This window comes from Nocardioides sp. Z13_37 (genome assembly GCF_058355585.1).
Window position 1 is genome coordinate 1 of sequence record NZ_JBZGDV010000011.1, and the last position, 53,685, is coordinate 53,685.

A 53,685-nucleotide genomic window follows, 5' to 3' on the forward strand; every position below is an offset into this window, starting at 1 on the left:
ATCGTCGAGGGCGAGCGACCCAGCCCGGCCGCGATCGCCCGCAACGACAAGTCGGCGGCCAGGCCGCGGGAGATCTCCTCACGCTCCTCGAAGCTCAAGCGCCCCGCTGCCCGATGTCGTGGCTCAGGTCTGATCCCGCCGCAGCGCAGCAGGTAGGTCCGCACCGTGCTCGTCGACAATCCCAAGGACCGCGCGGTCGGTTTCACCGCGTGACCAGCACGCATCCGCGACCAGATCTCATCGATGTCTGCTGGTGACAACCGCTGATAGTTCTGACGCGCCATCGCGACCTCCTGAGTTCAAGGAAGTGTTGCGACAACCCATTGAGAGCACCCCGATGAGCGGACCACCGGGAATACTCTGCACTTAGGGTCAGCGCATGGAGCGCCCTACCCCACGGTCTCGTCTCGCTGGGGCGCAACCTGCTCAATGGGCCTTGCTTGTCGTTGCTCTAGTCCAGAGCGGCTGCGCGGACGACTCAGCCGTAGCCCCCAGCCTGGATCCCGATCCAGAAGGCACGATGACCGTTGTGCCTGCGTCGGTGACGCCCGGACAAGTGGTCGCGCTGCGATTCCCAGCGGATAGCCAACGCGGGATTGCGTTTTCCCTATCCCAGTGGAGCGAGGACGAATGGGATCAGACCTACTACCTGACGTCCGATTGGGGCACGTCAGGCGACTACACGCCGACCTGGTGGACGGTCGAGGACAGCGAGGACCGCGCTTGGGAACAGGTCGGGGTCAGCGGGCCCGGACCTGACCACGTGCTTGTCCCCGACACCGCCCCGCCCGGCGACTACCTCCTATGTACAGCGAACGCCCTTGATGAGGCATGCGCTCTATTGGCGATCACCGGCTGAAGGACGCCGCCCCTCGGAGAGCACCCCGAGTGTTCGGATCTGCCGCGACAAGTGCGCGATCATGCCGATGTGCGAGCCTGTGTGATGCCGTCGTTTCGCGACCTGAGCGAGGTTGCCGCGCACCTCACCCACCTTGAACTCCCATTTGCTTGGTACGTGATGGGCCCTGACGACCACGCCATCGAGTTCGAGGTCGCGCCGCGAGACTGCGTCACCGCGACCGAATACTTCGTCGAGCATCCATTGGCCCTGGCAGACGGGACGCCGGTCCCGGTGATTGTGAAGCCTCGCCGGGGAACCTCTTGGACCTCCCCGCCCTCAGAGGATGCCCACGCTCGCGATGAAGAGTTCGACGATGACAGTCTCGTGGGACTGAATGTGGACGAGGCGGCTGCCCGAGCCAACGGGGCTGGGTGGCTCGTTCGAGCACACGAGCCCGAAGCGATAATCACTGCGGACCTCAACTTCAATCGGCTGAATCTCTGCTACGGGGACGACCGCGTAGTGGCCTCTGTGTCCCGGGGTTAGACGCCCGGATCTGCCGCGATGTGCGCGGATCTCGTGAGCGCGTCAGGCCGGGAGGGCAGCCGTACGCCGTCGCCCGACCGCCGGAGCCGATCGCGCAGCTACTCCGCCGGACCGTCGCCGGCGTCAGGCTCGGACCTCTCCACCCACGCCTCGAGCCAGGTGCTGAGGACGTCGTAGACCCGGGTGCGGACGCCCGGGCGCGACAGCACGACGTCGTGCACGGCACCCTCGATCGCGACCGACGTGACGTGTCGGCCGACAGAGGAGGCCCAGCGCCGGATCTGCTCGACGTCGAGCACGACGTCGTGCGTGGACACGGTCTCCTCGGTCTGCTCGCCGAAGAAGGACCGGGCCGAGGACAGCACGAGGGTGGGCCGGTCGATGTCGAGCCCGGCGTGCAGCAGCGCGTGCCCGCGACGGACAGCACGGAGCCACCCGACGTGGACGGGGCGGGACTCGATCGGCTTCCACGTCAGGTCGTAGTCCCACTCGCCGCCGTACTGGCGGTGCAGGGATCGGCCGTAGAGGGTGCTGATCCGTCGCGGGATCTCCTGCATCGGACGGCTGCTGCCGAGCCGCTCGATCGCCAGCCGGGCCGCGGGGCTGCGCAGCCACGCCGCCCCCTGCATGTCGAACCAGGGGGAGTTGAGCACCAGCGCCGCCAGCTCGGGCGGTCGGCGCTCGCGCACCCAGAGCGGCACGGTGAGGCCGCCGGTGGAGTGCGCCGACGCGATCACCGCTCGGTGCCCGTCGCGCCGGGTGATCCTCCACCAGGCGAGGTCGATCTCCGCGAAGTACTCGTGCAGGTCGGCGACGTAGTGGGGGGTCTGGTGCTCCCGCAGCGAGCGGCCGTACTTGCGGAGGTCGAGGGCGTAGAAGGTGTAGCCGCGGTCGGCCCACCACCGGGCGTACTCGGTGTGGAAGAAGTAGTCGGCGAAGCCGTGCACGTGGAGCACGGCACGACCGTTGGGACGGGCGGGCTCGAGCCTCACGAGCGTCGCCACGACCGGACCTTCCGCGTCGGGCGGGAGTGAGATCGTCTCGGCCTGGAAGTCCGGGCCGAGGACGTCGGCCTGCAGCGGGACCAGGGGCATGTGACGAGCCTATCGGTGCCTACGCGGTGCATTTTCGGGGTTCGGCCTCGGCGGACTCCCACCGCGACCTACCCTTCGGTCGTGTCGAACGCGCTGGGCTCCGTCGCGCGCGGCCTCGTGTCCTACGTGCAGCAGCGCGTCGCCGGTTGGCGCACGGGTTCGCGCGGCAGCCAGGCGTTCCTGCTGACCGTGCTGGTGGCGCTCGTGGGTGCTGCCGTCGGCATCGGCATGCTGGGCGAGACCATCGTCCCGGTGTCGCTCTGGTTCCTCTTCCTGATGCTCGGGCTGATGCTGCTGCGCTTCGCGCCGCTGCTCGTGCTCACGGCCGTGCTGATGGGGGTCGCCTACTGGACCTCGATCCAGACCGACTTCGACACCCCGAGCCGCCAGTCCGCGCTGCTGTCCCTCGCCGTGGGCATCCTGCTCGCGATCCACCAGTCCAGCCGCCAGCGCTCGGGGCTGCCCATGGCGCTGAGCGAGGCGGTGCTCAGCCAGCTCCGCGACCGGCTGCAGCGCCAGGGCGTCGTGCCCGAGCTGCCCAACGGCTGGCGCTCGGAGTCGGCGACGATCACCGCCAACGGCCCCAGCTATGCCGGCGACTTCCTCGTCGCCGACCTGCGCGAGGGGCGCTGGCTCGAGATGGCCCTGGTCGACGTCTGCGGCAAGGGCACCTCGGTGGGCCCGCAGGCGCTCCAGTTCGCCGGTGCGCTCGGCGGCCTCATCGGCGCCCTGCCCCCCGCCGAGCTCATGGCGGCGGCCAACCACTTCCTGCTCCGGCAGGAGTCGGACGAGTCGCTGGCCACCGCCGTGCACATCAAGGTGGACCTCGTCACCGGCGACTACACGATCACGAGCGCCGGCCACCCGCCGGCGCTCCACTGGCACCTCGACCACCGCGGCTGGTCTGTCGACAACGCGCGCGGCATGGCCCTGGGCGTGATCGACGAGGCCGAGTTCGTCCCGAGCCGGGGCCGGCTGCGCCCGGGCGAGGCGCTGATGTTCTACACCGACGGCGTCATCGAGACGTCCGGGCGCGACCTCGACGAGGGCATCGACTGGCTGCGCGACGTCGCGCTCCGCGCCGTCGACGCCCGCGGCTTCAACGGCATGCCCCAGCGGGTGCTCAAGCAGGTGCCCCGCGGCGACGACGACCGGGCGATGCTCGTCCTCGAGCGCCAGCCGCTGACGTCCCCCGAGCGCGACTCCGAGCGGCTGCGCGGCCTCGGTGGTGCCCGTTAGCCGGTTGCGGCTCGCTCAGGCGCCGCGCGAGTAGAGGTCGCGGATGACGTCCTCGATGGCCGGCTCCTGGATCGACAGGTCCGCGACGTCGTACGCGGCGGCGACGGCCGCCACGACGGGTGCGGCGCTCGCGTCGGCCGGGAACGACAGCCACTGCCGCGGTCCCTCGACCCGGCGCACGGTCGCCCCCGGGACGACGATGGGGGGCGCCTCGTCGACCAGGTCGACGACGAGGGTGCGCGACGACCCGCCCTCGGCGTGCAGCCCCGCCAAGGAGCCGTCGTACACCGACGTGCCGTCGTCGATGACGATCACCCGGTCGCAGAGCGCCTCGATGTCCTGCAGGTCGTGCGTGGTCAGCAGCAGCGTGGTGCCGCGCTCCGCGTTGAGCGCCCGCAGGAACTCGCGCAGGCGTCCCTTGCTGACGACGTCGAGCCCGATCGTGGGCTCGTCGAGGTAGAGCACCTCGGGGTCGTGGAGCAGTGCGGCGGTGATGTCGCCGCGCATCCGCTGGCCGAGGCTGAGCTGCCGCACGGGGGTGTCGAGCTGCGGACCGAGGTGGAGGAGGTCGACGAACCGCTCCAGGTTGTCGCGGTAGCGCTGCGGGGGGATGCGGTACATCTTCTGCAGCAGGTCGAACGAGTCGCGCAGCGGCAGGTCCCACCACAGCGTCGAGCGCTGGCCGAACACCACCCCGATGCGCCGGGCGAGCTCGACCCGGTCGCGGCTCGGGTCGAGCCCCGCCACCCGCACGTCCCCGCCGGTGGGAACGAGGATCCCGGTGAGCATCTTGATCGTGGTGGACTTCCCGGCGCCGTTGGGCCCGATGTAGCCCACCATCTCACCTGCGTCGACCGAGAACGTCAGGTCGTGCACCGCGTGGACCGAACTCCGAACCTTGCGCCGGCGGCCTTCGACGCGGCGCCTGACGTCGAAGGTGCGCTCGAGGTCGCGCACGTCGATCAGGCTGGACATCTCAGCTCCCGGTGGAGGTGTAGTGACGGACGCCGAAGCGCCACACGAGCAGGGCGACGGCCATGGTCAGCACCCCGGCGACCGGGGAGGCGAACTGGAGCGCCTCGGGCATCCCCGCGGGGTCGGGCCGGCCGAGCAGGTAGAGGCACGGGTACCAGTTGACGAAGGCGATGGGCACCACGAACGTCAGCCCGACCAGCACCTCGCGCGGGAAGATGGAGAGCGGGTACTGCGTGACGGTGGCGCCGCCGTAGGTGAAGGCGTTGGCGAACTCGGTGGCGTCGGTCGTCCAGAACTGCACGCACGAGAACCCGACGAACAGCCCGAAGAACACCAGCGCGCCACTGGCGAGCATCGACACCGCCACCAGCACGCGCAGCGGCGTCCAGTCGACGTAGGTGCACGCCCACCCGAACACGGCGGTCGCCTGCGTGAGGCGCCCCAGCCGGCGCAGCGTGAACTGGTCCGCGCACACCTGCAGGAGCAACGGCACCGGCTTGGTCATCATCTGGTCCAGCCGGCCGGTGCGGATGTAGGTGCCGATCCGCTCGACGCTGCCGATCGCGGTGTCGGCCAGCGCGAGCGCGAGGGACGCGCTGCCGTAGAGCAGCGCCACCTCGTGCAGCGAGAAGCCGGCCAGGTCGTCGAGGTGGGCGAACATGATCCACAGCCCGACGAAGTCGAGGCCGGTGATGAGCCCGTTGCCCACGGCCAGCAGCACGAACGAGGCGGGGTACTGCCACGCCGCCCGGATCCACAGCCAGGCGATCTGCGCGTAGGTGCGCAGGTGACGACCCGGCGCGGCCAGCACCCGCTCAGCCACCCTGCACCACCACCTTGCGCGTGGCCAGGCGCAGCACGCCCTGGCAGGCCGCGAGCAGCACGACAGCCCAGAGGCATTGGAAGCCCAGCGCGGCGACCAGGTCGGCCCCGGTGTGCTTGCCGAGCCAGATGTCGGCGGGCACCTGGACGTACGACGCCCACGGCAGGGCCCGCGCCAGCGTGCCGAGCCAGCCGGGGAACAGGACCAGTGGCAGCATCATGCCGCTGAAGAAGATCGCGAACGCGCCGCTCATCACCCGCACGCCTGACTGGTCGAGCAGCCAGAAGGCGGTGCTCGCCACGAGGAAGCGGACCGCGAAGCTCACCACCACCGCGAGCACCAGCGACACCGCGAAGGCGAGCGTGGCCAGCGGCGAGGAGGGGAGGGAGATGCCGAAGACGACGAGGCCGATGAGCGTCGGCCCGAGCCCCCGGGTGAGGAGGTGGTACGCGGCGCGGCCGAGGTCGCTGGCGAGGTACCACCCGACGATCCCGACCGGACGGTAGAGGTCGATCGCCACGTCTCCGGTCCGGATCCGCTCGGCCAGGTCGTCGGTCGAACCGCCGCCCCAGAGGGCGATCGTCATCAGGAGCGCCTGGCCCAGCCAGACGTAGGTCACCGCGTCCTGCTGGTCGTAGCCGCCCGCGGTGGGGTTGGCCTGCCACAGGGCGATGTAGGCGAAGGAGTAGATGACGCCGAAGACCGAGTTGGTGAAGATCCCGGCGAGCGTGGCGGCCCGGTAGGTGGAGAAGCGACGGAACGTGCGGGTCGCGACGGCGACGTGCAGCACCCCGGTTCCCCTCCCACGAGATCGACTCCCGGCCCACCCACGTGGGGACCGGGGATCGTCTCACACCGGTGGGGTGCGGCGCACCCGGTCTCTCGGCTCAGCCGTTGCGGACCAGGTTGACCACGCCGATGGTGCGCCCCTGCGCGTCGCGCGTGATGGCGACCCCGGCGCGCCGGGCGCGGGGGCTCAGCAGGATCGCGCGGTGACCGGGGGAGTCGAGCCAGAGCTGCACCATGGTGTCAGGGCTGAGGTCGGCGCCCCGCACCAGCGTCTCGCCGGCCCAGGAGTTGTCGCACCGGCGGATGACCTCGCGCTGGTCGCGGTGCTCGAGCACGCCGGTGCGCGCGATCCGCGCACCCCACTTCTCGGCCAGCCGGTCGGTGCAGCCGTCGAAGGTCTTGATCCTGGGCAGGCCGCGCGCGGCGCGGGCCTCGTTGATCCGGACCATGAGGGCGGTCTCCAGGGCGTCGCTGCCCGGGTCGTTCGCGGTGGTCGCGGGGACGGTGCGGGGGACCGACCAGGTCCGGGCCTCGGCGGCGACCGGCAGGCCGCACGCGAGCGCAGTCGCGACACCCAGGGCGGCGATGCGCAGGAAACGGCGAGGCTGTGGCACGGGGGTCGTCCTCCGGAGGCGGATCCGCGACGGCTGAACGGATCTTGAGGAAATCTTTGGACTTTCAAGGTTGACCCTAGGCGCGACGCGTGCCTGGTGTCGACCCTGACGGGTGTTCCCGGACGACATGCGGCGTGTTTCATCAGATTTCGGAGAAGTGCCCCGCAATCCGTCCGGTACAGATGAAAACGCCTTGACGGTTTCTTCATGACCAGAACGCACAAAAGGAGGCCCGTGGTCTGGACCTGTCCGTCCGGATCACGGGCCTCCTGAGGCCTGTGTGACTGGTGTGGCTGTGGTGACTCGCTCCCGCGAGCGGGTCAGTGCTGGTAGGTGCCGTGGATGATCGCGCGCCCCAGCGTGGCGAAGGCCAGGTTGAAGGACACGACGGCGCACGAGGCGTCCGCGTCCACGCCGAGCGACTCCTTGTCCACCGCGTGCACCACGAAGTAGTAGCGGTGCGGCTGGTCGCCCGGCGGCGGCGCCGCACCCATGAACCCGGCCTCGCCGCCGTCGTTGCGGACGTGGAAGGCCTTGCCCGGCAGCTCGCCGGCGGCCGCTCCGGCCGCGAGGGACGTGACATCGGCGGGGATGTCGACCAGGCACCAGTGCCAGAAGCCGCTCGGGGTCGGCGCGTCGGGGTCGAAGCAGGTCACGACGTAGGACTTGGTCCCCTCGGGCGCACCCGACCAGCTCAGCTGGGGCGAGGTGTTGCCCTTGTCGGCCACCTGGTCGTCCTTGAGGGGGGCGCCGTCCGTGACGTCGTCACTGGTGACGGAGAAGGACGCGGTGGGCGGGAGGAGGTCATAGGGATCGGGTGCCATGGGTCGCTCGATGCTCATTCCTCGAACCTAGCCAGTGACCATCCCGCGCTCCAGAGACAATGGGGCAATGCCCGACGACAGGCCCGCCGAGGTCCGCCCCTACCTCGCCGGCCTCGTCCTGACCGGCCGGAAGGTGGTCGTCGTGGGCGGCGGCCACGTGGCCCAGCGACGCGTCCCCTCCTTCCTGGCGACCGGCGCGCTGGTCACCGTGGTGAGTCCCGAGGTGACCCCGGCCCTGGAAGGGCTCGCCGGCGAGCTGACGCTGGTGCTGCGCGACTTCGTCGAGACCGACGTGGACGGCGCGTGGTACGTCGTCGCCGCCACCGACGATCCCGAGGTCAACGCCCGGGTGGTGGCCGCCGCGGAGGCGCGCCACACGTTCTGCGTGCGCGCCGACGACGCCCTGGGCGGGAGCGCCTGGACCCCGGCCGTGGGCCACCACGGCAGCGTCACGGTCGGCGTGCTCGGCAACCGGGAGCCGCGCAGGTCCGCGGCGCTCCGCGACGACATCGTCACCGCGCTCCGCGACGGCCACGTCACGGCTCGCGACGCCCACGACCGCACCCCGGGGGTGGTGCTCGTCGGCGGCGGACCGGGGGAGCCGGAGCTGGCGACGGTCGCGGCCCGGCACGCGCTGGCGTCCGCCGACGTGGTCGTGGCCGACCGGCTCGCGCCCCGCGAGCTGCTCGACGAGCTCGGCCCTCATGTGGAGCTCGTCGACGTGGCAAAGCTCCCGCGTGGACGTTCGGCCACCCAGGAGGCCATCAACCAGGTGATCGTCGACCGCGCCCGCGCCGGCAAGCGCGTGGTGCGGTTCAAGGGCGGTGACAGCTTCGTCTTCGGCCGCGGGTTCGAGGAGGTGCTGGCCTGCGCCGCCGCCGACGTGCCCGTCACCGTCGTGCCCGGGCTCACCTCCGCCATCGCGGTCCCCGCGCGCGTGGGCATCCCGGTCACCCATCGCGGAGTCGCGCACGAGTTCACCGTCGTGTCCGGGCACCTGCCGCCCGGACACCCCGACTCGCTCGTCGCCTGGGACGCCCTCGCCCGGCTGCGCGGCACCCTGGTCCTGCTGATGGCGGTCGACAACGCGCCCGCCATCGCGGACGCGCTGGTCTCGGGCGGTCGTGACCCCGAGACCCCCGTGGCCGTGATCGTCGACGGGACCATGCCGACCGAGCGCACGGTGCTCAGCACGCTCGAGGCGCTGGCCGACGACCTGGCTGCCCACCGCGTCGAGCCGCCGGCCATCATCGTGGTGGGCGAGGTCGTCGCCGTGGCGCGTCCGGCACACTACGGGCGTGGCTGACCCGGACCCGACCATCGAGATCATCGAGCTGGACGACCCCGGCGACCCCCGGCTCGCCGACTACCGCGACCTGCGCGACGTGGGGCTGCGCAAGCACCTCGAGGCCGAGCACGGCCTGTTCCTCGCCGAGGGCGAGAAGGTCGTGCGCCGCGCCGTCGAGGCGGGCTACGAGGCGCGCTCCTTCCTGATGGCGCCCCGTTGGCTGGACGGCCTGGCCGACGTGCTGGCCGGCGGCGACGCGCCCGTCTACGTCCTGTCCGAGGCGATGATCGAGCAGGTCACCGGCTTCCACGTGCACCGCGGTGCGCTGGCCTCCCTGCGCCGGCGCCCGCTGCCGTCCGTCGACGAGGTGCTGGAGGGTGCCCGCTCGGTCCTGGTGCTGGAGGACCTCGTGGACCACACCAACGTCGGCGCCGTCTTCCGCAGCGGGACGGCGCTCGGGTTCGACGCCGTCCTGCTGGCGCCGCGGTGCGCCGACCCGCTCTACCGCCGCTCGATCAAGGTCGGCATGGGCGCCGTCTTCTCGACGCCGTGGACCCGGCTGCCCGACTGGTACGACGCGCTGCCGGCGCTCTCGCGGCGTGGCTTCACCACCGTGGCCCTGACCCTCGGCCCCGACTCGGTGCCGATCGAGGAGGCGGTGGCCGGGGTGGACCGGCTCGCCCTCGTGCTCGGCTCGGAGGGGCACGGGCTGTCCGCACGCTGGGAGGCGTCCGCCGACCGGCGCGCGATCATCCCGATGGCGGCCGGGATCGACTCCCTCAACGTGGCGGCCGCCAGCGCGGTGGCCTGCTACGCCGCCGCCCGCCGCTGACGCCGGGCGTCGGGGCTCAGGCGGGGCGGCGCCGCAGCCGGCGGACCACCAGCACCACCACGGCCACCGCCAGGAGCGCGTAGACGAGGTTGCTGACCGGCCCGACGTAGGACTCGACGACGTGCCACTGCGCGCCGAGCTGGTGGCCGGCGAGGATCAGCGCCGAGTTCCAGACCAGGCTGCCGGCGACGGTGAACACGCAGAAGCGCAGCAACGGCATCCGGTCGATGCCGGCGGGGATCGAGATCAGGCTGCGCACGCCCGGCACCAGCCGGCCGACGAAGACCGCGGTGCGGCCGTGGCGGCCGAACCACGCCACCGCGCGGCGCACGTCGCGCCCGTGCATCAGCGGGATCCGGTCGGCGAGCGCGCAGACCCGCTCCAGGCCCCAGGCGGCGCCGAGCCAGTAGAGGACCAGCGCCCCGAGCAGCGACCCCGCCGTCGCCCACGCGATCGCCGGCACCAGCCCGTAGTGGCCCTCGCTGGCCGTGTAGCCGGCCAGCGGCAGCACCAGCTCGCTCGGGACGGGCGGGAAGACGGTCTCGAGCGCCGTGGCGACGCCCACGCCGGGGGAGCCCAGCGTGCGCATGACGAGGACCACCCAGTCGAGCACTGCGTCCATGACCTGCCGCCGTCAGCCGCGCTGGCGCAACGCTTCATGGAGCACGATGGAGCCGGCCACGGCCGCGTTGAGCGACGAGGCCGTGCCGACCATCGAGATGGCGGCGACGTCGTCGCAGGCGTCGCGCCAGCCCGAGGACAGGCCGTGGGTCTCGTTGCCCACCACGATGACGACCCGCCCGCGGAGGTCGACGTCGGCCAGCGCGCTGCCGTGCTCGTCGGTGCCGATGATGCGGTAGCCGTGGGCGTGGGCATGCTCCACGACCGGGCCGGGGCCGGGCACGCGCAGCACGGTGAGCGCGAAGAGCGACCCGGTGCTCGCCCGCACCGACTGCGGGTCGTAGGGGTCGGCGGCGTGGCCGGTGACCACGAGGGCGGAGGCGCCGAACGCGTCGGCGGAGCGGGCGAGGGTGCCGATGTTGCCCGGACTGGTCGGGCGGTCGAACACGACGACCGGGCCGTGCGGGCGGGTCGAGTCCTCGAGCCGGGCGACGCCGTCCTCGGGCATCTCGACGACCGCCACGAGCTCGGCGCCGTCCTCGCGGCCGCTGAGCCGGGCGTGCAGGGCGGGGGAGAGGAGCACGCGCTCGGCCGACGTGGAGGCCCACAGCTCGTCGGACCAGGTCGAGCCCGCCGCGTCGTCGGCGCGCAGCAGGGCTCGCACGGTCCACCCCTCCTCGACGGCGCGGGTGAGGGGTCGCACGCCCTGCACGAGGAACTCGCGGTTGCGGTGGCGCTTGGTGCGGTTGGTCAGCAGCGCCTCCCACTGCTGGAAGCGCGCGTTCTCCCGGGTGATGCGCAGGTCAGCCATGGCGCTGTCCCGTCGGGCTCACTCCGCCGGCCAGGCCGGCGGGAAGTCGTCGGCCGCGGCGTCGTGCTTCTTCGCGAGCCGCTTGCGCGACTTGGCCGAGAGCCGGTCGCCGAAGACGGTGCCGACGGTGTGGTCGGTCTCGTGCTGCAGGCAGCGCGCGAGCAGGCCGTCGCCCTCGTACGTGACCGGCTCGCCGTCGAGGCCGAAGCCGTCGACGCGTGCCCAGTCGGGGCGCGGGCAGGGCTCGAAGGACCCGGGGAACGAGAGGCAGCCCTCGTCGTCGTCGTCGAGGCGGCGGTCCTTGCCCTCGGGGAGGGTGAGCACCGGGTTGCAGACCACGCCGACGGTGCGCACGCCCTCGTCGTCTGGGCAGTCGAAGACGAACATCGCCACGTCCTCGCCGATCTGGCAGGCCGCCAGCCCGACGCCCTCGGCGGCGTACATCGTGGCGACCATGTCGGCGGCCAGCGCGGTGAGCGCGTCGTCGTAGGAGGTGACCTCGGCCTGGGGCCGGTGCATGACCGGGGTGCCCCAGCGGGTGATCGGCCGCACGGTCCCGCCCGTCGGAAGCGGTCCGTGGGGCGCCCGGACGGAGGGGTCGGGATCGGCGCGTACGTCGGTCGGCTGCTCGTCGGGCATGCGTGGATCCTAGCCAGCGGCCGGGAGGGCCCCCGCAGGGCGGGCGGGCGCTGGTGCGAGATGTAACTGCCAGTTACATTGACGCCATGGTCCTTCCCCGCATCCTCCGGCCGGGCGGCCGGCACGGGTTGTCGTCCCGCGAGACCCGCGACGCGATCGGGGTCGCCGTCGCGGCCGTCAACCGGCTGGCGCAGAGCGACCTCGTCGACCGCGTGGGCCTGCGCAGGCAGGCGGAGCAGGCGGTGTACGCCACCACCCGCAACGGCTTCCGCGTGGCGACCGCCGCCGGGCGCACGTTCGCCCGGGCCGGGCGCCGGAGCCCCGGCGCGAGGCCGGCGAGCGCGGCGTCGAGCGGGCTCTTCGACCTGACGCCGACCGACGACGAGGAGATGCTGGTCGGGGTCGTCCGCGAGCTCGCCGACGAGGTGCTGCGTCCCGCCGCCCCCGCGGCCGACGAGGCGTGCGCGCCGCCCGCCGAGGTGCTCGCCGCCGTCGAGGAGCTCGGCCTGCCCGGCCTCGGCGTCCCCGACGCGCTCGGCGGGATCATGGAGGAGCGCTCGGCCACCGCGGGCGTCCTGGTCGCGGAGGCGCTCGCCCACGGCGACATGGGTCTCGCCGTCGCCACGCTCGCCCCGGGAGCCGTCGCCACCGCGATCGCGCTGTGGGGCACCGAGGCCCAGCAGCAGACCTACCTCCCCGCCTTCACCGGCGGCGCTGGCGGGCGAGGGGTCCCCGCCGCGGCGCTGACCATCGCCGAGCCCGCCGCGCTCTTCGACCCGTTCCGGCTGGCCACCACGGCGCTGCGCGACGGCGACGGGTTCGTCCTCGACGGGGTGAAGTCGGCTGTCGTGCGGGGGGCCGAGGCCGAGCTGTTCGTCGTCGCGGCGATGCTCGACGACACGCCCGCGCTCTTCCTCGTCGAGTCCGGCGCCGACGGCCTCGAGGTGGAGGCCGACCCCTCGATGGGGGTGCGGGCGGCCGCCCTGTCGCGCCTGCACCTGTCCCGCGTCCGCGTCGGCGCCGACGCGTTGCTCGGCGACGCCGCCGGCGAGGCGTACGCCGAGTGCGTGCGGCTCTCGCGGCTGGCGTGGTGCGCGCTCGCCGTCGGCACCGGCCAGGCCGTGCTCGAGCACGTCACCGACTACGTCAACCAGCGCGAGGCCTTCGGCGAGCCGATCAGCCACCGGCAGTCCGTGGCCTTCATGGTCGCCGACATGGCCATCGAGGTGCAGGCGATGCGGCTGCTCACCTGGAAGGCCGCCTCCCGCGCCAGCCGCGGCCAGGAGCTCGCCCGCGAGGTCGGCCTGGCCCGCCAGCTGTGCGCCGAGAAGGGCATGCGGATCGGCCTCGACGGCGTCCAGCTGCTCGGCGGTCACGGCTTCGTCAAGGAGCACCCGGTCGAGCGGTGGTATCGCGACCTGCGGGCCGTCGGCGTGATGGAAGGCGCGGTGCTGGTCTGATGATCAACCTCGAGACGCCCCGCAAGCACGCCACGCTCGTCGACCAGGCCCACCAGCTGGCGATGAACATGCTGCGCCCGATCTCGCGCAGGTACGACCGCGCCGAGCACACCTATCCCAAGGAGCTCGACATGCTCGCCGCGCTGATCGACGGCGTGTCCGAGACGGGGGCCACCAGCGGCGCCGGCGCGGGCGGCGTACGCCGCGACGCCGCAGGCACCGGGGACGAGAGCGGCACCATCCGCAACGGCGCCCACCTCGCCTCCGTCCTGTCGGTCGCCGAGATGTGCTGGGGCGACACCGCGCTGCTGCTCTCGATGCCGCGCCAGGGCCTGGGCAACTCGGCGATCGCCTCGGTCGCCACCGAGGAGCAGCTCGAGCGCTACCGCGGCACCTGGGCGGCGATGGCGATCACCGAGCCGGGCACCGGCTCGGACTCGGCCAACATCACCACGACCGCGGTGCGCGACGGCGACGACTACGTCATCAACGGCGAGAAGATCTACGTCACCTCCGGCGAGCGGGCCGACTCGGTCGTCGTCTGGGCGACCCTCGACAAGGAGCTCGGCCGCGCCGCGATCAAGTCCTTCCTGGTCCGCAAGGACAACCCCGGGCTCAGGGTCGAGCGGCTCGAGCACAAGCTCGGCATCCGGGCCTCCGACACCGCGGCCCTCACCTTCACCGACTGCCGGGTGCCGGCCGCGGACCTGCTCGGCTCGCCCGAGATCGACGCGCGGTCAGGCTTCGCCGGCGCGATGGCGACCTTCGACAACACCAGGCCGCTGGTCGCCGCGATGGCGGTCGGGTGCGCCCGTGCCTCGCTCGACCTCACCCGCGACCTGCTCGAGCAGGCCGGCGTGGTGGTCGACTACGACCGCCCGGGCCAGTCGCAGTCGGCCGCGGCGGCGACGTTCCTGCGGCTGGAGGCCGACTGGGAGGGGGCGAGGCTGCTGATGATGCAGGCGGCGTGGATGGCCGACAACGCGATGCCCAACTCGCTCGAGGCGTCGATGGCGAAGGCGAAGGCCGGCCGGGTCGGCTCCGACGTGACGCTGTCGTGCGTGCAGCTGTGCGGGACGCTCGGCTACAGCGAGGCCGAGCTGCTGGAGAAGTGGGCGCGCGACTCCAAGATCCTCGACATCTTCGAGGGCACCCAGCAGATCCAGCAGCTCATCTTGGCGCGCCGGGTGCTGGGGCTCACGAGCGCCGAGCTGCGCTGAGCGCACGAAGAGCCCCCTCCCGGCGGACCGGGAGGGGGCTCGGGCTGTGGTCAGGCGACGGACGTGAAGGGGTCGTGCTCGGAGAGGATCTTGTCGATGCGGGCCTGGTCGATGCGCGAGACGACGTAGCTGTCCTCCTGCGCGTCGCGCACGCACTTGGCGAGGGTGAAGCTCGACGTGGTGAGGAACATCGTCCCGAGGCCGAGGAAGGCCCGGATCCACCCGTCGACCGGGAGGTAGAAGATCGCGAAGATCATGGTCAGCAGGGCGACGGCGAAGGAGATGCCGGCCTGCAGGAAGAAGGCGTTGGTGTTCTTGGTGGGAGTCGAGGTGGCCATGGCTCAACCGTCGTCGCCGGCGGGCGTGGCCGGACCCGCCGACCTACCCGTTCCGGGCTGAGTACCGGCGCTCAGCCGCCCCGAGTACGTTCGGCGCATGCCTGACCAGCCGGCCCACATGTCGCCCGAGGAGTTCCGTCGCCACGGCCACGCCGCCATCGACTGGATCGCCGACTACTGGGCCTCGCTCGACGACCTCCCGGTCCGCTCGCAGGTGGCGCCCGGCGACGTACGCCGCCTGCTGCCCGCCTCGGCGCCCGAGCACGCCGAGCCGTTCGACTCCGTCCTGGCCGACCTCGACCGCGTCGTGGTGCCCGGCCTGACGCACTGGCAGCACCCACGGTTCTTCGCCTACTTCCCGGCCAACTCCTCGCCCGCCGCGATCCTCGGCGACCTGCTCTCCAGCGGCATCGGCGCGCAGGGGATGATCTGGGCCACCAGCCCGGCGGTCACGGAGGTCGAGCAGGTCGTGCTCGACTGGTTCGCCGAGGCGCTCGGGCTGCCGGAGGCGTTCCGCAGCGACGGACCCGGCGGCGGCGTCATCCAGGACACCGCGTCCACGGCCACCTTCACCGCGCTGCTGGCCGCGCTGCACCGCGCCAGCGGGGGAGACGTACGACGACACGGGCTCGGCGACGCCGGCTGGCGGGTCTACGGGTCCACGCAGGCGCACTCGTCGCTGGTGAAGGCCGCCATGATGGCGGGCCTGGGCGAGGACGCCGTCCGCACGGTCGAGGTGGACCCCACCACCCAGGCGATCGACGTCGACGCGCTCCGCGCCGCGATCTCCGAGGACGCAGATGCGGGACTGCGACCGGTGCTGGTGCACGTCGCCGCCGGCAGCACCTCCACCGGTGCCATGGACGACGTCGCGGCCGTGGTCGACGTCGCGCGCGACGGGGAGGTGTGGGTGCACGTCGACGCCGCGTGGGCGGGCGTGGCGGCGGTGTGCCCGGAGCACCGGGCCCACCTGGCCGGCGTCGAGGGGGCGGACTCCTTCGTCACCAACCCGCACAAGTGGCTGCTGACGACCTTCGACTGCAGCACCTTCTGGGTGCGTGACCGCGCCGCGCTGACCGGGGCGCTGTCGATCCTCCCGGAGTACCTCCGCAACGCTGCGACCGAGTCGGGCGAGGTCGTGGACTACCGCGACTGGCACCCGCAGCTCGGACGGCGGTTCCGCGCCCTCAAGCTCTGGACGGTCCTGCGCACCTACGGCCTGGACGGGCTGCGGGCGCACGTCCGCAGCGGGGTCGCGCTGGCGCAGCACGTCGCCGACCTCGTCGCGGCCGACGACCGGTTCGAGATGGTGACCGAGCCGTCCCTGTCGCTGGTGGTCTTCCGCCTCCGGGCGGGCGACGAGCAGACGATGGCGGCGATGGAGGCGGTCAACGCCTCCGGCGAGGCCTACCTGTCGCACACGACCGTCGAGGGCAGGGCGGCGATCCGGCTCGCGGTCGGGAGCTGGCGCACCACGCCCGCCGACGTCGACCGCACCTGGCGAACGCTCCAGGACGCCGCGACCGCGCACGGCTGATCGGCGCCGGACAGGCCGGGCCCGGCCGCGTAGAGTCACCCCACGTGCAGTTCCTCGACGGCGCCACGCCCCCCCACGACCTGACCTACGACGACGTCTTCATGGTCCCCCGATCGTCGTCCGTCGCGAGCCGCTACGACGTCGACCTCTCGACCACCGACGGCACCGGCGCGACGATCCCGATCGTCGTCGCCAACATGACCGCCATCGCGGGCAAGCGGATGGCCGAGACGGTCGCGCGCCGGGGCGGCCTCACGGTGATCCCGCAGGACATCCCGATCCCCGTGGTGGCCGACGTCGTGGCGTGGGTCAAGCAGCGCCACCGCGTCTTCGACACCCCCATCGAGCTCCGGCCCGACCAGACCGTCGCCGAGGCGCTGTCCCTGATCCCCAAGCGGGCGCACCGGGCGGCGGTCGTGGTCCAGGACGGCCGACCGGTGGGGGTGGTCTCGGAGGCCGACTGCGCCGAGGTCGACCGGTTCGCCCAGGTCGCCACGGTCATGAACCGATCGGTCGTCACCGTCGCGGACGACACCGACCCCCGCGAGGTCTACGACGCCATCGAGCGCGCCAACGCCCCGCTCGCGGTCGCCGTGTCCGGCGAGGGCGCCCTGGTCGGCGTGCTGACCCGCCTCGGCGCGCTCCGGGCCACCCTCTACACGCCGGCCGTCGACGCGTCCGGGGGCCTGCGCATCGCCGCCGCCGTCGGCGTCAACGGCGACGTCGCCGACCGTGCGGCCCAGCTGCTCGCGGCCGGCGTGGACTGCCTCGTCGTCGACACCGCGCACGGTCACCAGGAGCGGATGCTCCAGGCCTTGCGGTCCGTACGCGCGCTGTCGCCGACCGTCCCGGTCGCCGCCGGCAACGTGGTGTCGGCCGAGGGGACCCGCGACCTCATCGAGGCGGGCGCCGACATCGTCAAGGTGGGCGTGGGGCCCGGCGCCATGTGCACGACGCGGATGATGACCGGGGTCGGCCGCCCGCAGTTCTCCGCGGTGCTGGAGTGCGCGGCCGCCGCCCGCCGGCTCGGCAAGCACGTGTGGGCCGACGGGGGTGTGCGGCACCCGCGCGACGTCGCCCTCGCCCTGGCCGCCGGGGCGTCGTCGGTGATGATCGGCTCGTGGTTCGCCGGCACCTACGAGTCGCCCGGCGACCTGATGGAGGACGCCGACGGCCGGCCGTTCAAGGTGTCGTTCGGGATGGCGTCGGCCCGCGCCGTGGCCAACCGCACGGCCGGCGAGTCGTCGTACGACCGGGCGCGCAAGGGGCTCTACGAGGAGGGCATCTCCTCCTCGCGGATGTACCTCCACCCGGACCGGCCCGGTGTGGAGGACCTGATCGACCAGATCTGCTCCGGGGTGCGGTCCTCCTGCACCTACGCCGGCGCGGCGGACCTCGCCCAGCTCCACGAGCGGGCGCTGGTGGGCGTGCAGTCCACGGCCGGCTTCCACGAGGGACGCCCGCTCGACAGGTCGTGGTGAGGGTGCGCGACCTCGACCACGTCTTCGTGATGACCTACGGCAGGTCCGGCTCGACGCTGCTGATGGGCATCCTCAACTCGATCCCCGGCTGGCTGCTGCGCGGCGAGAACCGCCACGCCATGCGGCACCTCTACGACTTCCACCGCAGCGGGCTGGCCGAGAGGGCCCGCGTCGACCCCGAGCGCGCGAGCCGTCCCACGCACCCGTGGTTCGGCATCGAGGCGTTCCCCGAGGACGCCTCCCTGCGGCACATCCGCGCCCTCGCCGAGGCGACGCTGCTGCGGCCGGAGCCCGACACGCGGGTGACGGGCTACAAGGAGATCCGCTGGTACGACGAGGACCTGCCCGACTACGTCGACTTCCTGCGCCACGTGTTCCCGGGCGCCCGGTTCGTGGTCAACACCCGCAACCTCGAGGACGTCGCGGCCAGCAACTACTGGACCCACAAGGACGACCCGCTGTCGCAGGTGAGCGCCATCGAGGCGAAGATCCTCGACGCGGCCGGGCGGCTCGGCGACGCGGCCTACCGCGTCCACTACGACGACTACGTCGCCGACCCCGAGGTGCTGCGCGGGCTCTTCGACTGGCTCGGCGAGCCCTGGGTCCAGGACGCGGTGGAGACGGTGCTCGCCACCCCGCACTCACGGCGTGGCAGGCACCGTGACTGAGCGCCACCTCGTCGTCGCGGCGACCGCCGCGGAGGCCACCCACGTGCCGCCGCACCTGCCGCTGGTCGTCACCGGCCTCGGCAAGACCGCGGCCGCGACCGCGACCGCCCGCGCGCTCGCGGCGTACGACGACCTGAGCGGCCTCACCGTCGTCAACGTCGGCACCGCCGGGGCGCTGCGCCCCGGGCTCACCGGCGTGTTCGAGCCCGGCGTCGTGCTCAACCACGACCTCAGCGCCGACCTGGTGCGCGCGCTCGGCTACGACCCGCAGGAGTGCCTCGAGGTGGGCGACTCCGACGTCGTGCTCGCCACGGGCGACGTCTTCGTCACCGTGCCCGCGGTCCGCGACGCCCTCGCCCTGCGCGCGCACCTCGTCGACATGGAGGGCTACGCCGTGGCGTACGCCGCCCGCGAGGCCGGCGTGCCCGTGCGGCTGGTCAAGCACGTCTCCGACAGCGCCGACGAGTCCGCGCTCGACTGGCCGCGCATGGTCGAGGCGTCAGCGGTGGCGCTGGGGGAGTGGCTGCGCGCCAACGTCTGACGCGGCTGCGCGGTACGTGGTGTGCGGTGTTTGGGTCGGGCCGACAGGCGTCCTCAAGCGGTCGCGTCCCCGCTCAACCACCCGGATCCGGGTGTCTGAGCGGGGACGAGACTGTCTCAGTGGCGCTGCTCGGGTAGAGGAGGGGCAGCGGCTCGGCTGCTCGGCCACCAGCCCCGGGGCGTTTGAGCAGACCAGCCCTTACGGCCACCTGCTTCCGCCGAGACCGGTCCCACGCTGGTCCTCGTGCACCCAGGTCATCGCGACCTCGGCGACCTGGCCTCAGGTCCAGCCCGAGACTCCCGCGACCAGTTCGTCGTCCAGGTTCTGCCTTGGCGGTCAGCTCCACGGCCGGGGCGGCATCAGGCGTCGCGACGGCGTTGGACCGGTCCAGCTCGTCGTTTGAGTCGCTGGTCGAGGTCCGCATCCGCCTTGCCGGTCACGATCTGTGCGTCTCCCATGGCCGGAGCACATCGGCGCTCACGGGCACGCGCTTTCACCCGCCAAGGCGCGCCCATACCCGTCCCGGGTACTCGATCGCTGCAACGCTGCACTCATGATCCTCTCTGTGGGTGGCTGAGTGGGCCCTCGACGAGGACCGGCGCACGCTGCGCGTCGACGACACCCGCTCGGCCTCACCCACGCCGTCAGCCGGGCGTGGGCCCGTCGACGCCGAACCACGCGTCGACCGCGGCCTGCAGGCCGTCGCCGCCCTGCTCAGGCAGCACGCGGAAGAACTTCCACAGGTAACCGTAGGGATCCTCGAGCTCCACGTATCGCTCGCCCCACGGGGCAGACTCGGGACCGGAAGCGACGACGCACCCTGCGGCCGCGGCGATTCGGGCGGCCTCGTCCACGTCTGCCACCTCGATGCCGATGACCACGCCGAGTCCACGTGGGCCGGTCTTGGTGAGCCGCTCGCGCGCGCTGTCGGGGAACGGCATCCCGTCCAGTGCGTCGACGAGCAGCTGCAGGGGTCCGCGCCTGAGGATCACCATCAGGGCGCGACCGTCCGGGTCCGGGACCGTCCCGACCTGCACGAAGCCGAGCTGCTCGTACAACGCCGTGGCGGCCGGCACGTCGTCGACTCGTAGCGCAAGTCGCACGGGAGGCTCATCGCTCACGCAGCGACATTAGCGTCGTCGGTGTCTGCGGCCGTCAGGTCAGCGGCGGCTGGATCTTCCTCCGGACCTCCGTCTCGGTGACCCCAAGGGCGAGTTCACAAGCATGAGCGCGCCTCACGCTCGAAGGCTCCCAACAGGCTGGCGCCGAGACCGTTCCCACGCTGGTCCTCGTGCACCCAGATCATCCCGATCCCGGCGGCCCGGCCCAGGTCCAGCCCGAGACTCCCGCGACCAGCTCGCCGACCAGCTCGCCGTCCAGCTCAGCCTTGGCGGTGAGATCCACGGCTGGGGCCGAACCGCACGCTGATCACCGGCGGATCCGGACGTGCGGCCGTAGCGGCCAGCGCTGCACGGTGCCGGCGCTCAGCCGGAGACGACGACCAGGCGGAGACCGTCCCCGCCCTCGAAGCTGCCGATCAGTGCCGGGCCTGGCGGGGCGTCGCCGAGCCGACGCATGACGGTGAGCTTGAAGCCCGTGCCGGCGATGGTGGTGCGGTCGGACCCGTCCGTCGGGGACACGGGCTGCTCAGCGTCGTGCTGGGGGACGGTCGGCACGCGTTCGCCCCAGGCGGTCGCGGTGGGTTCGCGCTGGACCTCGGTGCCGTCGGCGCGCCTCAGCAGGAGGTCGGCCTGACGGCCGCCCGTGCGGATCGCGTGGAGCACGGTCGCGACGAAGACCGGGTCCGCGCAGGCGTCGTACAGGTAGCGGGTGCCGAGGACGGAGTGCTCCATGGTGCCCAGAAGGCTCGCCTCGGCGCCCGGCAACGGAGCGGCACGGTAGGTGACCGGGACGAACAGGGTCGACGCCGATCGCGACCCAAACAGGAAGCACTCCATCCCCACCTCGCCGGCCGGATCGTCCAACCGGAACGAGCCGACCGGCTCACGTTCGCTGGCGCCGTCCCACCACGACCTGGTGCGGAGCCAGGGACCGACGAGCTCGTCCTTGCGCGGTGAGATCGTCGCCTCGTGGAGCGTCGCCATGGGGCCACGGTAGCCGCCCGGGCCGATCCGGCGGGAGTGATCGGTTCCTCAGTCCTGCCCCGACGCGACACGAGTGGCCCGGCTCGGTGACCACCCCGCTGGAGGTGCACCCGCCCCGCCCGAGTGCCCAGTCTGGTCGGGTGAGCCGTGAGACGAGCGTTCCCGCCGACCAGCTGACCCCGGGCCAGGTCCGCCGGGCCGGGAGATGGGCGGTGGGCAACCGCGACGGCGAGCTCTTCGCGGTGTCACGCCGCTGCCGGCACCAGCTCGCCGACCTGGCCGAGGGGCACGTCGACGCCGACGGATGCCTCGTGTGCCCGTGGCACCAGTCGCGCTACGACGTGACGACCGGGGTGATGGTCGAGGGACCGCACGGCTTCCTCGGCCACCACGGACGCACGCCGCGCTACGCGCGGTTCGTGCGCGGCTACGCGAAGGTGCTCCGGTTGCGGGTCGCGCGAGCCGTACGGGCCGGCGCCGACGTCGTCGTCCGACCGGGCAGGACTGACCGGTAGAGGCACGCCGGGGCGCCACGGTCGGAACGCTCAGGGCTCCCGGCGGCTGCTGACCGGCCCGCGCCGCAGCGTCCGCAGGAGGCCGCCGGCCACCGTGCGCGGCCGCAGCACCGGCGTCCGGGACGAGCCGGCGTCCTGCATGCCCTCGAGGGTCTCGACCAGTACCGACACCGCGTCCGTCGTCGGGCTCCAGCCGAGCTCGGTCCGCGCGCGCGTCGAGTCGAGGAGCGGCACGGCGTAGCCCATGTCGATCCAGCCGGGATCCAGCGGCTGCAGCCGCGCGTGCCAGGTCGCCGAGACGGCGGCACGCACCGCACCGGAGGGGACGTGGACCAGGCGCGCGCCGAGGGCGTCGGCGACGTGCTGGGCGGTGATCGGAGGCGGCGCGGACAGGTTGAAGGCGCCGGGTGCGCGGGCGGCGAGCACCCGGGCGAACGCGTCGGCGACGTCGTCGGCGTGCACCATCGGGATGACGAGGCGCTCGTCGATCGGCAGCACCGGCACGTGGCGCAGCACCACGCTCGGCACCAGGGCGGGCAGGCCGTAGCGCAGCAACGCACTGCCGGCGCCGCCCTGCCCGATGATCCCGGGACGCATCCGGGTGACGACCACGCCCGGGAAGTCCGACTCGAGGCCGTCGAGGAGCCGCTCGGCCGCCGCCTTGTGGCGGCTGTACATCGAGGTGCGGACGCCGCCGGTCGGCCAGGTCTCGTCGACGGGAGCGTCGTCGCGCTTGGGTGAGTAGGCGCCCACCGACGACATGTGCACGAGGTGCGGCACCCCCGTCGCGACGACCGCCTCGATGACGCGGCGGGTGCCGCCGACCCCGAGCTCGCGCAGGTGGTCCTCCCGGTGGGAGGGCTGGAAGCCCCACGCCAGGTGCACCACCGCGTCCGCTCCCTCGCACGCGGCCCGGAGCGCGGCCGTGTCGGCGTCGTCGGTGAGGTCGACCGACACCCACTGCGCCGTCGGCGGGGCGTCGTCGCCCGGAGGGCGCCTCGCCAGCCCGACGAGCTCGTGCCCGCCGTCGTCGGCCAGCCGGCGCAGCAGCGCCGTGCCCACGTTGCCGCTCGCGCCGGTGATCACGATGCGCATGTCGCCTCCTCGTCGTGGCGGAGGGCTGGCACCCCGCTCCCGACGCCCGTACCCAGCAACCGCCGTGCGCACCGCGCCGGAGTCGCTCAGCGCGAGGTGTTGGCCGTACGCCCCTTGGTGACCCCGACGAACGCCTGGGTGACGTCGTCGTCGCGGTCGACCCGCCAGACCAGCGCGATGGTGCTGGACTCGAGGTCGGTCACGACGCGGGTGACGACGTCCTTGCGCTGGCGCAGGCGGGCCACCGACATCGGCACGATCACCACGCCCGTGCCGGCGGCGACCGTCTCGATCGCCTCCTGCTCGGTCATCGGCGGCCACTCCAGCTGGGGCGCCGTCGGCGTCCAGCCGCTCGGGTGGGGTCGGACGAGCTGTTCGTCGGCGAGGTCGGCGGTGGTGACCTCCTCGTCGGCGGCGGCGAGCACGTGGTCGCGCGAGGCGACCGCCACCTGCAGCTCGTCGTAGAGCCGCACGCAGTGCAGCCCGTCGCGGTCGACGGGGAGGCGCACGAGCGCCATGTCGAGGCTGCCGTCGCGGACGCCGTCGAGCTGCTCGGCCTCCGTCACCGGCACGAGCTCGAGCGGCTCGCGGCGGCGGTCGCGCCAGTGGCGGGCCCACTTGTCGGGGGTCGCGCCGGTGACGAAGCCGATGCGCAGCGGGTCGGTCATGCCCCCGAGCCTAGGCGTCAGGACCGCGGCGCCGCGTCCGCCCCGGACGTCGCGGCCCCGCCCTTGTCGACCTCGCCCTTCTCGACGGAGAGCACGAAGTCGTCGCCGTGCTCGGTGACGCCGGTGATGACGGCGGCCTCCACGGCCTCGCGGGCGTACTTGCGCCGCACGACCAGCGGGTCCTGGCCGAGGTCCTTCACCAGTGCGACCGCCAGGCCGACCATGATCAGCACGAACGGCAGCGCCGCGATCACCGTGATGGTCTGCAGCCCGCTGAGGGCGTCGGCCCCGCCGACGAGCAGCATCACCGCCGCCACGGCACCGGTCGCCACTCCCCAGAAGACGACGGTCGGGCGGCTGGGGTGGATGGTGCCGCGCTCGGACAGCGAGCCCATCACGATCGAGGCGGCGTCGGCGCCGGAGACGAAGAAGATGCCGACCAGGACCATGACGACGATGCTGGACACCGTCGCGAGGGGGTAGGCCTCGAGCGTGCTGAAGAGCTGGTTCTCCAGGCCTCCCGCACCTGCGATGTCGGTGCCGTTCTCCTGCAGGTCGATCGCCGCGCCGCCGAAGATGCAGAACCAGACCACGCTGATCATGCTCGGCACGAGCAGCACGCCGGTGACGAACTGGCGGATGGTGCGACCGCGGGAGATGCGCGCGATGAACATGCCGACGAACGGCGTCCACGACAGCCACCAGGCCCAGTAGAAGACCGTCCAGGTCGACAGCCAGGCGCTGGTCTCGGCGCCCTCGGCTGCCGTGCGGGCGGCCATCATCGGCAGGTCGGCGACGTAGCTGCCGATCGAGGTGGGCACCAGGTTGAGGATGAAGACGGTCGGGCCGACCACGAAGACGAACAGGGCGAGCGCGACCGCGAGCACCATGTTGATGTTGGACAGCCACTGGATGCCCTTGGCCACCCCGGAGACGGCGGAGAGCACGAAGGCCGCTGTGAGGACGGCGATGATGCCGACGAGGGCGGCGTTGCCGGTGTCGCCGAGGCCCGCGACGATCTGGAGGCCCGACTCGATCTGGAGGGCGCCCAGGCCCAGGGAGGTCGCCGAGCCGAAGAGCGTCGCGAAGATCGCGAACATGTCGATCGCCTTGCCGCCGAGCCCGTGCGCGTGGCGGCCGAGGAGCGGCTCGAAGGCCGAGCTGATCAGCTGCAGGCGGCCCTTGCGGTAGACGCCGTACGCCACCGAGAGGCCCACGACCGCGTAGATCGCCCACGGGTGGAGCGTCCAGTGGAACATCGTCGTGGCCATCGCGTTCTGCGCGGCCTCGGCCTCGCCGGCGGCGCCGGTGCCGGGCGGGGGAGTGACGAAGTGGGTGAGCGGCTCGCTGACGCCGTAGAACATCAGGCCGATGCCCATGCCGGCGCTGAACATCATCGCCACCCAGGAGATGGTGCGGAACTCCGGCTGCTCGTCGTCGCGGCCGAGCGGGATGTTGCCGAACTTGCCGAGCGCCAGCCAGATGACGAAGACGACGAAGGCGCTGGAGGTGAGCACGAACAGCCAGCCGGTGTTCTCCATCGTCCAGGCCAGGCCGGTGCCCGAGGCGTCGGCGAGGCTGTCGGTGTTGATGAAGCCCCAGGCGAGGAACGCCAGGCTGACGACGGCGGTGACCCCGAAGACGAGCTTGTCCAGGCCGCGCTCGTGCGCCGCGGTGGGCTCGATGGCTGCGTCGAGGGCGGGGTGCGGCTCGTCGACGGCGTCAGGTGTGGGCAGGTCGCGTGGATGCTCGATACCAGTGGCCATCGGGAGACCAGATCAACAAACGGCCCCGGCGCGCAACCCGCACGCCGTCCGCGTCCCCCGGAGTGAGACGAGGACCACAGGGGTGAGCCCCGGCAGCGGCGCCCGTGGCACGGTGGCGAGACGGACGAACCGACCAGAGGAAGGTGAGCGGCATGAGGCAGTCGCAGACGTTCGACCCGTCCCTGCACGCGGCCGGAGGACCGGCGGCGGAGGGACAGTGCTCCTACCACCGCGGCGAGCAGTCAGGGGACCAGACCGACCAGGCCTGCGCCGGCGAGGCCGTCGTCTCCTTCGAGGACGGCGCCGGCGGGTGGGAGTCCGGGTGCCGGACGGCCCTGGAGGACCTCGTCGAGCGGGGTGAGATCGAGCCGCTCGGCCAGGGGGCGTGAGACCGAAGCCGGCTCAGGCGCCGTTGGACGCCTCGTGCCAGTCCCAGTGGGCGCGGCGGTAGACGTCCGTCGCGGCCACCACGGCGCCACAGACCCGGCACACCGGCTGCGGGCCAGCGTCGGTGTCGAACATGTCCGTGACGTCCGGATCGGTGATGTCGTCCCGCTCGCTCATGCCCTCACGATAGGTCCGAGCCCTCGGGCGGGCCACCCGTCGGCGCCGCGCCCGCGGACTTGCCCGCCTCGGCGTAGGAGCGCGCGACGCTCACGGTGAGCGGGAAGTCCACGGCGAGGTCGCGGAAGAGCAGCCGGCCCGCGGCCTCCGCCGCCGCCCTGACCTCCCCGCCGACCGCGTCGGCGAGCGCGGCCGGCGTGTGCACGACCACCTCGTCGTGGAGGAAGAACACGAGGTGGGGTCGGTCGGTGAGGACGCCGTCGCCGAGTCGCCAGAGCCGGTTGCGCAGGTCGGCGACCCAGCACAGCGCCCACTCCGCGCCCGTGCCCTGCACCACGAAGTTGCGGGTGAACCTGCCGAACGCGCGGCGTTGCCGGTCGAGCGCGTCGAGGTCGGGCGGTGGCGCGTCGGGCGACTCGTCCCACGCCCCGCCCAGCGACGGGCTGCCCCGCCCGAGCAGCGTGCGCACCACCTGGCCGCGCTCGCCCGCCCGCGCGGCCTCCTCCACCAGCCCGAACGCCTGCGGGTAGCGGCGGGTCAGGCCCGCGACCATCCGGCCGCTCTCACCGCTGGTGGCGCCGTACATCGCCCCGAGCAGGCCGAGCTTGGCGTCCTGGCGGCTCGCGACCGCGCCGGCGTCGACCATCCCCTGGTAGAGGTCGGCGCCGCGCGCCGCCCCGGCCAGCCCACGGTCGCCGCTCATCCCCGCGAGCACCCTCGGCTCGAGCTGGGCGACGTCGGCGACGACGAGGGTCCACCCGTCGTCGGCGACGACGGCCGAGCGCACCTGCGCGGGGATCGACAGCGCACCGCCACCGTTGGACGACCACCGCCCCGTGGCCGAGCCGGCCGGCTGGTAGACGGGACGGAAGCGACCATCGCGCACCCACTCGTCGATCCAGGCCCAGCCGTTGGTCTGGAAGAGGTGGGCGAGCGACTTGTAGCGCAGCAGCGGCTCGACGACCGGGTGGTCGACCGCCCGCAGGGTCGAGGCGCGGATGTCGCCGACGTCGATGCCGGCGCGGCGCAGCGCGGCGAGCAGGTCGGGGTGGGAGTCGGGGTTGAGGGCGGGTGCGTCGAGCAGGCGGCGTACGTCGTCGGCGCACTGCTCGAGCAGGCGCGGGCGGGCGCCGCGGACCGAGCGGGGACCGAGCCGTTCGGCCAGCAGGGCCTCGTGGAGGTCGACGCGCCACGGGACCCCCGCGTGCGTCATCTCGGCCGCGGCCAGCGCACCGGCCGACTCCGCGGCGACGAGGAGCGCGAGCCTCGGCTGCTCCGGCGAGGAGGCGATCGCGGCGAGCTGGCGATCGTCCTCGAGGTCGGCGCGCAGGTGGTCGACCGCGTCGTCCCCGCCGAACAGGACGGGATCGCCGACCTGCCCCCCGGACCCGGGCCGCAGCACGTGCCACAGGTCGGCCTGGTCACCGCGCAGGAGGGAGGGGTCGACGGCCGGTGCCCGGGACAGCAGGCGGCGACAGAGCCGGAGGTCGTGGCAGCGCGTGACCCGCACCCCGGCCGCCAGCAGCGGGGGATACCAGCGGGCGGTGTCGTCCCACACCCACCGCGGGGCGTCCGGCCCGTGCTCCCGCTCGCGGACGTACGCCGCCAGCGCGCTGACGGGCAGCTCGCGGGGGGCGCCGCCGTCGGTGACCAGCACGCGCTCGCCCGGGAGGCGGGAGAGCCGGACGCGCGTCATGGGGGACAGCCTCCCCGATGCCACCGACGCCGGGCGCGGCGGTGCGCCGCTCAGGTGCAACCCGGATGATGGGCCGGGTGCTGCACCGACACCCGTTCCTCGGCCTGCTGACCCTGCTCTACCTGGGATTCGTCGGGCTGGTCACGCTGACCCCGGGAGAGGCCCAGCCCGACTACGCCAACCTGGCCGGTCGCGTCCTGGCCCGGCTCGAGCGCTACCCCGACCTCGACCCGGTCACCAGCCGGCTCAGCGTCGAGCGGGTCGAGTTCCTCGCCAACATCGGGCTCTTCGTGCCGCTGGGGATGTTCCTGCTGCTGCTCGTCGGGACGCGACTGTGGCTGGTGTCGCTCGCCGCCGGCATCGTGCTGACCGCGATGATCGAGAGCGTCCAGCGCGAGATCCCGGGCCGGGTGTCGGACCCGCGCGACGTCGCCGCCAACACGATCGGCATGTTCATCGGCATCGTGCTGGCCATCGTGCTCACCCTGCCCGGCACCCTGCGGCGCCGCCGAGCGGCGGGCCGACCCCGGACGTGAGAGGGACCCGGCGCCGGGTGGGGCGCCGGGTCCGTGCGTGGGGGGTGGGGACTGGTGTCAGCGGAGGACGGGGAACCTGCGGACCAGGCTGGTGTTGCTCCACCAGCGGCCCAGGCCCCAGGTGGCGCCGGCCGCGCCGAGGGCGAGGACGACCATCACGATGACGCCGATGAGGTGGTCGTCGACGATCGGGTTGTTCTCCAGGGGCAGCGAGGCGGCGTACATGAAGGCGTACATCAGGGCGCCGGCGGCGGTGCCGATGCGCATTGCGACCCCGAGCAGCAGGCTCACCCCGATGCCGAGCAGGCCGGCCATGAAGAGCCAGTCGACCCAGGCGTGTCCGGCCAGGGAGGTGAAGAAGCCGTGGAAGGGGTTGTCGGCGGGCACGGCGAAGGAGAGGAATCCCTCGGTGGGGCTGGCGCCGTTGATCCAGGCTGCGGGACCGAAGCGGTCGAGGTTGCCTGCCTGGTCGTAGCCGGTGTGGAAGCCCAGGGCGAAGGTCTTGTCCAGGAACGCCCACAGGAACGTCACTCCGAAGGCGATCCGCAAGACGGCGAGGGCGCGGGACAGGCCCGGGCGGGCGACCTCCTCGGTCTCGGAGGTGGTGACGCCCTCGGTGCTGATGTGGTGCTGGCGGTGGATGACGCTCATCGTCATCTCCTCCTCGGTTCCAGGTGCCGGATGTCTTCCGGTACCTCTACTGTCCGCCGACCGGTGGGGTCGCGTTGAGAGGAGGACGTCCGTGATGCGGCGGGACCAAGGTCCCTGCGTCGTGGGACCACCGCGCGGCGGCGCGACGGTCAGCGCCCGTGCGCCAGGTGGCGGTCGGATCGGCGTACGGGCACGGGCGTCTGCGTCAGGTCGGTCGGGCCCGTCGGCTGCCAGCCGACGCCCACCAGCAGGAGCGGGTGGCCGAGCCCGCCGAGCACCTCGCCCCGGAGCGCCTCGCGGGTCTGCTCCACCTCGATCGCCTGCGACAGCGGGACGATCGACAACCCGTCGGCGGCCGCCGCCAGCCACATCGTGCTCAGGCCCTCGCCGGCCCGCAGCCAGCTCTCCGGGGTGTCGTCGCGGTCGAGGAGCATGACGAGGCCGTCCACCGGTCCGGCGGGCGCGAAGCCCTCCGGCGTGGCCCGGCCGATCCAGGCCTCCTGCTCCGAGACGGCGGCACGGTCCTGGCCCTGCAGCGTCGCGGCCCGGGAGATGAGGCGCTCGGCGTGGGTGCGCTCGCCGCGGTCGGTCAGGGCCCGGCCGATCGTGCCCCAGGTCGTCGCGGCCGCCGCGAGGCTCTCGAGACGCTCCTTCGGCACCGGGCGGGAGGCGGGGAGCCGGCGGTCGGCGTCGCCCTGCTCGACGGCGTCGAGCACGGTATCGGCCCCGGGAGACGGGACCCCCGACGCGAGGTCGAGCCGGGCGAGCAGGTCGGGGCGTTCGGGGTCCGGCCGGCGGGTCACGGTCGCGCTCCAGCCGAGCGCAGCGGCCATCGCTTGGGCGTGGTGCAGGGCGGCGCCGCAGCTGATGACCATGTCGCGGCCGTCGGGATCCGTCGACGGCAGGCGCCGGGTGCGGTCGGCGAACAGCTCCAGCACGTCCGCGGAGGCGCGCCAGCGCCACGGCTTCGTGTTGCGCACGCTGGGGGCGCTGGTGGCACCCGCGATGATCCGGCGCAGGACCGGTACTGGCACGACGAGTGTCTGCGACATCGCTCAGCCTCCCCTCGGGACGTTCCTCGGAGACCAGAGTGCCGTCGCCCGCGCGAGGGGGGCAGTGTCCTTCTACCCGGTCCCACGGGGGCCGTCCGGGGCGGGCCGGACGGCGGCCGGTCGGACCGCCGCGCCCATGACGTCGGCCCGGAGGCGCGAGCGGCTCCGCGGCCGGTCGGCACCGGCCGCCTGCCTCTGGGGCCCGGGACGGAGGCCGGGCACGGTGGAGAGCGACAGGGCTCGCCCCGGCGGCGACCACGCCATGAGCGGGAGGAGGAGACGATGAGGGTGTACCGCTGGGTGTGGGCGGTGGCGACGTCACTCGTGGTCGTGTCGTGCGTGTCGTACGACCTCGCGGTCGGCGGGTGGGTGCGCCTGGCCGTGCTGGGTCCGGTGATGGCCGTGTTCGGGGCCCTCCTCGGGCTCGTGTTCGCCGAGGACCGCAACGATCGGTGGGGCTGGGCGAGGCGGGGTGCGGCCTGGCTCGGGGTGGGGGCGACGACGGCCGACGCGCTCGTGGCGACCTGGGGCGGCTCGGGCGTGCTGGTCGGGGCGGTGCTGCTGCTGACCTCGCCGAGCTTCCTGCGGACGGCGCGCGCCCGGCTGATGGCCCGCTCGCTCCGGCGCTGCAGCGGGCCGGCCGAGATGCTCACCACGCGCGAGCTCATCCGGCGCTGGGACTGGACCACCCGCGAGGTGCTGCACCGGGGCACCTCGGTGCCACGCCGGATGTCACTGGTCGAGGAGCGCCGCAAGCTGCTCGACGAGCTCCAGCGCAGGGACCAGGACGGCTTCGTGGAGTGGATCGCGGTGGCCGTGCCGGACCGCCCTCGCGACCGGCCCTGGGGTGGCGAGCAGACATGGCGGCGCGGATGGTGACGGGCAGGGTGACGGGGATGGTGACGGGGATGGTGGACGCACCCGTCGGGGGGCCCGGGCCGAGTGGCCCGGTGCGTGCGCCTCTGCTGGGGCGGCGTGCTGCGGACCAACATGGGGGAGACCGGACCCCGACCGACCGAGAGGCACTCCCATGGCACTGACCCGACGCACCCAGAGCCCCTTCTCCGAGATGGTGGACTGGCTCGAGACGGTGGCCCCCTTCCGCCAGACGTACGACGAGGGCTTCATCCCGGTGGAGGAGTACCGCGAGAACGGCAAGTACGTCGTGCGGGCCGACCTTCCGGGGATCGACCCCGACAAGGACGTCAGCGTCACCGTCGACGACGGCTACCTCGTCATCCACGGCGAGCGGCGGCACGAGGAGCACGACGACCACCACAGCGAGCTGCGCTTCGGCTCGTTCAGCCGGCGCCTCCCGCTGCCCAAGGGGAGCACGGGCAAGGACGTGACCGCGTCCTACGCCTCGGGCGTGCTGACAGTGTCGATCCCGGCGGACGGCGAGGTGGCCGAGCCGACGCGCATCCCCATCGCGCGATCGGGTGAGTGAGGCGTCCCGGCCCACGACCCAGCCGGACGACTCCCCGGGACCACGCATCCCCGCGCCCCGCCGCCCGCCGGGACAGCAGCGAGGGTGCGACGGGTGAGCGCGCTCACCGAGGGCGTGCATCCGCGCGTGGTCCCCTCGTGGGTGATGGTCCTGGACCTGCTGCTCAAGGCGCTGCTCGTCCTGGCGATGGCGCGGGTGGCCATCGACCCCTCGTGGGGCAACCTGGAGGGCAAGGCGCCCGGCACCCGGGCCGTCACCTACCCGTTGCTCGCGTTCCTGGTCCCGCTGTCCTACTGGCTGCGCCGACCGGCGGGGCCGTATCCGTGGCTGGCCGACCTGATGATCACCGTGCCGGCTTTCTCCGACATCCTCGGCAACCGGCTCGACCTCTACGACCAGGTGGTGTGGTTCGACGACCTCGTCCACTTCGTCAACACCGGCCTGCTCGGAGCCGCGGCGGTCATCTTCTCCGGGGTCGTCGAGGCGCCGTTGCGGCGGAGGCTGGAGGTGTCGGTGTCGGTCGCCATGACCCTCGGGGTCGCCTGGGAGGTGTGGGAGTACCTCGCCTTCGTCACCCGCTCGGGCGAGGCCGGCACGGCGTACGCCGACACCGTGGGTGACCTCACGCTCGACTGGATGGGCGCGGTGCTCGCCGCCGTCCTGCTCGGGCTGCCCGGGTTCCACCGGCCGGGGGTCCTGCCCACGCCGCCCCACCTGGGCGCCGCCCGGGGGACCCGGAGCAGTCCGCGCGACTGAGACCCCGCGGTGCCGGCAAGGACCTCCGACTCTGGCGGTGGACTGCCGCCCACGTGCATGCTCGCGACATGGACGACACCGCGCGCAGCATCCTCGTCGCCTACGACGGGTCGACCGACGCAGATCTCGCACTGGGGTGGGCGGTGCGGGATGCCGAGCTCGAACGCCGCCCGGTGACCGTGGCGATCGCCGAGGAGCCCGGTGCCACGCCCGGTGTCGCGTGGCAGTCCGCGGACCACTGGGACGAGGTGGAGCGGCGGGCCACGGCGATCCTCGACGAGTCGCCCCTCGACGCCGGCGAGGTGGTCCGCCAGCGCGGCCCTGCGGTGACGACCCTGCTCGACCTCGCCCGCGACGCCGCGCTCCTCGTCGTGGGCGGTCGCGGGCACGGCCGGGCCGGTGAGTTCTTCGTCGGCTCGGTGAGCCAGCACCTCGCGACCCATGCGTCGTGCCCGGTCGTCGTGGTCCGTGTCGCCGACGCGCCGGCCGCGCGGCGGATCGTCGTCGGTGTGGACGGGTCCGCAGCGGGCGACGCTGCGCTCGACGCCGCGTGCCGTCACGCCCGGTCCACTGGCGAGACGGTGTCCGCGGTGCGTGCGGCCGCCGTCGGCCCGGTGCACGTCGATCGATACGGGGAGATGCCGGAGGCCCTCGGCCGCGTCCTCCACGACGAACAGGAGCTGCTCGCGGCGACCGTCGCCGCCGCAGCCGCGCGCCACCCCGAGGTGGACATCGAGTCCGACCTCATCGCACTTCCGGCGGCCACTGCGCTCGTCGAGGCGTCCAAGCACGCCTCGCTGGTCGTCGTGGGATCGCGGGGCCTCAACCCCTTCGCCGGACTCCTCCTCGGCTCCGTCAGCCATGCGGTCCTGCACCGGGCGCGCTGCCCGGTCATGGTGGTCCGCTGAGGCGACCCGCACGTCGCGGGAAGCAGCCACGCCAACCGGCAGGTGGCTGCCACCCCCGTCGGAGGGCTTTGTCATGCTTGCGCCCCGAACACCAGGTGGGAACGAGCGGGGGCATAGACGTTGAGCGAGATCACGGGCGAGCTTGCGCGCGTCAAGGGTGCCTTCGGTCAACCCACGCTGACGCTGCTCCACCAACGGCAGGCGCCCGTGGTGATCACCATCTTCCGAACCGCCTTCGGCCGCAGCAACAACCCGATCCCCACGGCTCGCTTGCACACGCAGGTCGAGGAGCATGTCGCGCAGATGAGGCTGGCGGGGGAGCAGGACGTCCCCAGTGGCACCGGCCGCGACATCTGTCAGCGCTGGATGCGTGGTCAGTGGCTGGTCCGATCGCTCGACGAGGGCGGACACGAGGTCTACGTGCTGACCTCGCACGCCCAGCAGGCGTTGGAGCTGGTGAAGAACCTGGCCCGCGATCGGGCCACGCTCAGCGAGCACCGGGTCGCCACCATCCTCGGCACGGTCCGGCGCTTCAACTCCGAGGCCAACCCCGATCGGACGGCCCGCGTCACGATCCTCAACGGAGAGATTGCGCGGCTGCGAGCTGAGCGCGATCGGCTGGTCGACGGTGGTGTGCTGGAGGGAGCCACCGAGGACTACATGCTCGAAGGGTTCACCGAGCTGTTGTCGCTGATCTCCGCGCTGCCAAGTGACTTCGCCCGCGTCGAGGAGCGCTTCGCGACCATCCGCACCGAGATCCTCGCAGCGTTCCGAGCCGAGGACCGGCCGGCGGGTGACGTGATCGACGACTACCTGGCTCGAGCCGACGCGCTCATGACGGCCACCCATGAAGGACGAGCGTTCGAGGGTGCGTTCGCGCTGCTGCGCGACGACGCGCTGGTGGCGCAGCTTCGCGAGGACCTCACCGACCTGCTCGAGCACCCCCTGTCGGACCGGATCCTCAGCGACGCGGACCGAGCCGAGCTGCGCGGCACCGTACGGCTGGTCCGCGACGGCCTCGACCGGGTGCTTGCGCAACGGTCGCGGGTGACGGCGACCCTCAAGGAGTACATCGTCTCCCACGACGCGGCCCGCGACCGCGAGCTCGAGCAGACGCTTCGCCAGGTGGAGGCCGAGCTGATGACGTGGATGGCCACGACCGGGCCGCGCGCCACCCACGACGTACCGCTGCTCCCCGCGCGCACGAGCATCGATCACTTGCGCGAGCGCTTCTACGACCCTGCCGACGACGTGCTGCCTGAGCGCCTCACCGTGGCCGACGCAGACCTGGCGCCCACGGTCTCGCTCGCAGAGCTGGTGTCGCAGGGTGGGCCCAAGTTGGCGGCCTTGCGAGAGCGGCTCGACGCCGCCGCCTCATCGCTGCTGCCATTCTCCTCCCTCGGCGCACTGTTCGACGATCTGGAACCGTCACTGCGCAGGCCGGTCGAGATATTCGGCCTGCTCCACCTCGCCGCCGACCGCGAGTGGCTGGCCGAGGACGAGACCGAGTCCTACGCGACCATCCGCCCCGACGGAAGCACGCGCATCTTCGCGGTGCCACGGACGCCGCTGCCCGACCCAGACCTGGACGAGACCCAGCACGACACGGAGACCCGCGCATGAGCGTCGAGATCGACACCGAACCTGAGACCGAAACCCACGCGGGCGCTGAGGCTGGAGCCGACGACGGACTCGTCGAGGCCCTGCTCGACGACGGTTCGGTCTCCCTGTTCGAAGGCGACGAGGGCGGGCTCGAGTACGCACAGCGGCGGGTCCTCGTCACGCTGCTCAAACAGCGCTTCATCAGCGCGCGCACCCACCCACGCGACTGGCCGGTGCTCGTCGAGCACGAACGGCTGATCCGCTCCCGTCTCAACGACCTGTTCCTCGACCTGCAAGTCGACCGCCCGAGCGAGGTGGCCTGGAAGCGACAGGCAACATCCGAGACGGGCAGCCGGTTCCCGACGCTGCTCTACGATGCCGCGTGGTCGCGCGAGGAGACGCTCGTCCTGGTGCACCTACGAGACCGGCTGCGCGCCGGGCTGGCCAGTGGCGACGTGCGGGTGTTCATCGACCGCGAGGACGTCGTGTCCTACGTCGCCAGCTTCCGACCCGCGCACGCCACCGACGAGGCCGGCGACGAGAAGCGGGCGCGCAATGCGATCGCCAGCATCGTCAAGGCCGGTCTGCTCATCCCCTCCGGCAACGACGAGCGCTTCGAGATCAGCGAGGCCGTGGAGCCGCTCCTGCCGCTCGAGCTCCTGCAAGAGCTGCTCGAGGCGTTGACGGCGGCCACCAGCAGCGAGGTGCTCCCGGAGCCCGAGTCGTCCCACCTCTTCGACGACGAGCCCGACCCGGACGGCCACGCCGCCGACGACGACGCGAGGGAGCAGTGAGCTTGTCCATCCACGGGACTGACGCGGCGGATGTCGGCGGCCTCTTCGCGCAGCGTGACGTTGCCACCCCCTCCGACGACACCATGCAGTGGCGCGCGTCGCTGCTGCAGATGGTCAACTGGGGCGGGTTCGGCGGCCTCACGGCGGTGCCTCTGCGCGGCGACGCCACGATGATCTCCGGCGCCTCCGGTGTCGGCAAGAGCACCATCCTCGATGCCTACACGGCGCTGATGATGCCGTCCGACACCAAGTTCAACGGCGCGTCCAACGATGCGGTCGCCGGCCGCGCTCGCGGGGCCGGGCAGCGCAACCTGCTCTCGTACCTTCGGGGCGCGGTCGACGTCATCGACGACCCCCGCACCGGGCGGCCGGTCGAGCAACTACTGCGCGGCAGGGGCTCCGACACGTGGGGCGCCATCGCGATGACGTTCGTCAACGACCGGGGCGGCCGGTTCACCGCGCTTCGTACCTATTACGTCCCGCGCCGCGCCACCCGCTCCGGCGACGTCCAGATGCAGCTCGCGACGCAGGAGGGCGCGCTGACGCTCGACCTGCTCGAGGTCGCGGTGCCCGAGCGGTTCCACGCCAACACGCTCAAGAAGATCTTCCCCGGGATCCGGGTGCACCGGACCTACGCCGAGTTCGCGGCCGTGCTGCACGCCCGTCTCGGCATCGGAGCCAACGGCGACGGCGCCAAGGCGCTGCGGCTTCTCGCCCGGATCCAGGCCGGCAACCAGGTCCGCAGCGTCGACGAGCTCTACAAGGACATGGTCCTCGAGCGCCCTTCGACCTTCGCCGCTGCCGACCGCGCGATCGAGCACTTCGACGACCTCGACACCGCCCACTCAGCGATGCGCACCGAGGAGCAGAAGCTCGAGCTGCTCGGGTCGATCACCGAGCTGCACGACCGCAAGGTGGGCGCGACCCGGCGACTGGACGAGCTCGATGCCTACGGGGTGACGAGGGGCGGTGACACACCACTGCGGATGTGGTTGCTGCGCACCCACCTGCGACTGATCGAGGCCGCCGTCGTCGACAACCGGGCCGAGCGGGCGGCGGCCGCCGACGAGCTGAGCGCGACCACGTCCGTCGAGCGCACCCACCTCGCAGACCTCGAGGCGGCACAGGAAGCACACCGGGCCGCTGGGGGAGCGACCCTCCAGTCACTCGCCCTGTCCCTGGAACAAGAGCAGGTCATCCGGGAGGACCGGCTGGCCCGCCGAACCATCCTCCAGGAGCGAATGCTCCCGCTCATCGACGCCACGGACGCCCGCGCCCCCGACGTCGACGGCGCACTGCTCTCCGGCGAGGCGTTCGCCGTGCTGCAGCTGCACGCCCAACAGTGGCTCGCCGGCTACCAGAGGGAACAGGAGCGGCTGCGGCGCGAGCGTGACGCTGTGCTGCGCAGCCAGTTCCCCCTCAGCCAGCGACAGGCTGAGCTGCGCCGCGAGCGGGCGTCGATGGAGGGCCGCTCGGGCCGGATGCCGGCCCGCATGCACGAGCTGCGCGCGGAGGTGGCGCGAGCAAGCGGGCTCGGCCTCGACGACCTGCCGTTCGTTGCCGAGCTGGTCGACGTCGCTGCCGAGGAGGCGCGATGGCGAACCGCCATCGAGACGGTGCTTGGCGCCAGCGCCCGGATGATGCTGGTCCCGCTGCAGCACCTGGAGCGGTTCTCCTCCGCCATCGACGGACTGCACCTGCGCGGGCGGCTCGTCTTCGAGGGGGTCGAGCTCGACCTGCCCGACCCAGGACCAGCCGACCCCGAGCGGGTCGGTGGCAAGCTCGTGTTCAAGGACACACCCTTCACCGGCTGGGTGCGGGCACACGTCGAGGAGCCGTCCCGCAACGCTCTGTGCGTCGAGTCCGCCGAGGGCCTCGCAGGACCGGGCTTCCGCGTCACCCTCGCCGGCCAGACCCGCAACGGCCGGCGAGGCGCCCACGGTCGCAACGACGCGCGCAGCATCATCGGCTTCTCCAACGAGGACGCGATCGCCGACATCGACGCCGAGCTTGCCGACCTCGAGGAGCAGCTCGACGCCGTCTCCGCGGAGCTCGGCCAGCTGGACCGGCAGGCGCGGGTGCTGGAGCAGCAGCGCACCTCCTACGACGCCGTCGCCACCGCGCGGTTCGACGACTTCGACGTCGACGGCAGTGACCGCCGCATCGCGCACCTGGAGCAGCGCCGCGCAGCGATCCTGGAGTCCGACGACCGCCTGCAGGCGCTCGAGACCCAGATCGACGACCTCACCGCCCGACTCGAGGAGGCGCGCCGGACCCGCTACGGCCTCGAACAGCGCCAGCGGGAGCTCAACGAGGTGCACGCCGAGCTGGTCGACGCCGAGGACAGCGTCAAGGACCGGATCCACGCCATCGAGGAGGACGGCACGGTCGTCATCGGCCCCGAACAGGAGGAGGCACTTGCCGCGGAGTTCGCCGCGGCCGCAGAACCAGCCGACCCCCGCGACCTGGCGCGGTTCAGCGAGACCTCCCAGCGGCTCGTCCAGCGACTGCGTGAGGCGGTCACCGACGCCGAGGCCGCGGTCAGGCGCGTCGACGAGGACCTCGTGCAGATCTTCCGGGTCTACAAGTTCCAGTGGGACTCACCGAACCTCGGCTCGACCGCGGACTCCTACCCCGACTACGCCCGCATCCTCGAGGACATCCAGGGCGAAGGCCTGGCCGCACGCCGCGCCGAGTGGAGGCGGCGCCTCACCGAGTGGAGCGGCCAAGACCTCGTGCCCCTGGTCGGGGCTATGGCGGCGTGCGTGGAGGAGATCGAGGACCGTCTCGAGCCGATCAACGGGATCTTGCGGCGCCTCGAGTTCGGCGCATCAGGCGACCGCCTCAGGATCCGTCTCCGACGATTGGCGCCGGCCCATGTGCAGACGTTCATGCGGGATCTCCGCACCCTCTCCTCGGGCTCGACCTCCGCTCTCACGGAAGAGGCGCTGGAGAAGCGGTTCGCCGAGCTCAGCAGCTTCATGCAGCAGCTTCGCAAGCCCAGCCAGGTCGGCGACGCCGCGACGACGCTGACGAACCGCGAGCGTCTGCTCGATGTACGCCGCCACGTGGAGATCAGCGCTGAGCGCTACGACCACGCGACCGGCGAGCTGCGTGCCACCTACCGCACGCTGGGGGAGAAGAGCGGCGGCGAGAGCCAAGAGCTGGTCGCCTTCATCGTCGGCTCCGCGCTCCGCTTCCGGCTGGGAGACGAGATGCGTTCACGCCCGCGGTTCGCGCCGGTGTTCCTCGACGAGGGGTTCGTCAAGGCCGACTCCGAGTTCGCGGGCCGTGCCGTCCAGGCGTGGCGAGGTCTCGGCTTCCAGCTGATCGTCGGCGTTCCCCTCGACAAGGTCACCGGGCTCGAGCCCCACATGGACGCCCTGCTCGCGATCACCAAGAACAGCGCCACACACCAGTCGTGGATCACTCCCATCTCCGCCGTGGACCCACGACCCGAGGCGAAAGAACGCAACACCGGATGAAGGCTCCCGAGGACGTGCTGCACGATGTCGTGACGCGGCTGGTTCGACGTACACCGCCACGCCCTCACGTGGGAGACCAGGATGGCCACCACGGGGGAGGGCGTGCACCTGGCACACCGGACCAGTTCCTCGGACCCGCCTGACGTCGCGAGAAGCAGGTCTCGAGAAGCGGTCAGGGCCCCGCTTGCGCGAGGCCCTAACCGTCAAACCGTGGTGTCCGAGGGGGGACTTGAACCCCCACGCCCTAATACGGGCACTAGCACCTCAAGCTAGCGCGTCTGCCAATTCCGCCACCCGGACGAGTGCTGGGAAACAGTAGCAAAGCCGCTCCCCGCCAACGAATCGGGGCTGGTGCTTGCTCGTGGGGCAGGATGGGCGGCATGGAACAGGCGCCCCAGGACCGCTCGCAGGACCGCTCCTACGACCCTGCGGCGGAGGTGGTGCGGCTGTGCCAGGAGCTCATCCGCATCGACACCTCCAACTACGGCACCGACGAGGGGCCGGGGGAGCGGAAGGCGGCCGAGTACGTCGCGGGCCTGCTCGACGAGGTCGGCATCGACGCCGAGGTCGTCGAGGGCCTGCCGGGGCGGGCCAACGTCGTGGCGCGCTGGGGAGGCGGCGACGGCCGCGCCCCGCTGCTGCTCCACGGCCACCTCGACGTGGTGCCCGCCGAGGCCTCCGACTGGCAGGTCGACCCGTTCGCCGGCGAGATCCGCGACGGGCACGTCTGGGGCCGGGGTGCGGTCGACATGAAGGACTTCGACGCCATGCTGCTCAGCGTCGTACGGGCCCGGGCGGCGGCCGGCGCGGTGCCCGACCGCGAGCTGGTGCTGTGCTTCACCGCCGACGAGGAGGCGGGCGGCCACCACGGCGCCGGGGTCCTCGTCGAGCAGCACGCCGACTGGTTCGCCGACTGCTCGGAGGCCGTCGGCGAGGTCGGCGGCTTCTCGGCCACCGTGCGCGGGCGCCGGGTCTACCTCATCGAGGCGGCCGAGAAGGGCATGGCGTGGATGCGTCTGACGGCTCGCGGCCGGGCCGGCCACGGGTCGATGATCAACGACGACAACGCCGTCACCCGGCTCGCCGCAGCGGTCGCGCGCATCGGCGCGCACCAGTGGCCCGTGCGGCTCACCCCGACCATGGAGGTGCTGCTGGCGAGTGTCGCCGAGCTCGCCGGCACGGAGGCGACGCCCGACAACGCCGAGGCACTCGTGGAGGAGTTCGGCGACGCCGCGCGGATGCTCGGCGCCGTCATCCGCAACACCGCCAACCCGACGATGCTGCGGGCCGGCTACAAGACCAACGTGATCCCCACCGACGCGCAGGCCACGGTCGACGGCCGCTTCCTGCCCGGCTACGAGGATGAGTTCTTCGCGACGCTGCGCGAGCTCGCCGGCGACGGCATCGAGTTCGACTTCGAGTCCAAGCAGGACCCGTGGGAGACGCCGTACGACGGCGACCTGGTGACGGCGATGACCCGCAGCCTGCTCGCCGAGGACCCCGAGGCCATCGTCGCGCCCTACCTGATGTCGGGCGGCACCGACGCCAAGCACTTCCGCAAGCTGGACATGCGCTCCTACGGCTTCGCGCCCTTGCGGCTGCCGGCCGACCTCGACTTCACCGCCCTCTTCCACGGTGTCGACGAGCGGGTGCCCGTCGACGCGCTCGAGTTCGGCGCCCGGGTCTTCGACCGCTTCCTCGACCAGGTCTGAGCTCCACGGCGTGGACTCCGGTGAGGGAATGCCCCTCGCTGTGGCAGAGTTGCGCCCGTAAGAGCTTGCGTGCTCTGGGGGCGGTGAAACTCCGCACCGGCGGTCACAGTCCGCGACCCGACCACCGCCAGTGGCCGGTTGACCAGGTGGAACTCCTGGACCGACGGTCAAAGTCCGGATGAGAAGTGCACGCTGACGGCTCGTACGCCGTCCCCGAGCGGGGACCGCGTGCCCCGTCGCCCGCCCCCCGGAGTCCCACACGGACCGGAGGCGGAGATGACGAGCAGCGAGGCGGAGCGGCGCGCGATGCGCCGAGCGCTGGCGATCGCCGTCACCCCCGGAGTGCCGCTCGGCCCCAACCCGCGCGTCGGCTGCGTGCTCCTCGCGGCGGACGGCTCGACGCTCGCCGAGGGATTCCACCGCGGCGCCGGCACGCCCCACGCCGAGGCCGCAGCGCTGGCCGAGGCCGGCGATGCGGCGCGCGGGTCCACCGCCGTGGTCACCCTCGAGCCGTGCAACCACACCGGCCGCACCGGCCCGTGCAGCGAGGCCCTCGTCGCGGCCGGCGTACGCCGCGTGGTCTACGCGCAGCCCGACCCCAACCCGGTGGCCAGCGGCGGCGCCCAGCGCCTGCGCGACGCCGGCGTCGACGTCGAGTCGGGCCTGCTGGCCGTGGAGGCGGAGGCGGTCAACCGGGTGTGGACGTTCGCCGTCACGCACGGCCGCCCGTTCGTCACGTGGAAGTTCGCCACCACCCTCGACGGCCGCAGCGCCGCCGCCGACGGCACCAGCCGCTGGGTGTCGAGCCGGGCGGCCCGCCTCGACACACACCGCCTGCGCGGCCAGTCCGACACGATGCTCGTCGGCACCCACACCGTCGAGGTCGACGACCCGCAGCTCACCGTGCGCGACGAGCTCGACCAGCCGGTCACGGTCCAGCCCCTGCGTGCGGTGATGGGGCTGCGTGACCTGTCGCCCGACCGCCGGGTCCTCGACGACCAGGCCGAGACGGTGCACCTCCGCACCCGCGACCCGCACGAGGCGCTCACCCGGCTCCGCGAGCTCGACCGCCAGCACGTCTTCCTCGAGGGCGGGCCGTCGCTCGCCCGCGCGTTCCTGCAGGCGGGCCTCGTCGACGAGGTGGTCGCCTACGTCGCGCCGATGCTGCTCGGCGCCGGCACCAGCGCGGTCGCCGACCTCGGCATCGAGACGATCGCGGACGCCCGCCACCTGCGCGTCGACGACGTGCACGTGCTGCCCGGCCACGACGGCGAGGACACCAACATCCGTCTCACCATGACGCCCCTGAGGAGGCACTGAATGTTCACCGGAATCGTGGAGGAGCTCGGCACCGTCGCCGAGGTCACCGACCAGGGTGACGCCATCCGGCTCACCATCGAGGCCGACACCGTGCTCGAGGGCACCGGGCTGGGCGACTCCATCGCCGTCAACGGCTGCTGCCTCACCGTCTCCGAGCTCGGGGCCGGGCGGTGGACCGCCGACCTCATGCAGGAGACGCTCGACAAGACCTCCCTGCGTGGCGTCGCCCCCGGCGACCGGGTCAACCTGGAGCGTGCGGTGACGCTCGCGACCCGCCTCGGCGGCCACATCGTCCAGGGCCACGTCGACGGCGTCGGCGAGGTCCTCTCCCGCACGCCCAGCGAGCACTGGGACGTCGTCGAGATCTCCCTCCCGGCCCACCTCGCCCGCTACCTCGTCGACAAGGGGTCGATCGCCGTCGACGGAGTCAGCCTCACGGTCGTCGAGGCCTACGACGCCAGCTTCACCGTCAGCCTGATCCCCGAGACCCTCGCCCGCACCACCCTCGGCGAGCGCCGCGTCGGCGACCTGGTCAACCTCGAGGCCGACGTCATCGCCAAGCACGTCGAGAAGCTGCTCGGCGCCCACGCCCCCACCCGCACGAACGACGAGGAAGAATGATGTCCCTTCTGGAATGGCTCATCCACGGCACCATCCCGGTGGGCAGCGGGGAGCTCGGTGTCCGCGAGGTCGTCGGCAACGTCTTCGGCCTGGCCAGCGCGATCCTCGGCATGAAGCGCCTGGTCTGGGCCTGGCCGATCGGCCTGGTCGGCAACGTGCTGCTCTTCACCGTCTTCGCCACCGGCGAGCTCTCCGGCCAGATCGACGAGCCTTTGTGGGGCCAGGCGGGGCGACAGGTCTTCTTCGCCGCGGTCTCCCTCTACGGCTGGTGGCGCTGGACGCGCGTACGCCGCTCCGGCGGCGCGTCCGACGGCGGGGCCATCGCGCCCCGCTGGGCCACGGGCGCCGAGCGGATCCAGCTGCTCGTCGTGGGTGTCGTCGGCTACGCGGCGGCGTACGTGCTCCTCACGCAGGTCCTGGGCTCCTGGGGCCCGACCACCGAGGCGTGGATCCTCGCCGGATCCATGCTCGCGACCTACGGCATGGCCCGCGGCTGGGTGGAGTTCTGGCTGATCTGGATCCTCGTCGACATCGTCGGCGTGACCACCCTCGTCCAGGCCGGCTACTACCCCACGGCCGGCATGTACCTGTTCTACGCCGTCTTCGTGGTGATGGGCTTCGTCGTGTGGATGCGGGCCAGCCGCACGGTGGTCGACACGACCGACACCGACCGCACCACCGAGGCGGTGTCGGCATGAGCCCCACCCACGACGCCGTACGCCTCGACCCGGTCGAGCGCGCCATCGCCGACATCGCCGCCGGCCGGGCGGTCATCGTCGTCGACGACGAGGACCGCGAGAACGAGGGCGACATCATCTTCGCCGCCGCGAAGGCGACCCCGGAGCTGATGGCCTTCACGATCCGCCACTCCAGCGGGGTGATCTGCGTGCCGATGCCGGGCGACATGCTCGAGCGGCTCGAGATCCCGCTGATGACCCCGCACAACAAGGACAAGCTGCGCACGGCCTACACGATCTCGGTCGACGCCCGCGACGGCGTCACCACCGGCATCAGCGCCGCCGACCGGGCCCACACCGCGCGGACCCTGGCCGACTCGGCGACCGAGCCGTGGGAGCTCACCCGCCCCGGGCACGTCTTCCCGCTGCGCTACCGCGAGGGTGGCGTGCTGGTGCGCCGCGGACACACCGAGGCGGCCGTCGACCTGGCCCGGCTCGCCGGGCTGACCCCGGCCGGCGTCCTGGTGGAGGTCGTCAACGACGACGGCACCATGAAGCGCGGCCCCGAGCTCCGGGCGTTCGCCGACGAGCACGGCCTGGCGATGATCTCGATCGACGACCTGGTCCGCTACCGCCGCCGCCACGAGCGCCACGTCGAGCGGGTCGCCGAGACCCGGCTGCCCACCCGGCACGGCGAGTTCACCGCCTACGGCTACCGCATCACCATCGACGACAGTGAGCACGTCGCCCTCGTGCACGGCGACCTGTCCGGCGACGAGCCGGTCCTGACCCGGGTGCACAGCGAGTGCCTGACCGGCGACGTGTTCGGCAGCGAGCGCTGCGACTGCGGCCCGCAGCTCGACGAGGCGCTGCGTGCGATCGTCGCCGAGGGCAGGGGAGTGGTGGTCTACCTGCGCGGCCACGAGGGTCGCGGCATCGGCCTGGTCGCCAAGCTGCAGGCCTACCAGCTCCAGGACGGCGGCCGCGACACCGTCGACGCCAACCTCGACCTCGGCCTGCCCGCCGACGCCCGCCACTACGGCACCGCCACCCAGGTGCTGCGCGACCTCGGCATCGCGTCCGTGCGGCTGATGACCAACAACCCCGACAAGACCGCCAGCCTGGAGGACTTCGGCATCCGCGTGGCCGAGCGGGTCCCGCTGGCGATCCGCCCGACGGTGCACAACGAGGCCTACCTGCGCACCAAGGCCGAGCGCATGGGGCACCACCTGCCCATGGCGAGCGCCCCGGCGCTCGACCTCCCCGCGGAGGCCATCGACCACCAGGCCGAGCACCTCGGGACACTCGAGCAGCCCGAACGAGAAGGAGAGCACGCATGAGCGGCGCCGGAGCACCCACGTCCCAGCCCTACGACGCCAGCGGCCTGCGGGTCGCGGTCGTCGCGGCGAGCTGGCACACCGAGGTGATGGACGGACTGGTCGGCGGCGCCGAGCGCGCGCTGGCGGCGTACGGCATCTCGGAGCCCGAGGTGATCCGGGTGCCGGGCACCTTCGAGCTCCCGGTGGTCGCGGCCGCGCTGGCCAAGGCCGGCTACGACGCGGTCGTGGCCCTGGGGGTCGTGATCCGCGGCGGGACGCCGCACTTCGAGTACGTCTGCTCGGCGGCCACCGACGGCCTCACCCGGGTCAGCGTCGAGCACACGGTGCCGGTGGGCTTCGGCGTGCTGACGTGCGACACCGAGGAGCAGGCGCTGGACCGTGCCGGGCTCCCGGGCTCGGCCGAGGACAAGGGGTGGGAGGCCGCCTCCGCCGCACTCGACACCGCCCGCGTGGTGCGCGCGGTGTGGGCCGGCCAGCCCCGGTAGTCCCCCGGGGACGGGTGCTCACACCGTGAGGAGCACCTTGATGGCGGTGCGCTGGTCCATCGCGGCGTAGCCCTCGGCGGCCTCGTCGAGCGGCAGGGCGAGGTCGAAGACCTTGCCGGGGTCGATCCGCCGGTCCCAGATGAGCTGGACGAGCTCCGGGAGGAACCGGCGCACGGGGGCGGGGCCGCCGTGCAGGTGGACGCCGGCCATGAACAGCTCGTCGCCGGGGATGGCGACGTCGTGGGAGACGCCGACGAACCCGACGTGCCCTCCGGGGCGGGTCGCGTGGATGGCCTGCATCATCGACTCCTGTGTCCCGACCGCTTCGACGACCGAGTGCGCGCCGAGCCCCTGGGTGAGCTCCTTGACCCTGGCGACGCCCTCCAAGCCGCGCTCCTCGACGATCTCGGTGGCCCCGAACTCCCGCGCCAGGGCCTGGCGGTCGGCGTGGCGGCTGAACGCGATGATGCGCTCCGCGCCGAGCTCCTTGGCGGCGAGGACGCCGAGCAGGCCGACGGCGCCGTCACCCACGACCGCGACGGTCTTCCCCGGCCCTGCCTCGGCGGCGACGGCGGCGAACCAGCCCGTGCCGAGCACGTCGGAGGCGGCCATGAGGGACGGGATGAGGTCGGGCTCGGGCATGCCGGGCGTCTTGACCAGCGTGCCGTCGGCGAGCGGGATCCGGGCGAGCTCGGACTGGGTGCCGATGGTGCCCATCAGGACGCGGTGGATGCAGTAGGCCTGGTAGCCGGACCGGCAGATCTCGCACGTGTTGTCGGATGCCCAGAACGAGCCCACGACGAAGTCGCCGACCTCGACGGTGCGCACGTCCTCACCGACCTGCTCGACCACCCCGACGTACTCGTGGCCCATCACCTGGTCCGCGACCGGCTCCGCGCCGCGATAGGGCCACAGGTCGCTGCCGCAGATGCAGCTCGCGCTCAACCGGATCACGGCATCCGTCGGCTCGACGATGGTGGGGTCGGGGCGGTCCTCGACCCGTACGTCCCCGGGGGCGTGCATGACTACCTGGCGCATGGCGGGTGGCTCCTCGTCGTCCGTGGTCCGTCGTCCTCGGGGCGGCTCGTGCCGCCTCGACTTCGAGTCAACCCCGCTCCGCACCACCTGCGGGAGCCCCTGAGGGCAGGTCGTCGTCGAGAGGACCCTCCGCGCCATACCCGGGATCACGGCTGCGTCGCGGCGCTAACCTCGCGACATGACTCCCCTCGGGATGGTCGCAGTCGGCCTGTGCCTGGTGCTCGTGGACTTCCGCTACAACGGGTTCGACCTGGTCCCGGACCTCGTCGGGTGGGGTGTCGTACTCAGCGGACTCGCCCGGCTAGCCTCCCGCAGCCCCTGGTTCACTGCTGCGGCGGTCGCGGCGTCGGGTGGGATCGTGCTGGGGCTGCCGCTGCTGGTTGCCGAGCCGGGGCCGATCCTGGGCGCCGTCGAGAGCGGGGTGATCGGCGTCATGGTGTTCGGCACCTGCACCGGCATCCGTGAGGTGGTGTCGAGCGAGCGCACGCGAAGCCACGCCGACGTGATCCGTTGGACCTGGCTCGTCCTAGCCCTCGTCGCGATGGCCGCCGGCCTGTTCTTCGGTCCGAGGGAGGTCACCGGGACTGCAGCCCTCGGGGTGGTCGTGGGCGTGGTGATCGCGCTGGGGCTCTTCGTGTGGTTGCTCGTCTTCCTGTGGACCACCCGCTGGGAACCGGCCCTGGGAACGTCGCGCGACGTGCCGCAGCCGGCCCCGGGACACTGAGCGTCCCAACCCCGGCATCCGGACCGGGCGGCGGGGCGCGCCGACGAGGGACCTAGGCTAAGGCCTCGTGAAGACGTTCGAGGAGCTGTGGGCGGAGCTGTCCGCCAAGGCCGAGGAGCGCCCCGAGGGGTCCGGCACGGTCCGCCAGCTCGATGCCGGGGTCCATGCGATCGGCAAGAAGCTCCTGGAGGAGGCCGCCGAGTCCTGGATGGCCGCCGAGCACGAGGGCAAGGACGCCACCGCCCTCGAGATCAGCCAGCTGCTCTACCACGCGCAGGTGCTGATGCTCGCCTCCGGCCTGACCCTCGACGACGTCTACGCCCACCTGTGAGAGCCCCGGTGACCTTCGCATGACCCTCCGCATCGCCATCCCCAACAAGGGATCGCTGTCCCAGGCAGCCACCGACATCCTCCGCGAGTCGGGCTACCGCCAGCGCACCGACTCCAAGGAGCTCGCGCTCGTCGACACCGAGAACGACGTCGAGTTCTTCTACCTCCGCCCGCGCGACATCGCGCTCTACGTCGGCGAGGGCACCCTCGACGCCGGCATCACCGGACGCGACCTCCTGCTCGACTCGGGCGCCAAGGCCGAGGAGGTCATGACGCTCGGCTTCGGCCGCTCGCGCTTCCACTTCGCCGGACCCGCGGGCCGCTACACCTCGCTGGCCGACCTGGAAGGGCTGCGGATCGCGACGTCGTACGTCGGCGTGGTCGAGGACTACCTGTTCCGCCACGGTGTCGCCGCGACGGTCACCCGCCTCGACGGCGCGGTCGAGACCAGCATCCAGCTCGGCGTCGCCGACGTGATCGCCGACGTCGTGGAGACCGGCTCGACGCTTCGCGCGGCCGGGCTGGAGACCTTCGGCGACGTCATCCTCGACTCCCAGGCCGTGCTCATCACGCGCGGCGGCGAGGTGCCCGACGACTTCGAGATCTTCCGCCGGCGGGTCGAGGGCGTCCTCGTGGCGCGCAGCTACGTGATGATGGATTACGACATCGAGGAGGAGCACCTCGACCGGGCCACCGAGCTGGCACCGGGCCGTGAGGGCCCCACGATCTCCCCGCTGGGCAAGCCGGGCTGGGTCGCCGTGCGCGTGATGGTGCCGCGGGCAGGGTCGCAGCGCCTGATGGACGAGCTCTGGTCGATCGGCGCCCGCGCGATCCTGCTGACGGACATCCATGCCTGCCGCCTCTGACGCCCGCGGGGGCCAGCCGCTCCCTGGCGACGCCGACCTGCCCCGCACGTGGCGCCCGATGGGCGTGCGCCTCGCCGTCGTCGGGTTCGGCCTGGTGCTGCTCGTGGTCTGCGCCGCCGCGTGGGTCGGGTTCGGTGACGAGACCCGCGCCAAGTTCAACATCCTCCAGCGGCTCACCCTCCTCGGGATGGGGGCGGGCTTCGGGGTGATCGGCTGGGCGCTGGGCCGGGCCCGGGTGACCGCCGAGCGCGCCGGCCTCGTGGTGGTCAACGGCTTCCGCACCCGGCGGCTCGCCTGGGAGCAGGTCGTCGCCGTGCACCTGCCGTCCGGCGCCCCGTGGGCCACGCTCGACCTCGCCGACGGCACCTCCGTCTCGGCGATGGCGTTCCAGGGCTCCGACGGCAAGCTCGCGCGCGACGGCGTGCGCGAGCTCCGCGCCCTGATCAACCGCGCGGGCTCCGAGGGGAGCTAGTCGGCCGACAGCACGGCCTGGATGCCCCACGACACCGACAGCTCGTCGCCCGGGGTGCCTGCCGGGGCGAGGACGGCCAGGTCGGTCCCGGAGTTGAACGCGTCGGCCGGCGCGGTCATCGGCTCCACCGCGAGCGCCGGACGCGACCCCTCGGCGGGCGGGGTGAACACCTGCAGCCAGCGGTGGTGCTCGTCGGCCCACAGCGCCACGCCCCGGCCGTCGGCCGGCTCCACCAGGGTCACCCGGACCCGCCCGTCGACGTGCTCGAGCCCGCCGAAGCCGTCGTCCAGCACCGCGTCGCCGACCCGGCGCCCCGACCTGAAGTCGTACGCCCCGCACGCGGGCTCGGTGCCGGTCGGGATCCTGCTCTCGTCGAGCAGCACCCGGGTCCGGGCCGGCATGGTCAGCTCGAGGTCCTCGACGGCGTCGCCGACGCAGAGGTAGGGGTGCGCCCCGCTGGCGTAGGGGGCGGGCTCGGCGGACAGGTTGGTGGCGGTCTGGGTGACCACGAGGCCGTCGGCCGACAGGTCGTAGAGGACGTGCAGGTCGAGCGCCCAGGGATAGCCGGTCTGCGCCATCAGGCGGTGCACGAGGGACACCGACGTGCCGGTGTGCTCCTCCACGGTCCACGGCGCCCACCGCACCAACCCGTGCGACGCGTTGCCGGTGGAGGGGTCGGTCAGGCCGAGCTGCAGCTGGCGCCCGCCGAACGCGTAGCGGCCCTCGCGGATCCGGTTGGGCCAGGGCATGAGGAGCTGGCCGCGACCGCCGCTCGACATCTCGGCGCGGTCGAAGCCGTGCACCAGGTCGCGGCCGTGGTGGTGCAGGACGCGCAGCGCCGCGCCTCCTTCGGTGACCACCGCGGTGTAGCCCGCTGCCGAGATCTCGTACTGCTCACCGCTGGGGAAGACCATGGCGGCCACCCTAGACAGCACGAGCGCCCGCAGCCGGCACCACCACGCGCGACGAGAGATGCGACGCCGTACGCGCTCGCGTCAGTCGGTGACGACCACGAGGTCGGCGTGGGAGCGGGTCTGGAGGCGGTCGTGCAGCACCTGCTCGTCGAGGCGCCACTGCTCCCACTGCGGGCGCATCGACTCCCCGTCGCGGGCGATGCCCCGGGCCAGGCGCACGTCGGAGGCCGCCTCGACCCACACCAGCAGGCCGACCAGGTCGGCGACCGCCGGCGACCACGACCCGACGCCCTCCAGCACCAGCAGGCCACCCGGCTCGACGACGTGCTCCTCGGCCCAGGCGTAGGCGTGCCAGTCCCACCGCCGCCAGCGGCCGGCGCGACCGGCGGCCAGCGGGCGCAGCAGGCCCTTGACGGTCACGGGGAGGCCGGGCAGGCCGGCCCAGCCCTCGAGCAGCTCGTCGCAGTGCACGACATGGGCACCGGCCACGACGCCGGCCAACGCCTCGGCCAGCGTGGTCTTCCCCGACCCGGCCGGGCCGTCGACGCACACCAGCCGGCCGGGGCCGAGCGTCGGCGGCGCCGCCTGCACCCGGTCGGCGACCACCCGGGCGACGGCCAGGGGGTCGGCCCCCATCAGAACGCCTGGTCGCAGCCGCGGTAGGACGGCACCACGTCGGTGACCGTCTCTCCGCGTACCAGGTGCACGTCGCGGACGTGCTCGAACAGCTCGCCGGACTTGGCGTGGCGGAACCAGACCAGGTCGCCGATCGCCAGCGTCGCCGCCGCGTCCCCGACCAGGGGCGTCTGCACCTCGCCGGCACCCTCCAGCGAGGTCAGCCGGAGCCCGGGCGGCGCCCAGGGCACGGGGGAGCGGTCGGCACCGGTCGCGCCGCTCGCGACGAGGCCGCCGCCGTGCACGGTGGCCGTCGTCGGATCCGGGCGGCGGGTGACGCGGAGGCCGAAGAACGCGGCCGGGCGCGGCTCGAAGGAGGCGTAGTGGTCGAAGATCCGCGGCACCAGCAGGCCGGAGCCGGCCGCGATCTCGGTGACGGCGTCGTCGGCGGCCGTGGCCTCCACGGATCCGGTGCCGCCGCCGTTCCAGAGCTCCAGGTCGACCAGCGGGGCCAGCGCGGCGGCGATCTCCCGGCGGCGCACCTCGAGCTGGGCCATGGACGCCTGCTTGAGCCTGCGGACGACCATCGACCGGGCCCGCTGCTCCGGCACGGTGTCCTGCACCCCGGCCACCTGGCCCTCGTAGGTCATCACGCCGACCAGCCGGAAGCCGTCGCGCTCGACCACGGTCCGGGCCAGGGCGACCACGTCGGCGGTGTCGAACAGCGGCGAGCGCTTGGGCCCGATGTGCCGCCCGCCGATCCGCAGGCCGGCGTCGACGTCGAGGGCGACGCGCACCGGCACCGCGCGCGAGGCGCGGGTCGCGTCGACGGCGTCGAGATGGGCCGGGTCGTCGACCATCAGGGTGATGGCGGCGGCCGCGGAGGGGGAGGAGGCCAGGCGCCGGAGTGCACTGGTGTCCACCGACGGGTAGGCCACCACGATGTCGTCGCTGACCCCCGTCTCGTGGAGCCACAGCGCCTCGGCGACGGTGTAGGCGAGCACGCCGGAGAAGCCGTCGTGGGCGAGGGCCCGCCGGATCAGCTCCGGCACCCGCAGCGACTTCGACGCGACCCGTATTGGCTTACCGCCGGCGCGCCGCACGAGGTCGGCGGCGTTGGCGTCGAAGGCGTCGAGGTCGACCACAGCGATCGGCGTCGGCGGCGGCTCGGGGAGCGTGCCCACCGCCGCGGTGAGCCGCGACCAGAGGCGGTTGCGCTCGACGAGCGGGTCGCTCACTCGATGCCGCGCTTGCGCAGCAGAGCCTCGATGTCGGCCAGCTCGTCGTCGACGACCGGCTGGGAGGTGCGACCGGGCCGGGTGGAGGACGCCTCGGGCAGCGAGGCCCGGCCTCCGGTGCGGTCCTTCGCCCCGCCGGTCCCGCTGGTCCCGCCGGCCTGGGCGCGGGCGAGCTGCCGGTCGCGGATGAAGCCGCTGACCACCCAGAGGACGAGTGCCAGGCCGGCCAGCCCGACGCCCGCCCAGGTGCGGACGTCGAAGACCAGGCTGGTCGCCCAGTCGGTCACCGACCCGGCGATGTCGACGACCATCTCGAGGGTGCCGGTCAGCCACGCGGCCGCGGGCAGGAGCGTGAATCCCATCGCGCGTAGCCCGTTGGCGGCCCCGCGGCGGCGGAACGCGATCCACGTCCAGATGGCACCCGCCACGGTGAGTGCGGCGGTCAGAGCGGCCCAGGTTGTCCCTTCCACGGGCCCAGAGTCCCACAACCGACCACACCTCCGGGAGAATGGCCGCGTGCACCACGACGACCGAGACCCCGCCGGCGCCCCCGAGCAGGCGCCGCTCGTGCGGACCATCCCCGACCCGGGCTTCGCCGACGACACCGGCGCCGGCGACCCGCGACTGGCCGGCCTGCTGGCCGCGCACGCCTCCGGGCAGGCCTCGTCGGGCGACGTGCTCACCGTCCTGCAGGACGCACGGCTGCTCGTCCCGGTCGTGGCGGTCCTCGGCGAGGTCGAGGTCGACGACTGGGGCCTGGCGCACGACAAGACCTCCGACATGGCCGCGGTGCTGGTCCGGGCCGCGGACGGGAGCACCGGCCTGCTGGCCTTCACCTCCACCGAGACGATGGGGCGCTGGGACCCGCAGGCGCGACCGGTGCCGGTCACGGCTGCCACCGCGGCGACCGCGGCCGTGCAGGACGGCGCCGAGGCGCTGCTGGTCGACCTCGCCGGCCCCGCGACGTACGTCGTCGACGGCGACGACCTCACCCGGCTGGCCGCCGGATGGCGGCTGGTCGCGATCGGCGACCACCCGGAGGGCAGGGCCGGGCACGGCTGGATTGGGCCCTCCACGGAATGATCGGCTACCCTTTCGTGTTGACCGATCAGTGACGCGCAGCACCACCGTGCGACACCGATCCCGCCAAGCGGAGTCGAGCACCACCCGTCTCCCACCCGCATCGATCGCCCTGCACCACAGATCGTCGGGTCCGGTCCAGTGACACAGCCGTCGTGAGACGGATGTGACCACCCCGCCTTCCCCTCGTGGGGGACGCGTCGTGACTGGCTCCCGCTTGGCAACAGCGGGAGCCACTGTTCATTTCCGGCCGGACCCACGACCGGTGCGACAGGGACTCCCATCCATCCGAACCACTGGAGGACCCATCAGCACCGAGCTGCGCATCAACGACCGGATCCGCGTACCCGAGGTCCGGCTCGTAGGACCCAACGGCGAAACCGTTGGCATCGTGCCGACCGACCAGGCACTCAAGCTGGCCCAGGAGGCCGACCTCGACCTCGTCGAGATCGCCCCGCAGGGACGCCCCCCGGTCTGCAAGCTCATGGACTACGGCAAGTTCAAGTACGAGAACGCCCAGAAGGCTCGTGAGGCGCGCCGCAACCAGACGAACGTGATCATCAAGGAGATGAAGCTTCGTCCGAAGATCGACTCGCACGACTACGAGACCAAGAAGGGTCACGTCGTGCGGTTCCTCGGCGCCGGCGACAAGGTCAAGATCACGATCATGTTCCGTGGTCGCGAGCAGCACCGCCCCGAGCTGGGCTTCCGGCTCCTCCAGAAGCTCGCGGAGGACGTGCAGGACCTCGGCTTCGTCGAGTCCTCGCCCAAGCAGGACGGGCGCAACATGACCATGGTCCTCGGCCCGCACAAGAAGAAGGCCGACGCCAAGATCGACGCCGAGGCCGCCCGCGCCACCAAGGAGCAGGCGCGTGCCGACCGCAAGGCCGAGGAGGACGCCGAGCGCGAGGCGGCCCACGCCGCCGGCCCGGTGGCCCAGAAGAAGGAGCGTGGCCGCTCCGAGAACCTGGACCCTGAGATCGAGGCCTGAGCGAAGCGAAGGGCTCGATCGAGCAGGTCGCGGCGAAGCCGTGACAACAGCCTGAGCACAGGCCGCTCACCCCAGCAGACCACGAAACACGCACAAGGAAGTTGAGGCAGACATGCCGAAGAACAAGACCCACTCGGGCGCGAAGAAGCGCTTCAAGGTGACCGGCTCGGGCAAGATCATGCGCCTGCAGGCCGGCCGCAAGTCCGGCGCTGCGTTCGCGTCCGCGCCGACGACGGGCAGCCGCAAGAAGCACCGCCGCAACGCCGGCATGGTCGAGCTCGAGCCCGGCGACGTCAAGCGCGCCAAGAAGATGCTCGGCATCTGAGCCTCACCCCTGGTGGCCCAGCCGCCGCCCGTCCTGATTTTCCCCCGCACCAAGGAGTAGCACCATGGCACGCGTCAAGCGCGCAGTGAACGCCCAGAAGAAGCGTCGTACCACCC

General features: G+C 72.6%; 60 protein-coding genes, 1 tRNA gene and 1 riboswitch (1 of these 62 only partly in view). Of the genes, 33 read left to right on the plus strand and 28 right to left on the minus strand.

Annotation, left to right across the window (positions count from 1 at the left end; genetic code table 11):
- From AC4H2S_RS19730 to AC4H2S_RS19740, 3 genes are all read right to left on the minus strand, one after another.
- Positions 1 to 284: helix-turn-helix domain-containing protein (locus tag AC4H2S_RS19730; RefSeq protein ID WP_491498689.1), on the minus strand; the 284-nt coding region annotated here is incomplete at its 3' end.
- A 554-nt stretch (positions 285 to 838) separates the two neighbouring features.
- Complete coding sequence (locus AC4H2S_RS19735) at positions 839 to 1,099, minus strand: hypothetical protein (protein WP_491498690.1); 261 nt, start codon at positions 1,097 to 1,099, stop codon at positions 839 to 841.
- A 386-nt stretch (positions 1,100 to 1,485) separates the two neighbouring features.
- On the minus strand, positions 1,486 to 2,481 hold the full coding sequence (locus tag AC4H2S_RS19740) for an alpha/beta hydrolase (protein WP_491498691.1): 996 nt from the start codon (positions 2,479 to 2,481) through the stop codon (positions 1,486 to 1,488).
- Between the two features lie 81 nt (positions 2,482 to 2,562).
- Here AC4H2S_RS19740 and AC4H2S_RS19745 point away from each other — a divergent pair, with 81 nt between their 5' ends.
- Positions 2,563 to 3,720 (plus strand): PP2C family protein-serine/threonine phosphatase, encoded by a 1,158-nt coding sequence (locus AC4H2S_RS19745; RefSeq protein ID WP_491498692.1) that lies wholly within the window; start codon positions 2,563 to 2,565, stop codon positions 3,718 to 3,720.
- 15 nt (positions 3,721 to 3,735) lie between these two features.
- Here the strand turns inward: AC4H2S_RS19745 and AC4H2S_RS19750 are convergent, their stop codons facing one another.
- From AC4H2S_RS19750 to AC4H2S_RS19770, 5 genes are all read right to left on the minus strand, one after another.
- Positions 3,736 to 4,695 (minus strand): ABC transporter ATP-binding protein, encoded by a 960-nt coding sequence (locus AC4H2S_RS19750; RefSeq protein WP_491498693.1) that lies wholly within the window; start codon positions 4,693 to 4,695, stop codon positions 3,736 to 3,738.
- A gap of 1 nt (position 4,696) precedes the next feature.
- The gene (locus AC4H2S_RS19755) at positions 4,697 to 5,518 is read right to left on the minus strand and encodes an ABC transporter permease (protein WP_491498694.1); all 822 of its coding nucleotides are present in this window, start codon (positions 5,516 to 5,518) and stop codon (positions 4,697 to 4,699) included.
- A complete protein-coding gene (locus tag AC4H2S_RS19760) occupies positions 5,511 to 6,308 on the minus strand; it encodes an ABC transporter permease (RefSeq protein ID WP_491498695.1) in 798 nt (265 codons plus the stop codon). Before AC4H2S_RS19760 ends, AC4H2S_RS19755 begins: the two co-directional genes overlap by 8 nt.
- 97 nt (positions 6,309 to 6,405) lie before the next feature.
- Positions 6,406 to 6,921, minus strand: coding sequence for a CAP domain-containing protein (locus AC4H2S_RS19765; RefSeq protein ID WP_491498696.1), 516 nt, complete (start codon positions 6,919 to 6,921; stop codon positions 6,406 to 6,408).
- 320 nt (positions 6,922 to 7,241) lie between these two features.
- Entirely contained in the window at positions 7,242 to 7,745 is a 504-nt protein-coding gene (locus tag AC4H2S_RS19770; protein WP_491498764.1) for a YbhB/YbcL family Raf kinase inhibitor-like protein, read from the minus strand.
- A gap of 67 nt (positions 7,746 to 7,812) precedes the next feature.
- Here AC4H2S_RS19770 and cobA point away from each other — a divergent pair, with 67 nt between their 5' ends.
- Entirely contained in the window at positions 7,813 to 9,051 is a 1,239-nt protein-coding gene (gene cobA / locus AC4H2S_RS19775) for a uroporphyrinogen-III C-methyltransferase (protein ID WP_491498697.1), read from the plus strand.
- A complete protein-coding gene (locus tag AC4H2S_RS19780; RefSeq protein WP_491498698.1) occupies positions 9,044 to 9,865 on the plus strand; it encodes a TrmH family RNA methyltransferase in 822 nt (273 codons plus the stop codon). Before cobA ends, AC4H2S_RS19780 begins: the two co-directional genes overlap by 8 nt.
- Before the next feature lie 16 nt (positions 9,866 to 9,881).
- Here the strand turns inward: AC4H2S_RS19780 and AC4H2S_RS19785 are convergent, their stop codons facing one another.
- From AC4H2S_RS19785 to def, 3 genes are read right to left on the minus strand one after another with little or no spacing between them, the layout of a single operon-like run.
- The gene (locus AC4H2S_RS19785) at positions 9,882 to 10,487 is read right to left on the minus strand and encodes a DedA family protein (RefSeq protein WP_491498699.1); all 606 of its coding nucleotides are present in this window, start codon (positions 10,485 to 10,487) and stop codon (positions 9,882 to 9,884) included.
- 12 nt (positions 10,488 to 10,499) lie between these two features.
- Positions 10,500 to 11,297 carry a TrmH family RNA methyltransferase gene (locus AC4H2S_RS19790; RefSeq protein WP_491498700.1) on the minus strand — a complete coding sequence of 266 codons (798 nt, stop codon included), beginning with the start codon at positions 11,295 to 11,297 and terminating at the stop codon, positions 10,500 to 10,502.
- Positions 11,298 to 11,315: 18 nt separating this feature from the next.
- A complete protein-coding gene (def, locus tag AC4H2S_RS19795) occupies positions 11,316 to 11,936 on the minus strand; it encodes a peptide deformylase (RefSeq protein WP_491498701.1) in 621 nt (206 codons plus the stop codon).
- Positions 11,937 to 12,022: 86 nt separating this feature from the next.
- Here def and AC4H2S_RS19800 point away from each other — a divergent pair, with 86 nt between their 5' ends.
- Positions 12,023 to 13,396, plus strand: coding sequence for an acyl-CoA dehydrogenase family protein (locus tag AC4H2S_RS19800; RefSeq protein ID WP_491498702.1), 1,374 nt, complete (start codon positions 12,023 to 12,025; stop codon positions 13,394 to 13,396).
- Entirely contained in the window at positions 13,396 to 14,616 is a 1,221-nt protein-coding gene (locus AC4H2S_RS19805) for an acyl-CoA dehydrogenase family protein (protein ID WP_491498703.1), read from the plus strand. The genes AC4H2S_RS19800 and AC4H2S_RS19805 overlap by 1 nt, the downstream gene beginning before the upstream one ends.
- A 50-nt stretch (positions 14,617 to 14,666) precedes the next feature.
- Here the strand turns inward: AC4H2S_RS19805 and AC4H2S_RS19810 are convergent, their stop codons facing one another.
- Entirely contained in the window at positions 14,667 to 14,954 is a 288-nt protein-coding gene (locus AC4H2S_RS19810; protein ID WP_491498704.1) for a YiaA/YiaB family inner membrane protein, read from the minus strand.
- Positions 14,955 to 15,051: 97 nt separating this feature from the next.
- Between AC4H2S_RS19810 and AC4H2S_RS19815 the strand changes: the two genes are divergently transcribed.
- From AC4H2S_RS19815 to AC4H2S_RS19830, 4 genes are read left to right on the plus strand one after another with little or no spacing between them, the layout of a single operon-like run.
- On the plus strand, positions 15,052 to 16,491 hold the full coding sequence (locus AC4H2S_RS19815; RefSeq protein ID WP_491498705.1) for an aminotransferase class V-fold PLP-dependent enzyme: 1,440 nt from the start codon (positions 15,052 to 15,054) through the stop codon (positions 16,489 to 16,491).
- 44 nt (positions 16,492 to 16,535) lie between these two features.
- On the plus strand, positions 16,536 to 17,972 hold the full coding sequence (locus AC4H2S_RS19820) for a GuaB1 family IMP dehydrogenase-related protein (protein ID WP_491498706.1): 1,437 nt from the start codon (positions 16,536 to 16,538) through the stop codon (positions 17,970 to 17,972).
- On the plus strand, positions 17,969 to 18,640 hold the full coding sequence (locus AC4H2S_RS19825; protein ID WP_491498707.1) for a sulfotransferase: 672 nt from the start codon (positions 17,969 to 17,971) through the stop codon (positions 18,638 to 18,640). The genes AC4H2S_RS19820 and AC4H2S_RS19825 overlap by 4 nt, the downstream gene beginning before the upstream one ends.
- Entirely contained in the window at positions 18,633 to 19,181 is a 549-nt protein-coding gene (locus AC4H2S_RS19830) for a nucleosidase (protein WP_491498708.1), read from the plus strand. The genes AC4H2S_RS19825 and AC4H2S_RS19830 overlap by 8 nt, the downstream gene beginning before the upstream one ends.
- Before the next feature lie 644 nt (positions 19,182 to 19,825).
- On the opposite strand, the gene AC4H2S_RS19835 is transcribed toward AC4H2S_RS19830, so the two are convergent.
- The 3 genes from AC4H2S_RS19835 to AC4H2S_RS19845 form a co-directional block, all read right to left on the minus strand.
- Positions 19,826 to 20,302, minus strand: a complete 477-nt coding sequence (locus tag AC4H2S_RS19835) for a VOC family protein (RefSeq protein WP_491498709.1) — start codon at positions 20,300 to 20,302, stop codon at positions 19,826 to 19,828.
- Between the two features lie 95 nt (positions 20,303 to 20,397).
- Positions 20,398 to 20,487, minus strand: a complete 90-nt coding sequence (locus AC4H2S_RS19840) for a GNAT family N-acetyltransferase (protein ID WP_491498710.1) — start codon at positions 20,485 to 20,487, stop codon at positions 20,398 to 20,400.
- Between the two features lie 178 nt (positions 20,488 to 20,665).
- Entirely contained in the window at positions 20,666 to 21,286 is a 621-nt protein-coding gene (locus AC4H2S_RS19845; RefSeq protein ID WP_491498711.1) for a maltokinase N-terminal cap-like domain-containing protein, read from the minus strand.
- Between the two features lie 140 nt (positions 21,287 to 21,426).
- Between AC4H2S_RS19845 and AC4H2S_RS19850 the strand changes: the two genes are divergently transcribed.
- On the plus strand, positions 21,427 to 21,801 hold the full coding sequence (locus AC4H2S_RS19850; protein ID WP_491498712.1) for a Rieske (2Fe-2S) protein: 375 nt from the start codon (positions 21,427 to 21,429) through the stop codon (positions 21,799 to 21,801).
- Between the two features lie 30 nt (positions 21,802 to 21,831).
- Here AC4H2S_RS19850 and AC4H2S_RS19855 read toward each other — a convergent pair whose 3' ends face one another.
- From AC4H2S_RS19855 to AC4H2S_RS19865, 3 genes are all read right to left on the minus strand, one after another.
- Complete coding sequence (locus AC4H2S_RS19855; protein ID WP_491498713.1) at positions 21,832 to 22,896, minus strand: NAD-dependent epimerase/dehydratase family protein; 1,065 nt, start codon at positions 22,894 to 22,896, stop codon at positions 21,832 to 21,834.
- 86 nt (positions 22,897 to 22,982) lie between these two features.
- On the minus strand, positions 22,983 to 23,564 hold the full coding sequence (locus AC4H2S_RS19860; RefSeq protein WP_491498714.1) for a LysR family substrate-binding domain-containing protein: 582 nt from the start codon (positions 23,562 to 23,564) through the stop codon (positions 22,983 to 22,985).
- 17 nt (positions 23,565 to 23,581) lie between these two features.
- Positions 23,582 to 25,330 (minus strand): BCCT family transporter, encoded by a 1,749-nt coding sequence (locus tag AC4H2S_RS19865; protein ID WP_491498715.1) that lies wholly within the window; start codon positions 25,328 to 25,330, stop codon positions 23,582 to 23,584.
- 152 nt (positions 25,331 to 25,482) lie between these two features.
- On the opposite strand from AC4H2S_RS19865, the gene AC4H2S_RS19870 reads away from it, so the two are divergent.
- Positions 25,483 to 25,719, plus strand: a complete 237-nt coding sequence (locus tag AC4H2S_RS19870; RefSeq protein WP_491498716.1) for a hypothetical protein — start codon at positions 25,483 to 25,485, stop codon at positions 25,717 to 25,719.
- Between the two features lie 13 nt (positions 25,720 to 25,732).
- Here AC4H2S_RS19870 and AC4H2S_RS19875 read toward each other — a convergent pair whose 3' ends face one another.
- Positions 25,733 to 25,894: a hypothetical protein gene (locus AC4H2S_RS19875; protein ID WP_491498717.1), complete on the minus strand. Its 162-nt coding sequence runs from the start codon at positions 25,892 to 25,894 to the stop codon at positions 25,733 to 25,735.
- A gap of 4 nt (positions 25,895 to 25,898) precedes the next feature.
- Entirely contained in the window at positions 25,899 to 27,590 is a 1,692-nt protein-coding gene (locus AC4H2S_RS19880; RefSeq protein ID WP_491498718.1) for a bifunctional 3'-5' exonuclease/DNA polymerase, read from the minus strand.
- Positions 27,591 to 27,667: 77 nt separating this feature from the next.
- Between AC4H2S_RS19880 and AC4H2S_RS19885 the strand changes: the two genes are divergently transcribed.
- Positions 27,668 to 28,126: a VanZ family protein gene (locus AC4H2S_RS19885; RefSeq protein WP_491498719.1), complete on the plus strand. Its 459-nt coding sequence runs from the start codon at positions 27,668 to 27,670 to the stop codon at positions 28,124 to 28,126.
- A 57-nt stretch (positions 28,127 to 28,183) separates the two neighbouring features.
- Here the strand turns inward: AC4H2S_RS19885 and AC4H2S_RS19890 are convergent, their stop codons facing one another.
- Entirely contained in the window at positions 28,184 to 28,777 is a 594-nt protein-coding gene (locus AC4H2S_RS19890; RefSeq protein WP_491498720.1) for a hypothetical protein, read from the minus strand.
- Between the two features lie 149 nt (positions 28,778 to 28,926).
- The gene (locus tag AC4H2S_RS19895; protein ID WP_491498721.1) at positions 28,927 to 29,829 is read right to left on the minus strand and encodes a hypothetical protein; all 903 of its coding nucleotides are present in this window, start codon (positions 29,827 to 29,829) and stop codon (positions 28,927 to 28,929) included.
- A 282-nt stretch (positions 29,830 to 30,111) separates the two neighbouring features.
- Between AC4H2S_RS19895 and AC4H2S_RS19900 the strand changes: the two genes are divergently transcribed.
- The 7 genes from AC4H2S_RS19900 (at position 30,112) to AC4H2S_RS19930 (ending at position 38,821) form a co-directional block, all read left to right on the plus strand.
- Positions 30,112 to 30,708 carry a hypothetical protein gene (locus AC4H2S_RS19900; RefSeq protein WP_491498722.1) on the plus strand — a complete coding sequence of 199 codons (597 nt, stop codon included), beginning with the start codon at positions 30,112 to 30,114 and terminating at the stop codon, positions 30,706 to 30,708.
- Between the two features lie 151 nt (positions 30,709 to 30,859).
- On the plus strand, positions 30,860 to 31,276 hold the full coding sequence (locus tag AC4H2S_RS19905) for an Hsp20/alpha crystallin family protein (protein WP_491498723.1): 417 nt from the start codon (positions 30,860 to 30,862) through the stop codon (positions 31,274 to 31,276).
- A gap of 93 nt (positions 31,277 to 31,369) precedes the next feature.
- On the plus strand, positions 31,370 to 32,032 hold the full coding sequence (locus AC4H2S_RS19910; RefSeq protein WP_491498724.1) for a DUF2238 domain-containing protein: 663 nt from the start codon (positions 31,370 to 31,372) through the stop codon (positions 32,030 to 32,032).
- A 68-nt stretch (positions 32,033 to 32,100) separates the two neighbouring features.
- Entirely contained in the window at positions 32,101 to 32,940 is an 840-nt protein-coding gene (locus AC4H2S_RS19915) for a universal stress protein (protein ID WP_491498725.1), read from the plus strand.
- Positions 32,941 to 33,060: 120 nt separating this feature from the next.
- Positions 33,061 to 34,563, plus strand: coding sequence for a DUF3375 domain-containing protein (locus AC4H2S_RS19920; RefSeq protein WP_491498726.1), 1,503 nt, complete (start codon positions 33,061 to 33,063; stop codon positions 34,561 to 34,563).
- On the plus strand, positions 34,560 to 35,336 hold the full coding sequence (locus AC4H2S_RS19925; RefSeq protein WP_491498727.1) for a DUF4194 domain-containing protein: 777 nt from the start codon (positions 34,560 to 34,562) through the stop codon (positions 35,334 to 35,336). Before AC4H2S_RS19920 ends, AC4H2S_RS19925 begins: the two co-directional genes overlap by 4 nt.
- Positions 35,333 to 38,821 carry an ATP-binding protein gene (locus tag AC4H2S_RS19930; RefSeq protein ID WP_491498728.1) on the plus strand — a complete coding sequence of 1,163 codons (3,489 nt, stop codon included), beginning with the start codon at positions 35,333 to 35,335 and terminating at the stop codon, positions 38,819 to 38,821. Before AC4H2S_RS19925 ends, AC4H2S_RS19930 begins: the two co-directional genes overlap by 4 nt.
- A 211-nt stretch (positions 38,822 to 39,032) precedes the next feature.
- Here the strand turns inward: AC4H2S_RS19930 and AC4H2S_RS19935 are convergent.
- Positions 39,033 to 39,121: transfer RNA gene (locus AC4H2S_RS19935), tRNA-Leu, on the minus strand.
- 80 nt (positions 39,122 to 39,201) lie between these two features.
- Between AC4H2S_RS19935 and AC4H2S_RS19940 the strand changes: the two genes are divergently transcribed.
- The 6 genes from AC4H2S_RS19940 to ribH all read left to right on the plus strand — a co-directional run bounded on the left by AC4H2S_RS19940 (position 39,202) and on the right by ribH (position 44,976).
- Positions 39,202 to 40,533, plus strand: a complete 1,332-nt coding sequence (locus tag AC4H2S_RS19940; protein WP_491498729.1) for a M20/M25/M40 family metallo-hydrolase — start codon at positions 39,202 to 39,204, stop codon at positions 40,531 to 40,533.
- Positions 40,534 to 40,598: 65 nt separating this feature from the next.
- Positions 40,599 to 40,728, plus strand: a riboswitch (FMN riboswitch).
- Between the two features lie 81 nt (positions 40,729 to 40,809).
- Positions 40,810 to 41,853, plus strand: coding sequence for a bifunctional diaminohydroxyphosphoribosylaminopyrimidine deaminase/5-amino-6-(5-phosphoribosylamino)uracil reductase RibD (gene ribD / locus AC4H2S_RS19945; RefSeq protein WP_491498730.1), 1,044 nt, complete (start codon positions 40,810 to 40,812; stop codon positions 41,851 to 41,853).
- Positions 41,854 to 42,474, plus strand: a complete 621-nt coding sequence (locus tag AC4H2S_RS19950) for a riboflavin synthase (RefSeq protein ID WP_491498731.1) — start codon at positions 41,854 to 41,856, stop codon at positions 42,472 to 42,474.
- Entirely contained in the window at positions 42,471 to 43,172 is a 702-nt protein-coding gene (gene pnuC, locus AC4H2S_RS19955; RefSeq protein ID WP_491498732.1) for a nicotinamide riboside transporter PnuC, read from the plus strand. Before AC4H2S_RS19950 ends, pnuC begins: the two co-directional genes overlap by 4 nt.
- Entirely contained in the window at positions 43,169 to 44,491 is a 1,323-nt protein-coding gene (locus AC4H2S_RS19960; protein WP_491498733.1) for a bifunctional 3,4-dihydroxy-2-butanone-4-phosphate synthase/GTP cyclohydrolase II, read from the plus strand. Before pnuC ends, AC4H2S_RS19960 begins: the two co-directional genes overlap by 4 nt.
- Positions 44,488 to 44,976 carry a 6,7-dimethyl-8-ribityllumazine synthase gene (gene ribH / locus AC4H2S_RS19965; protein WP_491498734.1) on the plus strand — a complete coding sequence of 163 codons (489 nt, stop codon included), beginning with the start codon at positions 44,488 to 44,490 and terminating at the stop codon, positions 44,974 to 44,976. The genes AC4H2S_RS19960 and ribH overlap by 4 nt, the downstream gene beginning before the upstream one ends.
- Before the next feature lie 18 nt (positions 44,977 to 44,994).
- On the opposite strand, the gene AC4H2S_RS19970 is transcribed toward ribH, so the two are convergent.
- Positions 44,995 to 46,014, minus strand: coding sequence for a zinc-dependent alcohol dehydrogenase family protein (locus AC4H2S_RS19970; RefSeq protein ID WP_491498735.1), 1,020 nt, complete (start codon positions 46,012 to 46,014; stop codon positions 44,995 to 44,997).
- Positions 46,015 to 46,192: 178 nt separating this feature from the next.
- On the opposite strand from AC4H2S_RS19970, the gene AC4H2S_RS19975 reads away from it, so the two are divergent.
- The 4 genes from AC4H2S_RS19975 (at position 46,193) to AC4H2S_RS19990 (ending at position 48,406) form a co-directional block, all read left to right on the plus strand.
- Positions 46,193 to 46,738: a hypothetical protein gene (locus AC4H2S_RS19975; RefSeq protein ID WP_491498736.1), complete on the plus strand. Its 546-nt coding sequence runs from the start codon at positions 46,193 to 46,195 to the stop codon at positions 46,736 to 46,738.
- 67 nt (positions 46,739 to 46,805) lie between these two features.
- On the plus strand, positions 46,806 to 47,069 hold the full coding sequence (locus AC4H2S_RS19980; RefSeq protein ID WP_186342677.1) for a phosphoribosyl-ATP diphosphatase: 264 nt from the start codon (positions 46,806 to 46,808) through the stop codon (positions 47,067 to 47,069).
- A 19-nt stretch (positions 47,070 to 47,088) separates the two neighbouring features.
- Positions 47,089 to 47,934 (plus strand): ATP phosphoribosyltransferase, encoded by an 846-nt coding sequence (gene hisG / locus AC4H2S_RS19985; RefSeq protein WP_491498737.1) that lies wholly within the window; start codon positions 47,089 to 47,091, stop codon positions 47,932 to 47,934.
- Positions 47,918 to 48,406 carry a PH domain-containing protein gene (locus AC4H2S_RS19990; protein ID WP_491498738.1) on the plus strand — a complete coding sequence of 163 codons (489 nt, stop codon included), beginning with the start codon at positions 47,918 to 47,920 and terminating at the stop codon, positions 48,404 to 48,406. The genes hisG and AC4H2S_RS19990 overlap by 17 nt, the downstream gene beginning before the upstream one ends.
- Here the strand turns inward: AC4H2S_RS19990 and AC4H2S_RS19995 are convergent.
- The 4 genes from AC4H2S_RS19995 to AC4H2S_RS20010 all read right to left on the minus strand — a co-directional run bounded on the left by AC4H2S_RS19995 (position 48,403) and on the right by AC4H2S_RS20010 (position 51,643).
- Entirely contained in the window at positions 48,403 to 49,320 is a 918-nt protein-coding gene (locus tag AC4H2S_RS19995; RefSeq protein WP_491498739.1) for an aldose 1-epimerase family protein, read from the minus strand. The genes AC4H2S_RS19990 and AC4H2S_RS19995 overlap by 4 nt on opposite strands.
- A gap of 81 nt (positions 49,321 to 49,401) precedes the next feature.
- Complete coding sequence (locus AC4H2S_RS20000; RefSeq protein WP_491498740.1) at positions 49,402 to 49,956, minus strand: uridine kinase family protein; 555 nt, start codon at positions 49,954 to 49,956, stop codon at positions 49,402 to 49,404.
- Complete coding sequence (locus AC4H2S_RS20005) at positions 49,956 to 51,173, minus strand: amino acid deaminase/aldolase (protein ID WP_491498741.1); 1,218 nt, start codon at positions 51,171 to 51,173, stop codon at positions 49,956 to 49,958. Before AC4H2S_RS20005 ends, AC4H2S_RS20000 begins: the two co-directional genes overlap by 1 nt.
- Positions 51,170 to 51,643, minus strand: a complete 474-nt coding sequence (locus tag AC4H2S_RS20010) for a hypothetical protein (protein ID WP_491498742.1) — start codon at positions 51,641 to 51,643, stop codon at positions 51,170 to 51,172. The genes AC4H2S_RS20005 and AC4H2S_RS20010 overlap by 4 nt, the downstream gene beginning before the upstream one ends.
- Before the next feature lie 46 nt (positions 51,644 to 51,689).
- Between AC4H2S_RS20010 and AC4H2S_RS20015 the strand changes: the two genes are divergently transcribed.
- The 4 genes from AC4H2S_RS20015 to rplT all read left to right on the plus strand — a co-directional run.
- Complete coding sequence (locus AC4H2S_RS20015; RefSeq protein WP_491498743.1) at positions 51,690 to 52,256, plus strand: SseB family protein; 567 nt, start codon at positions 51,690 to 51,692, stop codon at positions 52,254 to 52,256.
- A 262-nt stretch (positions 52,257 to 52,518) separates the two neighbouring features.
- A complete protein-coding gene (infC, locus tag AC4H2S_RS20020; protein WP_491498744.1) occupies positions 52,519 to 53,244 on the plus strand; it encodes a translation initiation factor IF-3 in 726 nt (241 codons plus the stop codon).
- Between the two features lie 112 nt (positions 53,245 to 53,356).
- Entirely contained in the window at positions 53,357 to 53,569 is a 213-nt protein-coding gene (locus AC4H2S_RS20025) for a large ribosomal subunit protein bL35 (RefSeq protein WP_056909573.1), read from the plus strand.
- Between the two features lie 64 nt (positions 53,570 to 53,633).
- Positions 53,634 to 53,685: the 5' portion of a 50S ribosomal protein L20 gene (rplT, locus tag AC4H2S_RS20030; protein ID WP_491498745.1), read on the plus strand. The gene runs 335 nt beyond the window's last position; 52 of the gene's 387 nt are visible here — the first part of the coding sequence; its start codon is at positions 53,634 to 53,636; its stop codon lies off the right edge, out of view.

What these genes read in the sequence shown, in the direction of transcription:
- AC4H2S_RS19735 (WP_491498690.1), bottom strand. Translation starts at nt 1,099, where the DNA reads ATGCTCGACGAAGTATTCGGTCGCGGTGACGCAGTCTCGCGGCGCGAC.
- AC4H2S_RS19740 (WP_491498691.1), bottom strand. Translation starts at nt 2,481, where the DNA reads ATGCCCCTGGTCCCGCTGCAGGCCGACGTCCTCGGCCCGGACTTCCAG.
- AC4H2S_RS19750 (WP_491498693.1), bottom strand. Translation starts at nt 4,695, where the DNA reads ATGTCCAGCCTGATCGACGTGCGCGACCTCGAGCGCACCTTCGACGTC.
- AC4H2S_RS19770 (WP_491498764.1), bottom strand. Translation starts at nt 7,745, where the DNA reads ATGGCACCCGATCCCTATGACCTCCTCCCGCCCACCGCGTCCTTCTCC.
- cobA (WP_491498697.1), top strand. Translation starts at nt 7,813, where the DNA reads ATGCCCGACGACAGGCCCGCCGAGGTCCGCCCCTACCTCGCCGGCCTC.
- AC4H2S_RS19785 (WP_491498699.1), bottom strand. Translation starts at nt 10,487, where the DNA reads ATGGACGCAGTGCTCGACTGGGTGGTCCTCGTCATGCGCACGCTGGGC.
- AC4H2S_RS19790 (WP_491498700.1), bottom strand. Translation starts at nt 11,297, where the DNA reads ATGGCTGACCTGCGCATCACCCGGGAGAACGCGCGCTTCCAGCAGTGG.
- def (WP_491498701.1), bottom strand. Translation starts at nt 11,936, where the DNA reads ATGCCCGACGAGCAGCCGACCGACGTACGCGCCGATCCCGACCCCTCC.
- AC4H2S_RS19800 (WP_491498702.1), top strand. Translation starts at nt 12,023, where the DNA reads ATGGTCCTTCCCCGCATCCTCCGGCCGGGCGGCCGGCACGGGTTGTCG.
- AC4H2S_RS19805 (WP_491498703.1), top strand. Translation starts at nt 13,396, where the DNA reads ATGATCAACCTCGAGACGCCCCGCAAGCACGCCACGCTCGTCGACCAG.
- AC4H2S_RS19810 (WP_491498704.1), bottom strand. Translation starts at nt 14,954, where the DNA reads ATGGCCACCTCGACTCCCACCAAGAACACCAACGCCTTCTTCCTGCAG.
- AC4H2S_RS19815 (WP_491498705.1), top strand. Translation starts at nt 15,052, where the DNA reads ATGCCTGACCAGCCGGCCCACATGTCGCCCGAGGAGTTCCGTCGCCAC.
- AC4H2S_RS19840 (WP_491498710.1), bottom strand. Translation starts at nt 20,487, where the DNA reads ATGATCTGGGTGCACGAGGACCAGCGTGGGAACGGTCTCGGCGCCAGC.
- AC4H2S_RS19845 (WP_491498711.1), bottom strand. Translation starts at nt 21,286, where the DNA reads ATGGCGACGCTCCACGAGGCGACGATCTCACCGCGCAAGGACGAGCTC.
- AC4H2S_RS19855 (WP_491498713.1), bottom strand. Translation starts at nt 22,896, where the DNA reads ATGCGCATCGTGATCACCGGCGCGAGCGGCAACGTGGGCACGGCGCTG.
- AC4H2S_RS19860 (WP_491498714.1), bottom strand. Translation starts at nt 23,564, where the DNA reads ATGACCGACCCGCTGCGCATCGGCTTCGTCACCGGCGCGACCCCCGAC.
- AC4H2S_RS19865 (WP_491498715.1), bottom strand. Translation starts at nt 25,330, where the DNA reads ATGGCCACTGGTATCGAGCATCCACGCGACCTGCCCACACCTGACGCC.
- AC4H2S_RS19870 (WP_491498716.1), top strand. Translation starts at nt 25,483, where the DNA reads ATGAGGCAGTCGCAGACGTTCGACCCGTCCCTGCACGCGGCCGGAGGA.
- AC4H2S_RS19875 (WP_491498717.1), bottom strand. Translation starts at nt 25,894, where the DNA reads ATGAGCGAGCGGGACGACATCACCGATCCGGACGTCACGGACATGTTC.
- AC4H2S_RS19880 (WP_491498718.1), bottom strand. Translation starts at nt 27,590, where the DNA reads ATGACGCGCGTCCGGCTCTCCCGCCTCCCGGGCGAGCGCGTGCTGGTC.
- AC4H2S_RS19890 (WP_491498720.1), bottom strand. Translation starts at nt 28,777, where the DNA reads ATGAGCGTCATCCACCGCCAGCACCACATCAGCACCGAGGGCGTCACC.
- AC4H2S_RS19895 (WP_491498721.1), bottom strand. Translation starts at nt 29,829, where the DNA reads ATGTCGCAGACACTCGTCGTGCCAGTACCGGTCCTGCGCCGGATCATC.
- AC4H2S_RS19900 (WP_491498722.1), top strand. Translation starts at nt 30,112, where the DNA reads ATGAGGGTGTACCGCTGGGTGTGGGCGGTGGCGACGTCACTCGTGGTC.
- AC4H2S_RS19905 (WP_491498723.1), top strand. Translation starts at nt 30,860, where the DNA reads ATGGCACTGACCCGACGCACCCAGAGCCCCTTCTCCGAGATGGTGGAC.
- AC4H2S_RS19915 (WP_491498725.1), top strand. Translation starts at nt 32,101, where the DNA reads ATGGACGACACCGCGCGCAGCATCCTCGTCGCCTACGACGGGTCGACC.
- AC4H2S_RS19925 (WP_491498727.1), top strand. Translation starts at nt 34,560, where the DNA reads ATGAGCGTCGAGATCGACACCGAACCTGAGACCGAAACCCACGCGGGC.
- AC4H2S_RS19940 (WP_491498729.1), top strand. Translation starts at nt 39,202, where the DNA reads ATGGAACAGGCGCCCCAGGACCGCTCGCAGGACCGCTCCTACGACCCT.
- ribD (WP_491498730.1), top strand. Translation starts at nt 40,810, where the DNA reads ATGACGAGCAGCGAGGCGGAGCGGCGCGCGATGCGCCGAGCGCTGGCG.
- AC4H2S_RS19950 (WP_491498731.1), top strand. Translation starts at nt 41,854, where the DNA reads ATGTTCACCGGAATCGTGGAGGAGCTCGGCACCGTCGCCGAGGTCACC.
- pnuC (WP_491498732.1), top strand. Translation starts at nt 42,471, where the DNA reads ATGATGTCCCTTCTGGAATGGCTCATCCACGGCACCATCCCGGTGGGC.
- AC4H2S_RS19960 (WP_491498733.1), top strand. Translation starts at nt 43,169, where the DNA reads ATGAGCCCCACCCACGACGCCGTACGCCTCGACCCGGTCGAGCGCGCC.
- ribH (WP_491498734.1), top strand. Translation starts at nt 44,488, where the DNA reads ATGAGCGGCGCCGGAGCACCCACGTCCCAGCCCTACGACGCCAGCGGC.
- AC4H2S_RS19970 (WP_491498735.1), bottom strand. Translation starts at nt 46,014, where the DNA reads ATGCGCCAGGTAGTCATGCACGCCCCCGGGGACGTACGGGTCGAGGAC.
- AC4H2S_RS19975 (WP_491498736.1), top strand. Translation starts at nt 46,193, where the DNA reads ATGACTCCCCTCGGGATGGTCGCAGTCGGCCTGTGCCTGGTGCTCGTG.
- hisG (WP_491498737.1), top strand. Translation starts at nt 47,089, where the DNA reads ATGACCCTCCGCATCGCCATCCCCAACAAGGGATCGCTGTCCCAGGCA.
- AC4H2S_RS19990 (WP_491498738.1), top strand. Translation starts at nt 47,918, where the DNA reads ATGCCTGCCGCCTCTGACGCCCGCGGGGGCCAGCCGCTCCCTGGCGAC.
- AC4H2S_RS19995 (WP_491498739.1), bottom strand. Translation starts at nt 49,320, where the DNA reads ATGGTCTTCCCCAGCGGTGAGCAGTACGAGATCTCGGCAGCGGGCTAC.
- AC4H2S_RS20000 (WP_491498740.1), bottom strand. Translation starts at nt 49,956, where the DNA reads ATGGGGGCCGACCCCCTGGCCGTCGCCCGGGTGGTCGCCGACCGGGTG.
- AC4H2S_RS20025 (WP_056909573.1), top strand. Translation starts at nt 53,357, where the DNA reads ATGCCGAAGAACAAGACCCACTCGGGCGCGAAGAAGCGCTTCAAGGTG.